The following is a 54229-nucleotide window of genomic DNA, read 5'->3' on the forward strand; positions in this document are numbered from 1 at the left end:
GGTACCTCTACGACCTGGCGGAGACCCCTGCTCTGCACTATCTGCCCTGGGTGGTCTGGTGTACCCTGGCGGCGGTGGCCTGCGTGCTGTTCTGGAAATTTCTCAAGGGGATGCCCACCCGGGACCTTCCCATCTACCGCACAAGGGCGGCAAAAACTCCCTCTCTAAAAGAGGCGGAGGAGGGCTGAGGGTTGAGGGCTAAAGACTGAAGGCCAAGGGCCGGGGAGAAAAGAGCGAGGGAGCGGGAAGCGGGGCGGCATGTCTGCGGGCCCCTCCCCTCCCCCTTTGGGCGGTGGGGCCCCCTTTGGGAGAGGGGGGGCCTGCCGCTTTTTTGCAGCGCCGGATCACCCGCGCGAGGGCGGCTCGGGGATGGCCCGGCGCAGGACGGGGAAGAGGGCCGCTGCCGCCGCCCCGCCCACCAGGGCGGTCACCAGCTGGGGCAGGGAGAAGAGAGCGGAGACCGCCGCCGCCTGCTGGGCCGGCAGCTTCAGGAGGATGGGGATGGCGAACTGCACGATACCCAGATAGAGGGTGGCGGTCTTGGCGGGCGCGGCGAGGAGGGCGGCCCCGCCCAGTGCGCGCCAGCCCTGCCCCCACCTGTGAACGATCGCCCGCCAGACAAAGATCAACACCAGATTGCCGAGGGCGATAAAGGGGATGAGTGCCCACAGGGGACCGATGCCGAGAAATTTGGCCACTGCCGGGGAGAGAAGGCCCACCGCCGCAGCGGCGGGCAGGTCCAGAAAGAGGGCGGCGAGGATCAACAGCAGGTTGACCACCGAGCCGGTGACCAGGGTGTTGCCGAAGGGCAGGGTGGCGGCTTGTAAGGCCACCAACAAGGCGGTGAATAGGGCGGTTCGGGTGATGCGGGTAACGGCTTTGTCCATTAAGAATACCTCCAATTGGTTGTGGGGCTGTCCTTTTTGGGCCCATTGTACTACAATGGGAAGGGAAGATATGTTGCACACGCAACAAAAAGGAGGGGCGGCAGATGAAGGTCGCACTGGCGGAGACCGAGCTGTTTGCGGGGGTCGATGAGGGGGAGCTTGTCGCCCTCCTGCAGGGGGTGAGGGCGATTTCCCGGCACTACCCGGCGGGGGCGCGGATTTTGGGCGAGGGGGAAGCGGTCTCCTCTTTTGGGCTGCTGCTGTCGGGGCGGGCCCAGGCGGTGAAGGGGGACGCCCAGGGGCGGTCGGTCATCCTGGCGCTGCTAAAACCGGGGGACGCGATCGGCATCCTCCTGGCGGCCAGGCCGGGAAGGCCGAGCCCGGTGACGGTGCGAGTCACTGAAAGGGCGGAGGTGCTCCACCTCCCCTTTGAGGGGCTGATTGCCGGCTGCAAAAGGGGCTGCCCCGGTGCGGACAGGCTGCTGCGCAACTACGTGGGGATCGCGGCGGAGAAGGGGCTGCTGCTCCACGAGCGGATCGACTGCCTGCTCCGCCCAACGGTGCGGGAGAAGGTGCTGGCCTACCTGCGCCGGGAGACGGAGCGAGCGGGGCGCAGTGCCGTCACCCTGCCCTTGGACCGGGCGGCCATGGCCGATTACCTGCACGTGGAGCGCAGCGCCCTCTCCCGAGAGCTGTCAAGGATGCGGCGGGACGGACTGATCGATTTTTGCAAAAACCGATTTGAACTCCTCGAAGCCGAGGAAGGGGACGACCCCCTTTTCTATATATAAGAGGAAGGTGGGCGGCACCTGGGGAGAGGATTTCCAGGCGCCGCCTGTTCCCTCCCCCTCACAAAAAAAGAAAAACCCTGCGGCAGAGACTGCCCGCAGGGCTCTAAAGGCGAAAATATAATACAATAAGTATAAATAGATATAAATATTGCAAACGAGGGATCAAAATCCGTCCAGGTGGGCCCGGCAGATGGCGCCGAAGATGCGGTCCTTAAAGCCGTGGTCCAACCGTTCCTGCTGGCGGATGTACTCCTTCATCCGCTCGCGGTTGGTGTGGCCGTCCACCGGACAACTGCTCTTGACCACCGGGAAGTCCAGCCGCCGCGCCGCCGAGCTCACCAGGAATTCGTCGGCCAGCACCAGGGGGCGGATGACGGTGAGGTCTTTGCGGGAGAGGTAGGTCACCGGCTGAAAACAACCCAGCCGCCCCTCGTTGAAGAGGTTCATGAAAAAGGTCTCCACCGCATCGTCTTTGTGGTGGCCCAGGGCCACCTTGTTGCAGCCGGCGGCCTTGGCCGCGTCGTGGAGGGAGCCGCGCCGCATCCGCGCGCAGAGGGAACAGGGGTTTTTCTCCTTCCGCACGTTGAAGATGATGTCTCCGATCTCGGTGCGCTTGACCTGGTAGGGGACCCCCAGTGCGCGGCAGAAGGCCTCGACCCTGCCCCAGTCGGGGGTGGGGACTTTGGGGTTACCCATGTCGATGGTGATCCCTACCACCTGGTAGTCGATGCCGATGTAATCGCGCAGCCCGGCCAATCCGGCCAGCAGGGCCAGCGAATCCTTGCCGCCGGACACCCCGACGGCCACCCGGTCGCCGTCGGACAGCATCCCGTAATCCTGAATGGCCTTGCGCATTGCCCCCATGAGTTTTTGCATGAGCGCTCCCTCCCCCGTGTCGGTCTGCCGGTGTGGGGAGGCAATGCTCCCTCCCCCGCAGGCGCTTCCTATTATAAGGCCTGGGGCGCGATTTTCCTAGTGCTTTTTTTACACCTCTACCGCGGCGGGAGAAAGGGACTGGGCGCATCCCTCCAGGGGGGCGTTCGGAGGGCAGCGCGGGGAACGGACAGGGGGCGGCCGCCCTGCAGCTGTGGCCACTGGGCTTCCCGCGTGGAGAAGACCTGCCCGGCAGCAGGCCCGCTCCACTGGCGCCGCCCCACCGCCAGGCCGTCGCGGGTTCCATCGCCCCACCGCCGCGCCGAGAAGCATCTGCGGTATTGGGGTGCAAAAGGGCCATGCACTGCGGGACGGCCGCCCTGCCGCTGCGGCCACTGGGCTTCCCGCCCGGAGAGGATCTGTCCGGCAGCAGATTCCCTCCACTGACGCTGTCCTGCCGCCAAGCCTTCGCAGGCCCCCTCGCCCCACCGTCGCGCGAGAAGCGACTGCGGTATTGGGGGACCAAGAGGCCATGCGCTGCGGGACGGCCGCCCTGCCGCTGCGGCCACTGGGCTTCCCGTCCGGAGAGGATCTGTCCGATAGTAGGCCCGCTCCACTGGCGCTGTCCTACTGCCAAGCCTTCGCAGGCTCCCTCGCCCCACCGCTGCGCTGAGAAGCGTCTGTGACATGGGGGTGCAAAAGGGCCATGCGCTTTGGGGGGGCCAGCGGTCCCCCCCCCCCAACGAGGCCGGCAGGAACGGAATTTCCTATGTCCACCAGTTTTAAAGTGAAATGGAGGTTTCGCAATCGAGAGGATGAGGGAGGATACAGGTGAAAATAGAAGGTGTGAAGATGCAGATTGAAAAAATCGAATTTTGGTGTTGACAGCGCCGGTGCGGGTGGCTATAATGATACTTGCACGTTTGTGTAACCGGCCAATCGGCCATCTCATACAAGCGAATGAAACCAAAATTCAGGAGGAAAAACCATGTCTACTACCATGCCGAAACCCGCCGAAATCACCCGCAAATGGTATGTAATCGACGCGGCTGGCAAACCGATGGGCCGCACTGCCGCCATTGCCGCCAACCTGCTCAGAGGGAAGAACAAAGTCACCTTTGCCCCCCATGTCGATTGCGGTGACCACGTGATCATCATCAACAGCGACAAAGCGATCCTCACCGGCAACAAGCTGGACCAGAAGTTCTACCGCCACCACAGCGGCTGGGTCGGAGGCCTGAAAGAGGTCAACTACCGCACCTTTATGAAGGCCCACTCTGACCGCGCCATGACCCTGGCGGTCAAGGGGATGGTTCCCGACACCACCATCGGCCGCGCGGCCATGACCCGCCTGCGCGTCTACAAGGGCGACGCACACAAGCACCAGTCTCAGAAGCCTGAAGCTTACAACGGTTAACAAGGAGGAACGCATCCATGTACGATAAAACTCCCTACTACTACGGCACCGGCAGAAGAAAGAATTCGGTTGCGAGAGTGCGCGTCTACGACAACGGCACCGGCAAGATCACCATCAACGGCCGCGACATCGACGACTACTTTGGTCTCGAGACCCTGAAGGTCATCGTGAAGCAGCCCCTGGCCCTCACCGGCCTGGAAGGCAAGTTTGACATCGTCTGTACCGTCTCCGGTGGCGGCGTTTCTGGCCAGGCTGGCGCCATCCGTCACGGCCTGTCCCGCGCCCTCCTCCTGTTCGACGCCGAGCTGCGCGGCGACCTGAAGAAGGCCGGGTTCCTGACCCGCGACCCCAGAATGAAAGAGCGCAAGAAGTACGGCCTCAAGGCCGCCCGTCGCGCGCCTCAGTTCTCCAAGAGATAACAGGCCCGGCAAACCAATTCAAAAATGCTCAAAAAGCCCGGAACCATGCGGTTTTCCGGGCTTTTTCCTTTCCCAAAAGTCTGTCTGTCTTTGTCCGATTTTGGCAGGATTTGACCTCGCCTGACCCGGTTTTTCTTGATTAATAATGGGGCAACAGGCCCTTTTTGACCCCGTTATGATTAAAAAATGGGGCAACTGCGAGCCGAAATCGGGGTGTTTTAGAGGGCATTTTCCCCTTCATTTTTTCGATTCCATGACGGCCTTTGTGAACGGTTTTTCTTTTGAAGGGGATGTCCTGATTTGTCAGGATTTGACCAAACCGAATCCAGTTTATCTTGTCCTTCTGAGTTGCCGCTGTTACGTTTCAAGTGGACGAACTCGCACATTTGCGGTGTAGCGTTCTTTCTACATATAATGAAAGCGTAAAGGAGGAACGCCCTATGAAAAAACGGAAATTCAAGATATACCTCACCCCCGCCGAGAACAGTATTGTGATTCAGAGCCTTAATCACCTGCGCAATACTATGCTCCGTGAAAATCGGGACACCGGCTGCCTGGATGAACTTCTGCTCAAAGCCATGTGCGCCCCGGTGAAGAAGATGTGAAATTACATATCGCAGCTTAATGAGCCGCTTATTCTTTTCAGCAAGAGTAAGCGGCTTTTTTCATGCCCATCTTTCGGAGTTCCCCCATACATAGCCGTCCGTCTTGCCAACGGGCGGCTAAATCTATGAAGAAGGAGGACATGAAAATGCCGGAACAGAGAAGCCGCCCCAGGGATGGCCGCGTGATCGCGCTGGCCAACCAGAAAGGCGGCACAGGCAAAACCACCACGACGGTGAACCTGGGCATTGGTTTAGCCCGTCTGGGGAAAAAGGTGCTGCTCATTGACGCAGACCCCCAGGGCGACCTCACCACCTGCCTGGGCTGGCAATACCAAGACAGCCTGCCCACCACCCTGGCCACCGTCATGGAAAAGGTGATCCGGGATGAGCCATTCACCACGGATGAGGGCATTTTGCACCACAGCGAGGGCGTAGACCTTATGCCCGCCAACATTGAGCTGTCCGCACTGGAAATGAGCCTGGTCAACGCCATGAGCCGGGAATTTACTCTGCGGACCTATGTCAATGAAGCCAAGAAGCACTATGACGTGGTTCTCATTGACTGTATGCCTTCCCTGGGCATGATTACGATTAACGCCCTGGCTGCGGCGGACAGCGTGATTATCCCGGTGCAGGCCCACTATCTCCCCGCCAAGGGCATGACCCAGCTTATGAAAACCATCAATAAAGTGAAGCGGCAGATCAACCCGGCTCTGAAGGTGGACGGGGTGCTGCTCACTCTGGTGGATGGGCGCACAAACCTTGCCAGACAGACAGCGGATACACTGCGGCAGAGTTACGGGAGCGTGTTGAAAATTTATCGTTCCGAGATTCCCGTAGCCATCAAAGCCGCAGAGATCAGCGCCGCAGGCAAGAGCATTTACACCTACGACAAGGGGAGCAAGGTGGCCCAGGCTTACGCGGAGTTTTCAAAGGAGGTGTTGGCGGATGGCGAAAAGCAACGGGCTAAACTTCAATCTTCCCTCAGTCGATGACCTGTTTTCCACGGAGGAAGAACGGGCCGAGGCGCGGCTTGAAAAGGTTGTCAACCTTTCGTTCTCGGAAATCAGCGACTTCCCGAATCACCCGTTCAAGGTTCGTATGGATGAAGCCATGCGGGAAATGACGGAAAGCGTGAAGCAGTACGGCGTATTGGTCCCTGCCCTGGTGCGCCCCAAACGGTCGGGCGGCTATGAAATGGTAGCTGGACACCGCAGGAAAAAGGCGGCGGATTTGGCGGGGCTTGCGGAAATCCCCTGTATTGTGCGGCAGCTCACCGATGATGAAGCCACGATTATCATGGTGGACTCCAACTTGCAGCGGGAGCAGATTCTGCCCTCGGAGAAGGCGTTTGCCTACAAAATGAAGCTGGACGCATTAAAACGACAGGGTCAGCGGACGGATTTAACTTCTTCTCCACTGGATAATAAGTTAAAAGGCGTTACAGCAGCCCAGCAGATCAGCAGGGATAGCGGAGATAGTCAACCTCAGATTTATAGGTATATCCGCCTTACCCACCTTATCCCGGAAATTCTGGAGCTGGTAGATAACTCAGTCCTTAAAGACCAGGAAATGCTCCAGATTGCTATGCGCCCTGCGGTGGAGCTGTCCTACCTGCGAAAAGAAGAACAGGCCGACTTGTTCGCTATCATGGACGAGATGGACTGCACCCCGTCCCATGCTCAGGCCATCAAAATGCGCCAGATGTCCGAAGCCAAGACCGGTGATGAAAGGCTGGCCAAAGACGCCCTTGTTTCCATTATGAAGGAGGAAAAGCCCAATCAAAAAGAACAGTTCAAAATTCCAAAAGAAAAAATCAGCCGGTTTTTTGCGCCGGGGACGCCCACGCAGAAGATCGAGGACACCATTGTTAAGGCGCTGGAACTCTACCGCAAGCGCCAGCGCAGTTTAGAGAGATAGTCCACTACCAAGGGAGCAGTGCGCCCATTTGCAGGGAACCGGCGTTTTCGCTGTTCCCCCTCTCCACACCTCACCCCCTCGTACAACCTAAACAGCCTAAAAAAGAAGATATTTGGGGAGGCTGATTCTTTCAAGAATCCACAGGTTTGGCAGACAGAACGGATGAGGTGGAGAACGCCTGGCGCGCCTCTCTTTTTTAGAACGTAAACAGAATCCAGCCGTAAGCAGCACATCCAGAGCGATGTGCTTTTTTTGCGGCCATTTCAAGGAGGTAACACGATGAAAGCATTGAGAAAGCCTCTGTCCCTGTTCATGGCCCTGCTCATGTGCCTGGGCGTGTTCGTAGGGACAGGAACCACGGCTTTTGCCGCAGGCGAAACCATGACGACGTATATGATCGACCTGCCCCGTGCCAGCGACCCCAACAAGGCCGGATGGGGCCATCCCGCCCTGAATTTCCTGGGCGGCTGGTCCACCGGAGAGAACGACAGCTTTTCCGTCCACACCCAGGACGCCTTCAATGGCAGGGCCATCTACTGTATTGAGCCGGGCGTCGGTGTGAATACCGGCGACCAGTACACGGGCCGGGGCGAAGATTTCTGGGATAACTACCCGTCCAACCTGAACCCCACCATCCCGCCGGATACCATCAAAGAATATATCGGGCGGATTATGACCTATGGCTGGCAGGGCAACGCCAGCACCTCATGGATGAGTGGGAACCCGGAGGACGCCAGCAAGATCGCGGGATATATCGCTACCCAGCTTCTTGTTTGGGAAACCGTCGTGGGTGAGCGCGACAGCCAGTTTAACCATGTGGACGCCAATGCCCAGGGCAAAAACAACGTGACGGAATATATCAGCGCCGATCATCCCCTATACAGCGAGATTTTCAGCCAGTATTCCGCCATTGAGAGCGCGGTCAAGCGCCACACTATGCTCCCCAGCTTTTTCAGCAGCACCGCAGACGCCGGTGCCTATGAGCTGAAATGGGACGGCCAGCAGTATTCCCTCACTCTCACGGATACCAACGGTGTGCTGGGCGACTACACCTTCTCCAGCAGCACCACCGGGCTGAATTTCTCCGTGGACGGCAACCAGCTCACCATCACTTCCGCCCAGGCCATCAAAGGCTCTGTGACCATTAAGGCGGAAAAAGTGACTGCCCAGCGCAGCGGTGTTGTGGTTTGGACAGACGGCGTTACTGGCGGCGGCAAGCAGGACTTTGCCACCTACGGGGAAACCGTTTCCGACCAGATGGTAGGCTATCTGAATCTGGAAGTGAAAACCGGCAATATGAAGCTGATTAAGACTTCCGAGGACGGACAGGTAGCCGGGATCAACTTCACTATCACTGGCGAGGGGTACAGCGCCACCAAGACCACCAATGAGGCGGGCGAGATTGACATCACCGACCTCAATCCCGGCGTTTATACCGTAACCGAGCAGTCGATTGATAAGTATGAACCCCAGGAAACCCAGCGCGTGACCATCGTCAGCGGCCAGACTGCTACCGTGAATTTCAACAACAAGCTGAAGCGTGGCAGCCTGGAAGTGACGAAAACCAGCGAAGACGGGCTGGTGGAGGGTATGACCTTCCACTTGTACGGCACATCCCTCTCCGGGCAGCCGGTGGATGAGTATGCTGTGACGGATTCCAGCGGTGTGGCGCGCTTTGAAAACGTGCTTATCGGCACAGGCTATGTATTGGAGGAGGTGGATACCCCCATCCGTTATGTGGTGCCGGATTCCCAGACAGCCACCATCGAGTGGAATGAAGTTACCCACAAGAGCGTGAACAACGTGCTGAAGAAATTCCGCGTCACCGTCACCAAGAGCGATGTGGAAACGGGTGCGCCCCAGGGCGATGGTTCCCTGGCCGGCGCTGTGTACGGGCTGTATAAGGGAGATACCCTCATTGACAGCTTTACCACGGACGAAAATGGCCAGTTCACCACTGGATATTACGTCTGCGATTCGGACTGGACAATCCGTGAAATCAGCCCCAGCGAGGGCTACCTGCTGGATTCCACCATCCACAAGGTGGGGGCGGAGCCGGAGCTGTATGAGATTGAGCTGAACGATACCGCCAACGACGTGACGGAGCAGATCATCAAAGGCGACATTGCCATCATCAAGCATACCGACGACGGGGAAACCCAGATCGAAACCCCGGAATCCGGCGCGGAGTTTCAGGTGTTCTTGAAAGCTGCGGGCAGCTATGAAAACGCCAGGGAATCCGAGCGCGATGTCCTTGTCTGCGATGAGAACGGCTTTGCTCAGTCGAAGAAGCTGCCCTATGGCACCTATATCGTCCGTCAGACCAAGGGCTGGGAAGGCCGCGAGCTGATGGACGATTTTGAGGTGTATGTTGCACAGGACGGGCAGACCTACCGTTACCTCATCAACAACGCCAATTTTGCCAGCTTCATCAAGGTGGTCAAGGTGGATGCGGAAACCGGCGTGACCATTCCCTATGCGGGGGCCGGGTTCCAGATTTACCGCCCGGATGGCAGCAAGGTGGAAATGACCTTCACCTATCCGACGCCTACCACGATTGATACGTTCTACACCAATTCCGAGGGCTATCTGGTAACGCCTGAAAAGCTGGAATACGGCACGGGATATTCCCTCGTTGAAGTCCAGGCCCCCTACGGCTATGTACTGGACAGCACCCCGGTTTACTTTGATGTGACTGAGGACAATTCCAGCGAGGAAGGCGGCGTGACGGTGATCGAAGTCACTAAGCCCAACATGGCCCAGAAAGGAATCATCAAAGTCAGCAAAACCGGCGAGGTGTTCTCCTCTGTGGCAGAAAGCGAGGGCGTTTACCAGCCGGTGTACGAGGTGCAGGGCCTGCCCGGCGCGGTGTTTGAAATTACTGCCCTGGAGGACATCTACACCCTGGACGGCACCTTGCGCTATTCTGCGGGCGAGGTAGTGGACACCATCACCACCGGCGAGGACGGAACGGCCCAGAGCCAGCCCCTCTACCTGGGCAAATTCCAGGTGAAAGAAATTCAATTCCCCCACGGCATGGTGGATACCGGCGAGAACATCACCAACGTGGAGCTGGTGTACGCAGGCCAGGAGGTGGAAGTCACCGAAACCTCTGCCAGCTTCTACAATCAGCGCCAGAAAGCACTTGTGACGTTGAACAAGGTGCTGGAGCAGGATGAAACCTTTGGCATTGGCATGAATGGCGAGATCTCCGCCGTGACCTTTGGCCTCTATGCCCAGGAGGATATCACCGCAGCGGATGGTTCCGTGATTCCTGCAGATGGGCTTCTGGAAATCGTTTCTGTGAATGAGAACGGCCAGGCCATTTGCAGCACCGACTTGCCTTTCGGCAGCTTCTACCTGAAAGAGCTGTCCACCGACAGTCATTATCTGCTGAACGGCGAAACCTTCCCATTCACCTTTGAGTACGGCGGGCCTTCCATTGCCGTGGTAGAGATTTCCGCCAATGATGGCGAGGCTGTCACCAACGAGCTGAGCCGCGGCGAAATCAAGGGCCTTAAAACCGATGAGAACGGCACGGGCCTGGGCGGGGCTGTCATCGGCCTGTTTCAGTCCGATGAAACCGAGTTTACCGCCGAAAACGCCCTTGCCACCGCCACTTCAGCGGAGGACGGCAGCTTCTCCTTCGCAGGCGTCCCCTACGGGAATTGGGTGCTGAAAGAGCTGGAAAGCCCGGAAGGGTTCATCCTCTCCGATGAAGTGATTCCCGTTACCGTGGAGGAAGATGGGCAGGTTGTGGAAATCTCCCTTGCCAATGAGCGCGTGTACGGCGACCTGCGGCTCACTAAGGTGGATAAGAATTATCCCGACAACAAGCTCACTGGGGCTGAGTTCGAGGTGTACCGTGATACCAATGGCAACAAAGAGCTGGACGAGGGCGACGAGCTGCTGGGCAAGCTGGAGGAAACCAGCACCGGCATTTATGAGATGTCCCACATCCTCTACGGCGGCGTGTTCGTAAAAGAAACCAAAGCGCCGGAGGGCTTTTTGCTGGATGAAAACGCCTACTATGTGGAGATCACCGAGAACGGCAAGATTTACGAGGTAGAGAACGAGGCCGGGATTGGATTTACCAACATGGCCCAGACCGGTTCCCTGCGGATTGAAAAGACGTCCAGCGACGGCAAGGTGGAAGGCTTCTCCTTCCGCGTGACCGGGGCCAACGGCTACGACCAGACTTTCAAAACCGATAAAAACGGCGAAATCTTCATCGAGGGGCTGCGCGTAGGCGATTACACCGTGTCCGAGGTGTCGGATGGGGCCAGCGCCAACTATGTGCTGCCTGCGGATAAGACGGTGACGATTTTTGCGGATAAGACCACCGTGGCGGAAATGCACAACGAGCTGCGCGATACCCCGAAAACCGGCGACGACAGCAAGCCCTGGCTGTGGGCGGCCCTGATGGGCGTGTCCGCTATGGGGGCTGCCGCCCTGGGCGTTGCGGCCTATGTGGGCAAGCGCAAGAAAGGCAAAAATACCGCAAAATAACGGCGGTTTGAATCTGTGTAAGGAGGAATGATTTTATGGAACTGAAAGCGATTATTGCCATCGGGCTGGTGGTATTCATCATCGGCTGCCTGATTTTCCTGAAAGTCAGAAGCCGGAAGAAGTAACCAGCCAGGGGCGGCCATGCGGGGCCGCCCCTTTTACATACCAAAAAAGAAAGGAGCTTTGCAGATGAGAGAACGATTTGAGCAACGACTGTTCCGCATCTTTGCCCAGGCTGGTTACTCCCCGGTGCAGCTTCTCACCATCACCCCGGAGGAGATGGTGGAGATCCCCGGCATTACCGTTCCCAACATCCGGGCGGTGCTGTGCGTCCAGAACAAGGTGCTGGCAGACCGGAATAAAGTCCGCAGCGGCAGGCTGGTGGAGGAATTGCTGAAAGAAGCCGAAGAAAGCAGGTGTTGCCATGAATGAACTGCACCTGCTGGACATACTGGCGGCCCGGCATGGCTGTTTCATCTCCGACTTAAATCTTTCGCCTATCCTGCGACGGGCGGCCCTTTTGGACCTGTGCAGGATGGATGAGAACAGCTACCCGCTGTCCCAATGGAGAGATACGGTGCGCTACCTTACCGGGGATGAACGGGATTTTGCCAGTGTAAAGGAAATCCAAGCATTTATCAAACAGGATATGGAGGCAGAGGGATGAACGATGATTCCACAGAAAAACGCATGGCCGGTGATTATGAGATTATCCAGGCGGTGCATATAGGCGACCGCGAGGTTGTCCTGGGGGAAAATCCGCAGGATGAAACCGGCATGAAGTATATGTGCGCCTTTTGCCGGCAGAACGCTTTGTTTGCAGAATACAGCGAAGTGATGGCCAGTGATGATTTCCCGGAGATTGTGGAGCTGTTCGGCCAGAGGATTGCCGAGCAAGCGCAGAAAACCCACATAGAACTCAACAAGCCCCGCATACAGGGCATAGACGATCACTCCATCACGGCGGAGGGCTGCATCCCCATTTCCCATGAGGATGATCTGCACGGGAAAATTGTGGTGATAAAGCCGGAGGTGCTGCGCCGGGAATACCGCAGGGCTACCCGCCAGCTCAAGCTCTGTCTGGGCGGCTTTGGGGCTTCTCCACACAGCCGGGGGTCCGCCTGTTACTGCGTTGACCTTTATACCGGAAAAGAAAGCCGCTATGAGCGCATGGACGTGCTGGGAACGATACAGCCGGAGGACCTTCCCGGCTGGGCCAAGCATGGCCTTACTGCGATTCAGCAGGAACAGGCCAAAAAGAAAACCGCAAAGGAGCGTGAGCGATGATGGATTACAGAGAAAACGCCGGATATATCATTACGGATTCCTGTCATGTGGGCGACAGCGAATTTGTGTTGGGCGTTCATTTGACAGCGCCCCAGCAGTTTGTCACCTGGAAATGCAGTAACCGGACGGACTACGATTGGGGCCACTATTTCAGCGACCTGTTTTCCGCGCAGAAGGATTTGGTGGCGCGGGCGCAGGAGGAGGTGCAGTGCCTGGAGGATCAGCGGCAGAACGCCATTGTGCCGGAGGCCCCTTCCTATTCCCCATGGGGCAAAGTCCAGGAATGTGAAACGCTCTGCCCTGGCGTTTATTCCGTTTCCACCCCAGGGCATGGCGGAATTATGGTGCGCCGGGAATTGGCGGAAAAGATATTCCGAAAAGAAGCGATGGGCTGCGGCTTTATAGAGGGCGGCTACCTCTGCTTCGAGGAGGACTGCGACGCGCAGGTGGCTCTCCGGGAGCTGATGGATAAAAAGATGATCCAGGCTCCAGTGAACGAGCGCTTTGGCCCCGGCGCGTATGAGGCTGTCATCAATAGCAGCGTGCAAATTCACCACCCCGAATATTGGCAGGCACGGGAAAAGGCCATATCGGAACAAAACCGACAAGCGAAAAAGAAAGGACGTGAGCGATGATGGAACTGACAATTACCAGCATGACCCCGGTGGATCGCCTGTATGCGTACAACCAGGGCAGCCAGCTTGAAGGGCAAACCGGCTGTATCGGCCATCTGCGCGGGGATTTTGGCGCTGGAAAAGAGTTTTACACTTCCTGGTTCGACCATCGGAGGGAATACAAGACGGACGAGTTTAAGGCGGAGCTTGATGAGGTGGTCAACACTCTGCGGGAGAAGAATGGGCTGCTCTGTACCCGTGACAGCATGACCAGGTTTTGCTATCAGAACCCGGAGGCTGAGTTTGAGGGAAACTACTGCGCCGAGTATGGTTTTAAGGTGCAGACGCCCCAGCACACCTATATGCTCCGGTGCAATCCCAATTATGGAGACTACAACTTTTACCTCTACGCCTACGTTGCCCGATTCCTGGAACACCACATGGAAAAGGCCAAACAGGGTATCCGGTTTATCACGCCCGGCTACAAGGAGCTGTTCCGCATTCCCGACGGCGACCACATCCGCATTTTCACTGGCGGCGGAGAAACCCGCGACCGCACCTGCCGGTTCATCGACGAAACCCATTTTGAAACCAGCGGCGGGTATTCCAGCGCCCTGTATCATATTTGCGAATTTGCGGAGCGATTGGAGCAAACTCACGGGAGCGTAATCCCACTGCGTTCTTCTCTGCCGGTGCAGTGCTTCAGTGTACTTCCCTCATCCGGGGAGCTGATTCTTCTGACCAGGGGCGAAAAAGGCTACAGCCCTTGCTATGATTTTTCAACTCCTGACGTTCAACAGAACCGAGAGTTTGCAGACGACCGCAATGTGAAGAATGGCGTTACCAAAGCGCAGGAGGCCGCTATGCTGGCCGGCTCCATGTTTGGCTGGCAGACCCCAGCCGCCGACCCTAAAAACTATGATGAGCAGGGACAGCCCATCAGGCCCAGGCAGAAAGATCGAGGTGAAGCCCGATGAAGGAGGAAAGACACGTCATCTGGAGCAATTATGGCCTGGACTATGAGGATTGGCGGGACGATCTGGAGGCAGAATACCCGGATTTATCCGAAAATGAGCGCATTTCTCTGATGTATGAAATCAATGGGGATTACCTGGATGATGAACGCGCTAACCTCAATGTGCAGCTCTCCCAGCCGATTTTAGTCGTAGGCGACCTGGGCCTGTGGAATGGACGGCGCATGGGATATAAGGAAATCCCCAGCGGCAACATCCGGGACTGCCTGTATTCCGATACGGATTATTCCACCTGGTATGTGGACCGGCTGGGCGATCTGCGGTGCGACGCCATCCACCATGATGGCACGAACTTTTACCTCTACCGCGTTTACAAGGACAGCGCCAGCCCTTCTCAAATTGAACTGCTGAAAGAAAAATTATATCGCGGCATTGCAACCCGCGCCGATATTACGAGAGTGACCCGCAGGCTGGGCGATGACATCGCTAAAGTCTACGGGTTTTCCATTCCCCGGCAGCGGCAGGCCGCCGCCATGGAAAGATGAGGTGATAAAAATGGCGTCTTTACCGCCCGTAAAACTGGATACGCATGAGGACTGGTTCAACTTGCTGATGACGGTTCTCCATCAGCAGGCGGAACAGAACCCCTATGAAGAATACCGGGAGATGGCTCAAAAGCTGATCGACCAGTTTATGCGCTATGGGAGGCCCTTTGTTGACAGTGACCATGCGCCCTGCGTGGCGCTTCGGATGTACCCGAAGGAGGCCGGAAATACCATCTGGCTGTTACTGCTCTCCCTGTGCAATCAATATGACCCGGATAAGGATTACAGCGCAGAACTGAAAGCTGCGAAAAAAGAATAAGAAAAGGAGGGGCAACCGATGGCGATACGATATAAAGCCTTGACGGAGCTGTACCAGGAAACGCAGCGCAGCGTAACAGCTCCCGACCAGTGGCGGGCGTTTCTGGCTTCTGCCTGCCGCAACTACCGGCTTCCATTTGATGAACAACTGCTTGTCTACGCCCAGCGCCCAGACGCCACCGCCGTCCTGGAGATTGAGCGATGGAACCGGCAATTTGGGCGCTGGGTAAACCGGGGCGCAAACGGCATTGCCGTTTTTGACGGGGAACACAATGGCAAGCCCCGGCTGAAATACTACTTTGATATTTCCGATACCCATGAGGCCCGGTTCCCCCGGCCCGTCCCCCTTTGGACGGTGCGGGAAGAATACGCGCCGGACATCATTGAAACGCTGGAAAACAGCTTTGGGGAGCTGGAGCATAAGGAGGATTTGGGCGAAGCCCTGCTCTCTGCGGCAAAGAACGCCGTAGAGGACAATATGCCCGACTATCTTTCTGAATTGAAAACCCTTACAGAAGGCAGCTTTCTGGAAGAACTGGACGAGCTGAACCTGGAGGTGGAATACCGCAGGGCGGTGCAAAACAGCATTGGATATATGCTGCTGGTGCACTGCGGCCTCGACCCGTCTGATTACTTTGAGGATGAGGATTTTCGGGATGTGCTGAATTTCAACACACCGCAGACGCTGAACGCTTTGGGCGTGGCTGCCGGGGACATCTCCCAGATGTGCCTTTCCGCCATTTCCCGCACGGTCCTTGCCCTGCAAAGACAGCCTCAAAAAGAAAATCGCACATTTGAACCCCAGCAGAAAAACCAGTATGCTGTAACTGAACAGGAAAACACACAGCCGGAAAGGAGTTTTGAATATGACCGAGATCACTTACACCAGGCAGGGCGACTACAATCTGCCGAACCTTCTGCCGCCCCAGGAGGAGCCGGTTCCCCATGGGAAATACGCATTGCTTCGGAAGAAATTTCTCAAGGAGCACCGCAGGGTGACGTACACGAACCTGCTGACCAGCGGGAAATTGAACACACATCTGGCGGAGATCCAGCAGAACGCCCAGCGCCGGATGGAGGAAATCGTGGCGCAGATGGCGAAAGCCGAGGGCGTGACGGAGGAACTGAAAGCCAGAGATCAGATGAAGTGGGTGCAGATGATGAACAACCTGCAGAACGCGGCGGAGGAAACGGTGCTGGCGGAGCTGATCTACAGCTAACGACCCAAGAGCCGGAACCGGGAGAAAGCGCAGGTGGCAAACAGCTCCCTGCGCTTTTGGATGAAAAGCAGATCATGGCCATCATCGCCAACAAGGACGACGACCTGAAATATAAGAAAAATCAGATCGAGCTTTTCTTCTCTGTTCACAGCGACGCCCAGGAACGGGCGGACTACCTGAAATCCGCCTATCACGACCGGTACACTGAAATCATCGCGGACGGGCAGCGCCTGGGATATAAGCCCCAGGAGAATGGCCTGCTCATGTGGGAAGGCTCTTACCCATCCCGCACCAAGGAATCCGTTTTTTCCTGGGATATTGTGGCCCAGTGGACTGCCCAGCTCATTGACAAAAAAGAATATTTCATTCAGACGGACATCCCGCAGCTCCCTACCCAGGAGAGCCAGCAGATGTCCCTTTTTGATTTTGCGGCGTTTCAGCAGCCAGCCCAGGCCGAGGGTACGGCCCAACCATCCATTTTCCCTCACCCGGCTCTGCCCCAGCAGGTAATCGACGAGGCGCTGTGCATTGGTGCCAACGACCAGAACAGCCGCCTCATCATCTGCGCCTATTTCAAAAAGGATAAGCCGGACAATGCCCGGTTCCTTTCCGAACACTACGGCGAAAACGGCGCTGGTTTTTATCTGGATGGCCGACAGTATGCCATCTGGTACAACGCCGAGGGAATCCGCATTGCCCAGGGCGAAAGCGCCCAGCGTTCCAGCGCCACCCTCATCCCCTGGGAACAGGCGGCGGCCCGTATCCGGGAACTGCTGGACTTGGGCCGGTATATGCCCCAGAGCGAGCTGGATCGGGTGGATGAGTATGAGCGCCAGCAACGGGCCGCGCAGCTATGGTATCTCCGGCAGGATTTTGCAGAAGGCACTGCCGACGCGGGCTATCTTCCCACGGTGAATGCCATTTACGGTAAAAATCATGGGTTTCCAGAGGAAAGCGCCGCCATAAGCGATTTGTTAGGCCATCCGGAGGAGCTGCAGAACCTGCGGGATGAGCTGGAGCAGTTTGTCCAGGCATACAGAGAGAACCGGGAACTGCTGCGATTCCATTTCCACCGTCCGCAAAAATTGCTGGAGCAGCTTTCCGACCTGCAGCGGGAACCGCTGCACTTTACCGCCGCCGAAGGGTACGCCCCCCAGCGGCGTTTTTTCATCTCCGGGGACGAGATCGACAACCTTCTCCGGGGTGGAAAACGCAGCACCGATTACCGGCTGGCCGTGTATTCTTTCTATCGCAACCACACAGAGCGCAAGGAACGGGAGAATTTCTTAAAGCACTACCACGGCGAGTACAGCGGCCATTCCGGTGGGAATGACGATGTGACCTACCAGCTCAGTAAAGGTGTTTCTTTCAGCCACGGCAGTATTACCGCCCCCTACGCCAAGGTGGAGCTGAAATGGAACGCCGTGGAAAAGCGCGTCAGCGCCATGATCGTCCAGGGGCGGTTCCTCACCGATGAGGACCGTGCCGCTATGCCGCAGTATGAGAAGCACCAGCTTGCTCGAAATATCCGCACTTTCTTTGAGAACGTACCCCAGGAGCAGCCCCACCCCTATCCCTTCGGCTTTGACTATTGGGACGCGGTGAAGCTCATCGAGCCGCAGCTTGATGACCCGGCCCGTGTGGAAGAAATCTATCAGATGATGGTCCCCATTTGGGAGGCCACCCCGCAGGATGACAGGATGTACACCCTGCGCCGGCAGGCGTTTGAAAACCTCGCCGCCTTCCGGCAGGGAACCTTCACGCTCTTTGCGGAGCACAAGGAGCCGGTAGCCCCCACCACGCCGCAGGCGAAAGCCTACGACCTGGGCTATGGCCATCTGGGAAATGGGCTTACTGTGTGGAACCGGCTGGAGGAAGAACACGGGGACTACAAAACAGTGGCCCACATCGCCCCAGACCGCACGGTGACGATTTACGACGAGGAAATGCCCCAGGCGGTGCGGGAGGAAATCCAGCGGATTGCGGATACCTCGGAAATGACGATTTCCGCCACCCAGGATGCGCCGGTGTTCACTGTGCCGCCCAGAGTGCAGGAACCACCCCAAAAAGAAGAACTGGCAGACCCCTACCCGGAGCTGGCCGCCCAAGTGCTGCGCTTTGTGGGAGAGTTTGACGGTTCCCGCATGGGCTATGGCGAAGATGACGCCCAGGCGGTGGAGAATATCGCCCAGCAGCTTCACGACCCTGTTCAGCGGGAGGAAATCCGCAGACTGCTTCAATCCTTCCTGGACCATGCGGACCCGGAAGAAGAAATCGCGGTGGACATCACTCTCTGTATGGAGCAGATCGCGGAGCTGCCCCCGGCCCTTACCCCGGAACAGGCGCAGATAGAAGAAATCGCCGGTTATCTGGAGGAGGCCGGATATGCGGCTTCCAGCGAACTAATCGAAGAAGGCTTGATGGATTACCGTGCTCATGGCGGCAAAGGTAACTGCCAGGATGTTGCCGACTTCATTGAGCGCGAGTTTTTGTCCGAGGAGCCGGAACCTGCTTCACTGGAGATCGCCAAAGAGTTTATCAACGATTTCTGCGTGGCCGAGTATGGCAGCCCAGCAGATTTTAGCGATTTGGAAAAGGTGGGCATTGCCTACACTACCGTCACCGATGAGGAAATCCCCATCCAGGTCAATGCCGATTTGGTCCATTACCGCATGGAGCGTTACCTGGGCGGGCAGTTTTTGGAGCGCAGGCAGTACGAGAGTCTGGATGAACTCATCCAAAACGAGCTGGCCGAACTTGATTTTGATGACCTCATTTCCGTTTCCGATGGAGAATTGGAATCCATCGGTGCCATGCCGGAGCAGGGGTCAGATGGCTATTTCTTACTCAGCCGCCTAAAAGCCGACTGTGAATATTTCCTTGGCGCTGGCGGACGGGCGGAAAAGCACCTGTGGGCTGGGAACGTACGAGAGCAAATCGCCAAAATGCGGGAACTCTACGCCGCCCTGCCGGAAAAACCGGAATGGCTCACACAGGAGGACATCGAACGCTATGCCCAGCGCATGGAGCCGCCTTTTGAGGTGGTGGTGTACCATCACTTTGAAAATGGATTTGATGAACGGCTGGATTACCAAACGCTGGCGGAGGCAGAACAGGCGGCGCAGAAGTATGTGGCCGGCACCATGGAGGGCGAGGATGGCTTTGCCTATGACGGCGCTGGTGTCTATGACCTTCAGGAGAACAGATGGCTGCGGGTTTACGGGAACTTCCCGGATGAACGGGCCATGGAGCAGGCGAAACAAGCCCCTGCCACAGAAGAACCGACAGCCAGCCCAGAGCAGGCCGATTTACAGCCCCAAAAAGAAGAAGCACTCCCACCCCCGCCGAAGCGCCCCCGCCGTGAGCGCATTACCTTCACGACTCTGCACCCAGAGGCTCCCAGGGACCAGCGCCATGATTTCCGTATTACCGATGACGCCCTGGGCCATGGCACCCCCAGCGAGAAATACGCGGCCAATGCTGCCGCCATCCGCACGTTGAAGCAGATCGAAGCTGAAGAACGGCTGGCCACGCCCGAAGAACAGAAAATCCTATCCCGCTATGTGGGATGGGGCGGCCTTGCGGACTGTTTTGAGGAAACCAGCCCCCACTATGAGGAGCTGAAATCCCTGCTGGATTCGGAGGAATACGCGGCGGCCAGGGCCAGCACCCTCACCGCCTTTTACACGCCGCCCGTGGTTATCCGGGGAATCTACAAGGCCCTCGCTCAGATGGGCTTTACCCAGGGCAATATCCTGGAGCCATCCTGCGGCACCGGCAATTTCTTGGGCCTTTTGCCTGCTGACATGGCGGGCAGCAAAGCCTATGGCGTAGAGCTGGATTCCATTTCCGGGCGGATTGCGGGCCAGCTTTACCAGAACGCCAGCATTTCCGTAAACGGCTTTGAAACCGTGCAAATGCCCGACAGCTTTTTTGATGTGGCCGTGGGCAACGTCCCCTTTGGGGATTTCAAGGTGCTGGATAAGCGGTATGACAAGCACCACTGGCTCATCCACGACTACTTTTTCGGAAAGACGCTGGACAAGGTGCGGCCCGGCGGTATCGTGGCGTTCATCACGTCGAAAGGCACGCTGGACAAGGAAAACTCCGCTGTCCGCAAATACCTGGCCCAGCGCGCCGACCTCATCGGGGCCATCCGCCTGCCGGATAACACCTTCAAGCGGAACGCCGGAACGGAAGTGACCAGCGACATCATTTTCCTGCAAAAGCGCGACCACATCACCGATTTGGAGCAGGATTGGGTTCATTTGGACACAGATGAAAACGGAATCCGCATGAACCGCTATTTCGTGCAGCACCCGGAGATGATTCTGGGCGACATGGTGATGGAATCCACCCGGTTCGGGCCGGACAGCGCCTGCAAAGCCCGCGAGGGTGAAGATTTGTCCGAGCAACTTGCCAATGCCATCCAGTTTTTGCAGGCGGAAATCAAGCCCTACGAGCTGGAGGAACTGGACGAGGAGGAAGATAAATCCATCCCCGCCGACCCCACTGTGAAGAATTTCAGCTATACGCTTGTAGACGGGCAGGTGTACTACCGGGAAAACAGCCTCATGCACCCGGTGGAAGTCTCCGTCACGGCGGAAAACCGTATCCGTGGCATGATCGAGCTGCGGGAATGTGTCCGCAGGCTCATTGAATACCAGACTGAAGGCTACCCGGATGAGGATATTGCAGCCGAGCAGCAAAAGCTCAATGTTCTTTACGACAGCTTTACCGCCAAGTACGGCCTGATTAACAGCCGGGGCAACAAGCTGGCCTTTTCGGAGGACTCCAGCTACTGTCTGCTCTGCTCTTTGGAGGTGTTGGATGAGCAGGGCAACCTAAAAAGAAAAGCCGATATGTTCTCCAAGCGCACCATCCGTCCCCATGTGGCTGTCACCAGCGTGGACACGGCCAGTGAAGCGTTGGCGGTGTCCATTTCGGAAAAAGCCCGTGTGGATATGGACTATATGGCGGAGCTGTCGGGGAAATCCCCGGAGGAACTGGAACAGGAACTTGCCGGGGTGATTTACCGGGATATTCGCTGCGCGGAGAACCCGGAGGACATCCTGCCTTCTTTGGCCGATCTGAGCCGCTATCCTCTTGTCACAGCGGATGAGTACCTTTCCGGGAAAGTGCGCCAAAAGCTGCGGATGGCAAAAGCCTTCCTGGAAGTGGCCCCCGATCATCAGAAAGAAGCCGCCCGCAGAAATGTGGAGGCTTTGGAGGCGGTTCAGCCCCAGGACCTGGGCGCTGGTGAAATCGGCGTGCGCATTGGTGCAAACTGGGTGCCCATCGAGGTGTACCAGCAGTTCATGGTGGAGCTGCTCACCCCCAATTACTATGTGCGGGACCGTATCAGAATCCTGCGTTCTGAAGCCACCGGCCAGTGGAGTATCCGGGAGAAAAACGCCGACCGCAGCAATGTAAAGGCCAACACCACCTACGGCACCAAGCGGATGAGCGCCTACCACATCCTGGAGCAGACCCTGAATCAGAAGGATGTGCGGGTATTTGACTATATTGAGGACGAGAACGGCAAGAAAAAGCCTGCCCTCAACAAGAAAGAAACCGCCATTGCCCAGGATCGGCAGGAACTCATCAAGCAGAAGTTTGCCGAGTGGATTTGGAAAGATATTGATCGCCGGGAACTGCTGTGCCGCATTTATAACGAAACCTTCAACGGCGTCCGCCCCCGTGAGTATGATGGGAGGCACATCCGGTTTGAGGGCATGAACCCGGAAATTTCCTTACGTCCCCATCAGATCAATGCCATTGCGCACATTTTGTACGGTGGAAACACCCTGCTGGCCCACGAGGTAGGGGCAGGCAAAACCTACGAGATGGTGGCAGCCGCCATGGAGATGAAGCGCCTGGGGCTTTGCACCAAGTCGCTGATTGTGGTGCCAAACCACATCACGGAGCAGTGGGCGGCGGAATGGCTCCAGCTCTATCCCAGCGCCAATATCTTGGTTGCTACGAAAAAAGATTTTGAAACCCAGAACCGGAAGAAATTTTGCAGCCGCATTGCCACCGGGGACTATGACGCCATCATTATCGGGCACTCGCAATTTGAGAAAATCCCCATGAGCGTGGAGCGCCAGCAGGCTATTTTGGAGCGCCAGATTGAGGAAATCCTGGAAGGGATCGAACAGGCCAAGGCGCAGAAGGCGGAACGCTACACGGTCAAGCAGATGGAGCGTACCCGGAAATCGCTGGAGACAAGGCTGGCCAAGCTCAACGACCAAAGCCGTAAAGATGACGTGGTCACTTTCGAGCAATTAGGTATCGACCGCCTTTTTATCGACGAGAGCCACTATTTTAAGAACTTGTTTTTGGCGACAAAAATGCGCAACGTGGGCGGCATTGCCCAGACCGAAGCCCAGAAATCCAGCGATCTGTTTATGAAAACGCAGTATCTGGACGAGCTGACGGGCGGGCGCGGCACAATTTTTGCTACTGGCACCCCCATTTCCAACTCCATGGTAGAGCTTTATACCATTCAACGGTATTTACAGTACCGGCTCCTGCAGGAGATGGGCCTGATCCATTTTGACGATTGGGCAAGTAACTTTGGGGAGACTGTCACCGCCATCGAGTTATCGCCGGAGGGCACCGGCTACCGTGCTAAAACCAGGTTTGCCAAGTTTTATAACCTGCCGGAGCTGATGGCTGCTTTCAAGGAGGTGGCTGACATCCAAACAGCGGATATGCTCAAACTCCCCGTGCCCAAGGCCAACTTCCACACGGAAGTAATCCAGCCCTCGGAGCTTCAGAAGGAGATGATAAGGGGGCTGGCGGAACGGGCAGAGAAAATCCGTGCCGGTGGGGTTGACCCCCATGTGGACAATATGCTCCGCATTACCAATGACGGGCGGAAATTGGCGCTGGATATGCGGCTGATTCAGCCTCTGGCCCCGGATGACCCCAATGGCAAGGTGGCTGTCTGCGCCCGGAATGTGTTCCGCATCTGGGAACAGACCAAAGAAAAACGCTCTGCCCAGCTTGTGTTCTGCGACCTGTCCACACCTACCACCGACGGCTCGTTCAGTGTTTATGACGACCTAAAAAAGAAACTGATGGACGCCGGAATCCCGGAGGAGGAAATCGCCTTTATCCACACGGCGGACAGCGAAGCCAAAAAGAAGGAACTGTTTTCCAAAGTGCGCGCCGGGCAGGTGCGGGTGCTGCTGGGTTCTACAGCTAAGATGGGCGCAGGCACCAATGTGCAGGACCGCTTGATTGCCCTACACGATTTAGACTGCCCCTGGCGGCCCTCTGATCTGCAGCAGCGGCTGGGGCGCATCGTCCGCCAGGGCAATGAAAACGAGGAGGTGGAAATCTATCGCTATGTCACCGAGGGCACCTTTGACGCTTACCTCTACCAGCTCGTGGAGAACAAGCAGAAGTTTATCGCCCAGATCATGACCAGCAAGGCCCCCGTCCGTGTGGCGGATGATGTGGATGAAACCGCCCTGAGCTATTCGGAGATCAAGGCGCTGGCCACCGGCAATCCGTTAATTATCGAGAAGTGCAACCTGGATATGGAGGTGGCGCGGCTGAATATGCTGAAAGCCAGCCACTTGAACCAGGTATATGCCCTGGAGGAGCTGGTGTACCGCAAGTACCCGGAGGAGATCACCCGGCTCACGGAACGGATCGCGGGTTATGAGCAGGATTTGGCGCTGGCGGCGGCCCACCCCAAGGCCCAGGAGGGCTTCTGCGGCATGGAGGTGGATGGCAGGCACTACACCGAAAAAGAGGACGCCGGCAAGGCTATCATTGATGTTTGCACCCGTATGACAGGTTCCGACGCTGTTCTTTTGGGGCAGTACCGGGGCTTTTCCATGGTGCTGGCTTATGATGGCAGGAGCAACGAATACCGGATCACACTCAAAGGCACTCTTTCCCATACGGTGACGCTGGGGGCGGATGTGTTCGGCAATATCACCCGCCTGGACAACGCTCTGGAAAACCTTGCAGGCAGCCTGCAGGCCGAGCAGAACAGCCTGGAGGAAACCAAGGCCCAGCTTGAAAACGCCCGCACGGAATTGGCTACACCTTTTGCCCGCGAGGAGGAGCTGGCGGAGAAAACAGACCGTTTGAAAGAGCTGAATATTCTGCTCAACATGGATGAGAAAGACAAGACATTGATGGACGATACCCCAGACGAGGGCGAGGATGTGCCTGCCCGGAGGGTTGCGGAGCTGGCACGGTAAAGGAGGATACGATGACCAACGAAGAATTGAATACCAGGCTCTATGAGAAAATGTTTGCAGAACAGGAGCAGTTCCGGGACTGGCTGCTTTCCCAGCCGGCGGCTGAGATTTTGAACCACGCCTACGAGTACACAGTGCGGGAGGACATCCTGATGTCTCTTGAATACCACGATCTGGAGGATAGTCAGGCCAGGGCGCTGCTGAAATCCGGCAAGCCCTTGAAGCAGATTTTTGAGCGGTGGGAAGATAAAGAAACATCCCACATGGAAAATATTTGGGATACCGTCCAGGAACAGGCCAGAGCCGCTGAAGCCAAACAGAAAGCCAAAGCGCAGAAAGAACGGTAATCGCACATTTGCCATTGCACTGCGGGACAGGTATAGTATAATAAAAATCGTAACAAGGGGTGATGATAGATGGACGATAGCTACTGCCTGCTCCCGGAGCGCATTTCCGAGCAGTTTTCTGAAATCGACAGCGACATTGTGATGGATTTGGCGGCTGCCAGCCCGGAATATGCCAAGTTAAAGGCCCAGATGGAAGAACTGAAACGCCAAAATCCTGTGATTGGCGCTCTGCTGGAGGGCAAGGGAGAACTTTCTTTTACTGCTGAGGAGCATGAAGCCTTGAAAGAATTTATCCGGCTGTATATGCGGGCCGATAATATGGAACGGGAACACATCTACTTCCGGGGCCATGCAGACGGATTTGCCTATCTGAAGAAAATCGGCGCTTTCAAAACTGAATAGTTTTTTGGGCGGCATGGAAAAATCCATGCCGCTTTTACATATCCAAATTCATTCGCACCCCCAAAAAGGTCTTGAACAAAACAAGTTTTTACGGATTAGGAGTAAAAACTATTGAAATTCTTGGAGTTTTTGGCTATGGCTTAAAGCTGCCGCCCAAAACTGCACATTCCCCATTCATATCTGCATATAAATCGCAAAAGTATATGCAGAAAGTCGATTGGAGCAATCCAGTCGGCTTTTTCCATATCTGAAAAGAGTACAGCCCCTTTTACATAGTCAGCTACCCCACATGGGGCGGCTAATCTATGGCTATGTGAAGGGGGCTGTATTTTTTTATGCCTTTTTACGATTCAGAAGCCATCGAACGGGCAAGGCAGGTGGACCTGCTCACCTACCTGCAAACCTGCGAACCCCAGGAGCTGGTCCATGTGTCCGGCAACGTCTACTGTACCAAGACCCATGACAGCCTGCGGATTTCCAACGGCAAATGGTGCTGGTTTTCCCGCGGGATTGGCGGTTACAGTGCGCTGGACTATCTCATCAAGGTCAACGGCTATTCCTTTTTGGAGGCCATGGAAACTATCTCCGGAAGGGCTGCCATCCCGCCGCCTTCCTTTGTGCCAGCGCCGAAGGAGGAAAAGCCCAAGCACCTGCTTCTGCCCCAGGCCGCCCCGGATAATCGGGCGATGATGGCCTATCTCAAAGGCCGGGGCATTGACCAGGAGATTTTGGACTACTGCGTTCAGACCGGGCGGATTTATGAGAGCCGGAACAAGGGCCACAGCAACGTGGTTTTTGTGGGCTTCGACAAGGATGGCAAGGCGCGGTTCGGCTGCCTGCGGGGAATCAGTGAAGCCCGGTTCCACGGGGATTTAAGCGGCAGTGATAAGCACTTTTCCTTCGCCCTGCCCGCTTGCGTGGAAAATCCGGCAGTCCATCTGTGCGAGTGCGCCATTGATGTGATGTCCTACGCTACGCTCTGCAGGCTGGACGGGATCGACTGGCGGCGGCACAATCTGCTGTCCCTGGCCGGGGTGTACCAGCCGAAGAAAAAGATCGAGGAAAGCAAGCTGCCGGTGGCCCTCACCCGGTTTTTGGAGGATCACCCCCATGTGAAAACGGTCTATCTCCATTTGGACAACGACACCGCTGGCCGGCTGGCGGCCAAGGCGATCATGGCTGTCATGCCGGAGGGCTACCGGGTGGAGAACAAACCGCCGCCCCGTGGAAAGGATGTGAACGATTTTCTGTGCCACCGGCTGGGGATTCCCATTCGGGGCAGCCACGGCAAAGAGCCGGAGCGGTGAGTTGCCGGTTTCGCAGCTTCGACAGATTCTCCCTCTTGCAAATTGTTATCATATATGTTAACATTAAAGCAGTGAGGTGAGAGTATGGATGAACTGCGCAAACGGCAGAAAATCATATCCCAGCTTGTGGAGGCCCGTCTGGAGCAGGGCATTTCCCAGGCAGAACTGGCAAGGCGGCTGGGAATCCAGCGTTCCGGGATCAACCGCCTGGAAAGTGGGACACAGAACCCCACGCTTGATATGATCTTAAAAATCGCCTCGGCGCTGGGAAAGGATGTTTCACTGGAACTGAACGACAAGGAGGAGCCTATGAGCAATGTTTACAGTCTCCGCATTTATGATACGGAGCTAATGCGCTTTTCCATGGAAAAGCAGGGCTTGTCCGGCCTTGTGGCCGAAATCTTATACACCAACGAGGAGCAGGCCCATTTGCTGCCTTTGGATATGGAGCGCACCGGCGAGGGCGTCATCCATTGGCTGGAGCGGCGGGTTATCCCCAAAAACCGCGCCTTTGTGGACGAGATTCTGAAAACCCTTGGCCTCAGCCATAACGACACGAAGGGAATCATCGACGTGTGCAAGGGGCTGTCGCTGAACGACAGCTATTGGGTGGTGCCGGAAGGATTTGAGGGGAAATTCTCCCAATACAATCTTTACGAAAATCGTTTTTCCGAGATACTGGCGCTGGTGGCCTATACCGGCGCAGGCGGGAGCCGGCAGGCGTTTACCACATCCCCGGAGCTGACCACAGGCGGTATGCTGCCCAAGGCGTGGCGCTATGTGGACCACGATGGGATTTATCTCTATAAGGGCGGCACGACCGGCGCGTCCAATGCGGGCCGGGAACCGTACTGCGAGTATTATGCTTCGCAGATTGCGGAAACCATGCGTCTGAACGCCGTGCATTATGACCTGGAGAACTGGAAAGGCATTACCGCCTCTAAGTGCGCCCTGTTTACCAACATCGACACGGCCTATATCCCCATCGGGCGCATTGTCCGAACCGGGGGCATTGCCGCCTGCCTTGCCTACTACGACAAGCTGGAGCCGGAGTTTTCCGAGCAAATCCGCAGTATGCTGGTGTTTGACGCCCTGATCTACAATGAGGACCGCCACTTTGGAAACTTTGGCGTCCTGCGGGATAACCACAGCGGCAACATCATCGCGCCCGCCCCCATTTTTGACAACGGGCTGTCCCTGTTCTGCTATGCCGGCAAGGAAGATTATGCGAACCTGGACGAGTATGCAAAAACCCGTTCTAACCCCTACAACATCTCCTATGAGGAAGTGTGTGCGGAAGTCATGGGGCCAAAGCAGAAAGAGCAGCTCCGCCGTATGATCGGGTTCCGGTTCAAGCGCCACGAAAGCCTCAACCTGCCGGAAGAACATTTGCAGGCCATTGAGAAGCATTTGGAGGGCCGGGTGCGCAAGCTGTTGGCAATCCCCACCCGTCATCTGAAACAGGAGAAGGTGCGGTAAAAACGAATATCTTTTTTTGGAGAGCGTTCTGAAAATGGACGCTCTTTTTTGTTGCCCATTTATAGAGAGGAGCGTGAGCGATGAACCATTATGATGTCACCATCCGGGAAACGCTGGAGGTGAAAATGAAGGTGGCGGCAAATAGCCGGGAGGAGGCCGAGCAGTTTGCCAGGGATCAATGGAAACGCGGCGAAGTCGTTCTGGACGCCAACCATTTTACCGGCGTGGAGTTCCACGCAAAGCGGTATTCCCGTGACCGGGGCGAGTGATGAGTTCTTTTTTCGCCTGTCCCGGATTCCCCGCAGGGGAATGGAATGTAGCTGTACCAGCAAGCATCGCCTTTGTGATACCACAAAGGCCGCTTGTTAGGGGGAACGCCCCCTAATACCCCTTTTGAAAGGATGGAGGTTTTCATGGAAGGATTGTTTTTCGCCATTGGATTTCTGCTGGGCGGTGTGGTCGGCGTGCTGATTATGTGCCTGCTTCAAATCAACCGCATCGGCAGAAAGGAGGATTCAGAAGAATGAGAAAACGCAACGTACACGTCCAGTTCTGGCTGGACAAAAAAGAGGCGGAAGCCTTTAACAAGAAAGTAAAACGCAGCGGCCTTTCCCGCGAGGCGTACCTGCGCCATCTGGTGAACGGCCTGGTTCCCCAGGACGCGCCACCGCCCGCCTACTACGACTTTATGCGGGAGCTTCACCGGATCGGCGGCAACCTCAACCAGATCGCCCAGAAAGCCCATGTGCTGGGCGTCATTGATGAGCGCCGCTACGATGAGGAAATGCGGAAGTTTGACCAGCTTGTCCGGGACATCACCCAAGCGGTGATCCTTCCCCGCGCTATGGACACGAAGGGGTCCCCGCGAAGCCTGCTTCGTGGGGAGAAGGAGCACCCGCGAAGCGGTGAGCCTTTTGACGCTTGCGGCAAAAGCGGCAAGCGGAGCGCGGTGTGACGTGGCTACCACATCCATCTGGCGGGTGAACGGCTGGCTGGGCAAGGTCCTCATCTATATCGAGAATCCAGACAAGACCGAAAATCCTGATTTCTTTGAAAAACAGGATATGGATGGCAAGGAGGCCCAGGGCCTATCCGATGTGATCGAGTATGCCGTCCAGCAGCAAAAAACAGGCAAGGCGGTGGAAAGCGAAGGCGAAACGGTCATGCGGCAGTTTGTTTCCGGGGTGAATTGCAGCCCCTCTACTGCCCGCGATGAGATGATAGCGGTAAAAAAGCGTTTCGGAAAGGAGGACGGGACTGTGGCCTACCACGGCTATCAGAGCTTTGCCCCCGGCGAGGCCACGCCGGAGCTGGCCCATGAGATCGGCCTTGCCCTGGCAAAAAAGCTGTGGGGTGAAAAATACCAGGTGCTGGTGGCTACCCATCTGGACAGGGAAAATCATCTGCACAATCATTTTGTAGTGAACACGGTTTCCTTCGTGGACGGCATCAAGTACCACCGTACCGAGCAGGATTATTTCGATATGCAGCGGGAATCCGACCGGCTGTGCCGGGAGTATGGGCTTTCCGTCATTGAGAACCCCCAGCGGGGAAAATCCAAGCACTACGGGGAATGGCGGGCCGAGCAGGAAGGCCGCCCCACCTATCTCTCCCTCATCAAAGCCGATGTGGATACTGCCATCCGCCAGTCTATGACGGAACGGCAGTTTTTTTATCATCTGCGGCAGATGGGCTATGACGTCAAGGTGGGCAAGGATATTACGGTCCGCCCGCCGAATTACCCCCGTGGACGCAAGCTCATGCGTAACTTTGGCGAGGACTACTCGATGGAGAACATCCGCAGGCGGATTTTAGCCCAGCGCCGCCCCCAGCGGGAACACAGGCCGGAGCCGTTTCGGTGCAGGCTCCGCGGGGATTTGAAACAGGCTAAAAAGGTGACGGGGTTCCGCGCCCTCTACTTCCATTACTGCTATCTGCTGGGGGTATTCCCCCAAAAGCAGAACCGCCCGCCCAGGCGGGTGCCTCATACACTGCGGGAAGATTTGATCCGGGCGCAGGAGCTTACCGACGAAGCCCGCCTTCTCTCCCGCCACCGCATTGACACCCTGGAGCAGCTTAACGCCTATCGGTCCGATGTGGAATCTCAGCTTGCCGGCCTGACGGAACAGCGGAAAAGCCTGTACCGGAAACTTCGCACCAAGGCAGTGCTGGCCGACCCTGCCAGGCAGGAGTATATCCGGGCTGAGATCTCCAAACTATCTGCGCAGATCAAGGAGCTGCGCCGGGAGGTGAAGCTGTGCGGGGATATTGCCCTGCGCTCCACTTCCATCAAGGATAAGATACAGGCCGCCCGTGAGGAAGTCTCCGGCAGGGATGAGAAAGCCCGCCATGAGCCGGAGCAGGGCCGGGCGGCTCCCCCAGGAAGGAGATGATTTTTGATGTATAACTCAGGCGACGCGGCGGAGCAAGTGGTACGGATGAGCCTGGAGGGTGCTGAATTTGCCCTCAAGATCACCGGTTCTGCTGCTAAAAATCTGGCCGCCGCCCTTTACACGGTTTTGAAAGACCAGAAAAAGACCAAGGGCAAAGCCCGCATTGAAGCTATGCTGCGGGAAAAGCGCCCCTTAAAGGTTTACACCATCAAGAAGGAGGATTGCCCGGAGTTTGCCAAGCAAGCCAAGGGGTACGGGATTCTCTATGCTCCCATCCCGGTGAAAAAAGGTGACGACACCATCGACATTCTGGTGTTCGAGGATGACGCCGCCAGAGCCAACCGGATCGTGGAGAAGTTCAAGCTCACCGTTGTGGATACGGCTTCGATCAAGGAGGATATTGAGAAATCCCGCGAACAGCGCGGCAGCGAACCCGCCGCCCCGGAGCAGGCCATGCCGGAAAAAAGCGAGGACGACCAGCTTTTGGATGAGCTGATGGAGAAGCCCGTCCAGAAAGAGAAGGCCCAGCCAGAGCACCCGGCAGCGGAGAAAACCGATTCTTTTACACCAGCGGCGGAAAAATCCCATCCGTCCGCGCCTATCTCCGAGAACAGCAGCAAGTCCGCAAGGGGTACTTCTGATGGGGCCGAAAAGCCTTCCGTCCGGCAGGAGCTGCGGGACATCCAGGCCCAGCGGAAGAAGGAGGCGGAGGCTGCCAGGGCCGAGGAGCCGGCTGCGCCCCAGAAGAAGGCGGCTCAGAAAACCACACGGCACCAGCCGCCCAAACCCAAAAAGAAACCCAAATCGAAAGAGAGGTAATCTGTGATGAATAACTTTGATGATCTGTTTGAACAGCAGCCCCAGGCGGAGGCCGCGCCGCAGAAACAGGAAAGCCGGAAAGAGCGCCCTAAGCGCCAGTGGTGGCAGGTAAAAGAGGAAAAGCAGCGAAAAGAAGCCTATGCCACTCTGGATAAGATTTTTGGAGAGTTCTCTGAGGGTACGGGCAGTATGGAGGCATATCTGGATGTGCAGAGCCGGTTCCCCTTCCACTCTGCTCGCAATGCGCTGCTGATCGGGGAACAATGCCCCGACGCGGTGCGTGTGGGCGGCTACAAGGAGTGGCACGCCCAGGGGATCGAGATTTTGGAGGATGAGAAGCGTTTGCCCATCATCATTCTGGAGCCGGGCAAGGCATACCGGCGTGAGGATGGCAGCGTGGGCCAGAACTTTTACGCCAAGGAAGTCTATGATATTTCCCAGACTACGGCGCGGGATCAGACACAGCCCCAGGTGAGCTACGATGACCGCCTGCTCTTAAAGGGCCTGATCGCCAGTTCCCCGGTGCCCATCCGGGCCGTGGAGGAACTGCCACAGGGCCGTGGGGCCATGTTTTCTGCAGAGCAGAACGCCATCCTGGTGAAAAAGGGCATGGACGCGCCGGACATCTTCCGCTGTGTTTCTCTGGAGGTTGCCAACGTGCAGCTTGCCCAAAGCATGGACGGCTATTCCAGAGAGACAGATGGCTACAAAGCCTATGCTGTCAGCTATATGCTCTGTAAGCGGTATGGCGTGGACGCCAAAGAGTATGAGATTTCCAAACTGGACGGCGTGTTTCAGGGGCAGGTCCCCAGGGAGGATATTCCTGCTGCCCTCACCGATATGCGGGATACGTTCAAATCCCTCAATGGCCGTATGGCCAGGGCTATGGGCCTCACCCGCGACAGCAAGCAGAAGGAACAGGAACGGTAAAGGAGGAGTAGACCCATGGAAAAACAGGAAAAAGTCGTCCTCACCCTGGACAGCTATGAGCATGGGATCATGATTCGCGCCCTCAATGAGCTGCGCAACGATATGCTGGAGGAACAGCGCGACCCCGGCCCGGTGGAGGATGTTCTGCTGAAAACCATTGACGCCCCTCGTCGTCGCGGGCTGCACTCTCTCGTTTCGCCCGCAGGCGGGCAAAAGCTCGACCGTTCCGCCGCTCCTCCTCTCCCCACAAAGTCTGATGACTTTGCGGGGACCCCCAAGAAAGGAAGACGCCGGGATGAAGCCAGATAACAAGGCGGGCGGCCCCTGGCTCTATGCCCTGGGGCTGGTCCCGGTGATCTGGTTCGCCCTGCTGATTGCGCCTGCCATTTCCGGGGGACTTTCGGAGATCGTAAACGCCCTGCCTGCGGCAATGAACGATCCATTCAAAATCGTGTGGTGTGAGGACAGTGTAAAAACTGTCCTCATTTTTATTGCCGCCTATGGGCTGGGCATTGGCATTTATCTTTCTTCCCGGCGCAATTATAGACGAGGCGAAGAACACGGTTCCGCCAAATGGGGCGATCCGCGGGCCGTAAATAAGAAATACCGGGACAAGGACCCGTTCAAAAACCGCATTTTTACCCAACACGTCCGCATGGGGCTGGATGGCCGGAAGCACCGCCGCAACCTCAACACTTTGGTGGTGGGCGGCAGCGGCGCGGGCAAGAGCCGGTTCTATGGTAAAGTGAACATCTGCCAATGCAATACGTCACTTTTTGTTTTGGACTGTAAGGGGGAGCTGCTTCGTGACTGTGGCGGCCTGCTGGAACGGATGGGCTATGAGATTAAGGTAGTGGACCTTCTGAACATGGAGAAAAGCCACTGCTACAATCCCTTTGCCTATCTGAAATCCGACAACGATGTGCAGAAGATGGTGACGAACCTTTTCAAAGCCACCACCCCGAAAGGGAGCCAGTCCAACGACCCTTTCTGGGATACGGCGGCCTCAATGCTCTTGATGGCCTTGGTGTTTTACCTGTGGTACGAAGCGCCGGAGGACGAGAAGAATTTCCCCATGATTATGGAGATGCTCCGAGCCGGGGAGGTGCGGGAGGATGATGATTCCTACCAATCCCCCCTGGACGAGCTGTTTGACCGGCTGGAAATGCGTTCCCCGGACCACATCGCCGTGAAGTATTACAAGGATTACCGTTCCGGCTCTGCAAAAACGCTGAAATCCATTCAAATCACTTTGGCGTCCCGCCTGGAAAAATTCAATCTTTCCTCGGTGGCGGCCCTCACCGCCACGGATGAGCTGGACCTTTCCAGCCTGGGCGAGAAAAAAGTAGCACTCTTTGCCCTCATCCCGGACAACGACGCCAGCTTCAACTTCCTGGTAAGCCTGCTGTATGCCAGCACCTTCCAGGAGCTTTTTTATTCTGCCGACCGGGTACACGGCGGCAGCCTGCCCACACCGGTGCATTTTTTGATGGACGAGTTTGCGAATGTTTCGCTGCCCGATGATTTCGACAAGCTGCTGGCCACCATGCGTTCCCGGAATATCAGCGTTTCCATCATCATCCAGAACATTGCCCAGCTCAAGGCGCTGTTTGAAAAGCAATGGGAATCCATCATCGGCAACTGCGATGAATTTCTGTATCTGGGCGGCAATGAAACGTCCACCCACAAGCTGATCTCCGAGAACTACCTGGGGAAAAGCACCCTCTGGCTGGACACCTACGGCAAGAGCACCGGGCATTCCGGCAGCTATTCCACCAACAACCAGATCACGGGCCGGGAGCTGATGACGCCCGATGAGGTCCGTATGCTGGACAACAACCTGGCTCTGCTCTTTATCCGTGGCGAAGCGCCGCTGATGGATGAAAAGTACGACCTTTTGAAACACCCCAACATCAAGTACACCACCGACGGCGGTGCAGCGGCCTTTACCCATGGCGGCACTGAAAACGCCGTGGCGGATATGGTTATTGGCCGCCTTACCCCCGGCGACCTTGCCAATATCCAGGAGCCGGAAACCCTTTACGAGCTTCTGTCCGATGAGGACATGGAGAATATCTTTCAATTCAAGGAGGACACCCAAAATGAAATGGATTAAGAAGGAAAACAAGAAGAAAGAAACCCGCAGCCTGCCCATGGGCAGAAAGGGCCGGAGCGCCTTTGCCGTTTATGCGGCTCTGGTGCTCATGCTGTGCTGCTGCACCACTACGGCCTTTGCCGCCAGCGACCCGTTGACGGTTATCAACAACCTTAGTGATTTCATCTTCGGCCTGATCCGCGCCGTAGGTATGATCCTGCTGGGCTTCGGCGTGGTACAGATCGGCTTGTCTCTCAAATCCCACGACCCCAGCCAGCGGGCCAACGGTTTTCTTACCCTGGCCGGCGGCGTTGTGATTACGTTTGCGAAGGAGATTTTGACCCTGATTACCGGCTGATTTGAATAACGGCAGTACGGGGGCAGGTCCATGGCGGCCTGCCCCTTACCGTTGCCGGAAAGGAGGTTGTTGAATGTCCGATAACTGGGTTGTACAAAATTTACAAAATGCCCTCGACACCTGGAACAAGTACCTGTCTGAGATCTGGCAGCTCATCACCCAAAGCCCGGAACAGTTTAAGGGCGGCTCCATCTGGGGCGTCATTGTCAACATCCATGACGCGGTAAGGGCGATTGGCCTTGCGCTTTTGGTGCTGTTCTTTGTAGTGGGCGTCATGCGTACCTGCGGCAGCTTTGCCGAGGTAAAGAAACCGGAGCACGCCTTAAAGCTGTTTATCCGGTTCGCCATTGCCAAGGGCGTCGTGACTTATGGGCTGGAGCTGATGATGGCCCTCTTTAATATCGTCCAGGGCCTTGTTTCCACCATTATGAACGCGGCGGGCTTTGGTTCGGCCCAACAGACTGTGTTGCCGCAGGAGATCATTGACGCGGTGGAAAGCTGCGGATTTTTCGAGAGTATCCCTCTCTGGGCGGTCACGCTCATCGGCGGGCTGTTCATTACAGTCCTCAGCTTCATTATGATAATGACCGTCTACGGGCGGTTTTTTAAGCTCTATTTATACACGGCCATCGCGCCGGTGCCCCTGTCCACCTTCGCCGGGGAACCGACCCAAAACGTGGGCAAGAGCTTTATCAAGAGCTATGCCGCCGTGTGTCTGGAAGGGGCCATCATTGTGCTGGCCTGCATTATCTTTTCCCTGTTCGCGGCGGCCCCGCCTGCCATTGACCCCAATGCGGCGGCAGTCACGCAGGTGTGGAGCTATATCGGGGAGCTGGTCTTTAATATGCTTGTCCTCGTGGGCGCGGTGAAAATGGCCGACCGCGTGGTGCGCGAGATGATGGGCCTGTAAAAAAGGAGGAAAACAAATGCGTTATCAAACCTATGTGCTGCACTTGATTGACGGAACCGCCATCCCGATGGCGGAGGATTACGACCTGCCCGCTGAAAAAGGGATTGTGGGCCACTTTTCCAAAGCTGCCCCTGACGAGATTTTTACCGTGGGCGACCGGCTTCTGGGCTTTGCCTATATCCCCAAGAGCAGCATTGTTTACCTGGAAACCGGCGATGTGATTGTGAGGTGATATTTTGGAAGTCAAGATCAACCGGGAAATCCGCAACTACACCGAATCCATGTTTTTCGGTTTGAGTATGCGGCAGTTCATCTTTTCTGTTCTCGCCTGCGGCGTGGCCGTGGGCCTTTATTTTATACTACGTCCCTACTTTGGGGTGGAAACACTGTCCTGGATGTGTATTTTGGGGGCGGCCCCCTTTGCCATGCTGGGCTTTATCACCTACCACGGCATGACGGCGGAACAATTTATCTGGGCGTGGCTGCGATCGGAAATGCTGGAGCCGAAGGAGTTTAAGTTCGAGGACAGCAACTACTACTATGCGGCTCTGAAAGATACCATCGAGGAGCTGCAAACCGGGCGTCCCGGCAAAAAGCGCCGGCAGGAGCCGAAACACTTTAGCAAGCGGAAGGAGGCAAAGCATGATTAAGACCATCAAAACCATGTCCAAGCAGGAAAAGGAACGCTACACTGTCCCCCGGAAGGTGCAGGATGTGATCCCCGTCCGCCGTATCTGGCCGGACGGTATTTTTCTGGTGGGAAACAAGTTCTCCAAAACCTATAAATTCAGCGACATCAACTATCTGGTGGCCAGCCGGGAGGACAAGGAATCCATGTTCCTCACCTACTCAGAACTGCTCAATTCCCTGGATTCCGGCGCGGTGACGAAAATTACCATCAACAACCGCCGTATGAACAAGGCCAACTTTGAAACGTCCATCCTCATGCCCATGCAGGGGGATTTTCGGGATGAGTACCGTAAGGAGTACAACCAAATGCTGCTGGACAAGGCCACCGGAGCCAACGGCATTACCCAGGAGAAGTATATCACCATCTCCGTGGTGAAGAAGGACATCGAGGAGGCCCGCGCCTACTTTGCCCGCGTGGGGGCCGACTTGATTTCCCACTTTGCAGCCCTTGGCTCCAAGTGCGTGGAGCTGGACGCCACCGAGCGCCTGCGTATCCTGCACGACTTCTACCGCCAGGGCGAGGAATCCGAATTTGTTTTCAATGCCCGCGAGATGATGAAGCGAGGCCACAGCTTTAAGGACTATATCTGCCCGGATGGGATCGAGAAAAACAGCGACTATCTGAAGCTGGGCAGCAAGTTCTGCCGAGTGCTGTTCCTCAAAGACTACGCCTCTTATATTAAGGATAACATGGTGACGGAGCTGACCGATTTCAACCGCAATCTGATGTTCTCCATCGACATTGTGCCGGTTCCCACGGATGAGGCCGTGCGGGAGGTGGAAAACCGCCTGCTGGGTGTGGAGACCAACATCACCAACTGGCAGCGCCGCCAGAACGCCAACAACAACTTCTCTGCTGTGGTCCCCTACGATATGGAATTGCAGCGCAAGGAAAGCAAGGAGTTTTTGGACGACCTCACCACCCGCGACCAGAGGATGATGTTCGCGGTGATGACCCTGGCCATCACCGCCGACACCAAGGAGCAGCTTGACAGCGACACCGAAGCGGTGCTCTCTGTGGCGCGAAAGCACATGTGCCAGCTTGCGGTGCTCAAGTTCCAGCAGCTTGATGGCCTGAACACCGCCCTGCCCATCGGGGTGCGGAAAATCAACGCCTTCCGCACCCTCACCACCGAGAGTTTGGCGGTATTCATCCCCTTCAAGGTACAGGAGATCCAGGATAAGGGCGGCATTTACTTTGGAGAGAACGCCATTTCCCACAACCTCATCATGTGCAACAAGGCGAACCTTTTGAACCAGTCGGCCTTTCTGCTGGGCGTACCTGGCGCAGGCAAATCCTTCAGTGCAAAGGAATTGATTGCGTTCCTCATGCTCCACCCGGATTACGCCAATGACGACATCCTGATCTGCGACCCGGAGGGAGAATTTGGCGCATTGGTCAAAGCCCTGGGCCGGGAGAGAGCAACGGTGGCCCATCTGGTGGCGGGCGGCAAAGACCGCCTCAACGCCATGTATATGGTAGAGGGCTACGGTGAGCAAAACCCCATCGTGGAAAAGAGCCAGTTTGTCATGTCCCTCATCGAGCAGATCGACAAGCGCGGAGTGGGGCCGCAGCATAAATCCATTATCGACCGCTGCACCGCACTGGTGTACCCGGAGGCGGAGAAGATCGGGCGGGTGGCCACCCTCTGCGACCTGCGGAATAAGCTGCTGGAGCAGCCAGAGGACAAGGCCAAAGAGATCGCCCTTTCCCTGGAGCTTTACACCACCGGCTCCCTGGACATCTTTGGCCGGGAAAGCACAGTGGATTTGAACAAGCCCTATGTGGTGTTCGACATCCACGGCCTGGGCGAGCAGCTAAAGCCTGCCGGTTCCCTGGTCATCACCGATACAATCCTGAACCGCGTCACCCTCAACTGGAAACGGGGCAAGCGTACCCATGTGTTCATCGATGAGTTTCATGTGATGTTTGAAAATGAGCAAAGCGGCATTTTCTTTAATTCCGCATGGAGGCAGTTTAGAAAGCGCGGCGCTTATCCCACAGCCATCACGCAGAATGTGGAGTACCTTTTGGATTCCGTCCAGGCCAGCACCATGCTTTCCAACTCGGAGTTTATTGTCATGTTGAACCAGGCGGCATCCGACCGGGCAAAGCTGGCGAAGCTCTTGAACATTTCCAATGAGCAGATGAGCTACGTCACCAACGCAGACGCGGGCTGCGGCCTCATCCGGTATGGCAGTGCCCTGGTGCCTTTCATCAACCGGTTCCCCCGTGACACCAGGCTCTATGCTTTGATGACCACCAAACCCGGTGAAGGTGTATTCGGCGGCGAGGAGGTGCCGGCATGAACAATATCCGCTTTGCGTCCCCGGAACACCGAGATTTCTTTTTAGATATGATGAGCGAGGCGCGGCGGAACGACTGTTACCACCGGGCCTTTTTCTATGTGATGGGGATTGCCCCAGAAACGCGGGCAAACATCCGCCAGATGTTTGATTTCAAGCAGGATTGCATCGAGCCGGATGGCATGCACGGCGGCTGGCAGACCAGCGGCACTGTCCGGGTGTGCCGCCTTGCTTTCAATCTCTGGAACGGCTACACCGACCCGGAGCACAGCAACGCCTATTCCCCGGAGGATTTGTTCTGCTGCGAGTTTGCACCTTACTTTATGGAGGGCGTGAAAATCCGTTACCCGGAATACTGCCGGGAGCTGCCCCCTGCGAAAAAGCAGGTGGAACCGGCGCGATGATACTTTTGAGAATGGAGGAATGAACAATGGCTGAACCGGCACTTGCGCTGCGGGACCACCCGCAGATCATAGACCTGATTTCCGTTTTGGAGCAGAACGGGCTTCAAAAGCAAAAGGAAGAAGTGCAGGCCCTGGTGGGCTATATCGACGGTATGGAAGAAAAGCTGTCACAGATGATGGACGAAATGAAGGAAATGCGCCTGGAGGTGGGCAAGCTCCACGACAAGGGAATCCGCGCCCGGTGCTCTCAGCTTGTAGACACTGTGGAGGGTAAAGTCCGCCAGACCAAAGTGATGGTTTCCACGGCAAAAGAAAACCTCATTTCATCTGCAAAGCAGATGGTGCAGACTTTCCGGGAGAAAGGGCGCTCTGCCCTGTGCCATGCGGCACAGGCCCTGCGTATCCCCTCGGTTCTTTCCCGGATGGGACGGGGCTTTGCCCATGCGGAAAAAAGCATGGGGCAGCTCGCCGTGAGGCTGGACGCCATGCGGGAAGAATTGCACCAGGCGGGCGGCCACATCAAAAACGCCGGGCTTGCCCTTGCGGGAAAGGAACCCCAGGAAAGCAAGGAATTATCTGCGGATAAGGGTGTGCTTGCCAAGCTGCGGAGCTTTGTGCTGTACTGCGGCAAGGCATTTTCTGAGATGGATCGTGACACGGCTCTCACTGTGGAGCGAATCAATAGTGGGCGCTCATCCGTGAAAACTGAACTGCAGGGGCTAAAATCAGCCCAGGCCGGGCAGCGCCGCCAAGCGGCCAGTAAAGAACAGGCACGATAAGTACAGGAGGGTGAAAATATGAGTGACAAAGTAAAAAGCAGACTGATGATCGCGGGGGCGGCCCTTTGTGCCGCCCTTTTCCTTTTCTCCGGGGCTATGCTCTGCCGGGAATACCTGGATCAGAAGCAAAGCGCCGAAGCCTTTGACGAGGTGGCCGAGCTGGTCAAGGAAGATGTGGAGCTGCCCACGCTGGAGCTGGCCGATGACCCGGCCCAGGAGCCGGAAGAACTCACGGCCTTTGAGAAATATGCGGATGTGTACGCCCAGAACAGCGACCTGGTGGGCTGGATTTCCATTCCCGGCACCCGGATTGATTACCCTGTCATGCAGACCAAGGATAACCCCAACTTCTATCTGAAACACGCTTTTGATAAGTCGTACAGCAGCTATGGGGTGCCCTATATGCAGGAAAACTGCGACGTCGGCATTTCCGACAATCTGGTGCTGTACGGCCATCACATGAACAACGGCAGTATGTTCTCCGACCTGTGCAAGTACGAGAGCGAGGATTTCTACCAGGAGCACAAGACCATCCGTTTTGATACCCTGGACAGCTTTGGCGAATATGAGGTAATTGCCGCCTTCAAGACGGTGGCCTATTCGGAGGAAGGGTTCAAGTATTACCACTTCGTCCGGGCCGAGCAGGAAGAAGATTTTGACGAGTTTATTGCCAAGTGCAAAGAACTGGCGCTCTATGATACGGGTGTGACTGCGGAATATGGCGACCAGCTTATCACCCTTTCCACCTGCGAGTATTCCCGGACCAACGGGCGGATGGTGGTTGTGGCCAAGCTGCTGGAGGAATAAGGGCGGCCCCGCCCTGGGAAGGAGGTGAAGCCCATGGGCAAGGGCATTAAAACAAGAGTTTCTGAGAAAAAAGGCATTAAAGCGATTGATAAAGCGGCGGTTGCTTCTGAACGGATGAAGGAGGCGTATATCCGCACCAAGGATAAGGCCGACCACAGCCTGTATGCGGAGGAAAGCTCCCCCGGTGAGTATGCGTCCGACCGTCTTTCCGCTGGGGTGGATAACGTCACCCATGAAGCGGTCCACCAGTTTGATAAACAGGGCCGCAAGGGGGTTCAGACAACCAAGGAGAACATCTCCAAGGTCAAGGAGAAAATCCAAAAGCGGAAAGCCGCAGCCGAACAGCCGAAAAAACAAGCAGAGAAACAGGCGGCTCGGCAGGCTGGTCAGCCTGCCACACGCTGGAGCGGGCGTCAGGCAACAGATACGGTTTCCGAGCCGGCCAAGGCGGTCCGTCAGGAGCGTGGGGCCATCAAGACCCTGGATCGCGGCAAGAAAGGCATTAAAACAGTGGACAGGGGCCGAAAAACCATCAAGCAGGCTTCTTCCACGGCCAAGGGGACCATAAAAACCACCAGCAAATCCATTAAGACGGCGGAAAAGACTGCCAAGGCCAGTATCAAGACCAGTCAGCAGGCGGCCAAAGCCGCCCAGCGCACTGCCCAGGCCACGGCGCGGGCTGCCAGAGCTGCGATCCATGCCGCCCGTGCAGCAGCCATCGCCACTGCTCATGCGATCAAGGCTGCAGCCAAAGCCACCGCCGCGGCGGTGAAGGCCATCATTGCGGCAACCAAGGCGCTGATTGCGGCTATTGCTGCGGGCGGTTGGATTGTCGTGCTGATAATAGTGGTAATTTGCCTCATCGGTATGATTATTGGTTCCTGTTTCGGGATTTTCTTTTCTGGCGAAGATTCCGGCACCGGGCAGACCATGCAGACTGCCGTACAGGAGATCAATACGGATTACCAGGAGAACCTGGATGAGATCAAGGCGTCCCACAGCTATGATGTGCTGGAGATGTCCGGTTCCCGCGCTGTATGGAAAGAGGTATTGGCGGTTTACGCCGTCAAAACCACCACCGACCCGGACAACGCCCAGGAAGTGGCCACCATGGACGATGAGAAGCTGGAGCTTTTGAAGGACATCTTCTGGCAGATGAATGAGATCTCGTCCAGCACGTCCACCCAGACGGAAACGGTGATTGAAACATCCGACGATGGCAACGGCAATATCGTGGAAACGGAAACCACGGTCACGCAAACCTATCTGTATATCACTGTCAGTCACAAGACTGCGGAGGAAATGGCCGACCAGTTCGGCTTTAACGAGGACCAGCGGGAACAGATGGCGGAGCTTCTGGCCGATGAGAATAATTCCCTTTGGTCCCAGGTGCTTTACGGCATTACCGGAGGGGACGGCGAGATCGTCACGGTGGCGCTCTCCCAGGTGGGCAATGTCGGCGGCGAACCGTACTGGAGCTGGTACGGCTTTGGCAGCCGTGTGGAATGGTGCGCCTGCTTTGTAAGCTGGTGCGCCAATGAGTGCGGTTATATCGAAGCCGGCGTGATCCCGAAGTTTGCGGCCTGCGCGTCCCAGGGTGTTCCCTGGTTCCAGGAGCGCGGGCTGTGGCAGTCGGGCAGCTATGAGCCGCGTTCCGGTGACATCATCTTTTTTGATTGGGATGGCGATATGTCAGCCGACCATGTGGGTATTGTGGAAAAAGTCGAGAATGGCCGTGTCTATACCGTAGAGGGCAACTCCGGCGATTCCGTGCGCCAGAACAGCTATCCTATTGGGTATTCTGATGTGCTGGGCTACGGTTGCCCGGCCTATTAACTCCCTCAAAAAAAGAAAAAAACCAGCCGCGTAGTCGGCTGGGTACATAACAGAGATACAAAATTCAAATTTGCACGTCATAATGCGCAGTTCAGCCATAATATGAATATCCATTTATGTTAGCGGTAAAAATAGACTTTCCTCTGTGATTGTGTTAATATGATATTGAGTTATATGCAGCTAACCACTGGAAGGGGGATATTTTCCTAAATGCAGTTAATGGAAAACGCAGAAATAGTAAAGCCAGATGTTTTTGGACCCAAAGCAAAAGTTATGGAAGAAAACGAAAATGAAACTAAATACCAAATGCAATGCGACACACCAAACGGATTTATGCACTGCTACCATCTATTTCCCGGCATTGATTTAGCATATTCCACTTTTGAGGCTTCCTCATGCCGTATGAGAAATAGAGCGATGCCAAACATTTTGGAAATAGCATATTGTCGTGCCGGAAGATTTGAGTGTGAGTATAAGCATGGGTTTGTTACATACTTGGGTGAAGGGGATTTCGCTGTTAGTCTCCTATCTCCCGAACGAGAACCACCAGAATTTCCGATTGGATATTACGATGGAGTTGCGTTTATAATCGACTTAGATATAACCGGATTGATTTTTGAAAATGTTGTGGAGGGTGTTTCAATAAATCTGAAAGAATTGATAGACAAATTCTGTGTCGGACACTGTTGTTCGGTTATTAAGACACCTCCCAATCTACATCATGTGTTTCAAGAGATCTGCGAAGCACGAGATACAGTTCCTATGGGATACTTACGGTTAAAAGTATTGGAAAGTCTATTCCTGCTTTCCCAGATGCTCCCGCAAGAGAATTTTGAGACTGCTGCATACTATTCTGCCAACCAAATCAAAAAGGTTAAAGCACTAAAATGTGAGCTGGCAAACCAATTAGATAGCCGGGAAACATTGAAAAGTATCGCAGATAGATACGGAATGAGCCTTACTGCTTTGAAAGACTGCTTTAAGGCGGTCTACGGGAAACCGATTCACGCATTTCAGCGCGAATACAAAATGCAGACAGCTACCAAACTCTTGGTTACAACAAAGCTGTCAATAGCGGAAATAGCAGGAATGGTCGGATACGAAAATCCCAATAAGTTTTCCGCTGCTTTTAAGGAAATTATAGGGCAGTCTCCCAGCGAATACAGAAAGAGCAGAAATTGATTGGCTTTTTGGATAGATTGAGGCTTCTTGGAGTGGAGCAATAATTGAATATGGGGTATTATAAGCTTTGCGGTTAGCGATGTCTAACTACAAAGCTTATTTTTTTAGGAGGGAAACGAATGAGCAAGGCAACAAGGCGATTTATCGTCAATAAAGTCCTTGAAATGCTTATAACGCTCGTTGTTGTCACGCTGATTTCTTTCCTGCTTGTGCGCCTATCGCCCATTGATCCGGCAGAAGCGTATGCTCGCCGGTCATTTGCCGCATTTAGCTTTACGGATGAGCAGATGGAGGCGCTGCGGGAAGATATGGGCCTCAATGACCCGCTGCCCGTACAGTATGTGACTTGGGTACGGGATGCGCTCCATTTAGATTTTGGGGAATCCTTTGTAAGCGGGCAGCCAGTGTTTGAGAAAGTCACAACAGCTATTGGCATTACCGTAACGATTGTATTGATTTCTGCCATTATTCAAGCAGTTTTCATTCTTCTGTTCGGCTGTCTTTGTTATCTGACAAGAAAAAGAATGATTGGCCATGCGATGATTTTTCTGTGTATTGCAGGAGTGTCCATCCCATCCTTTTTCTTTGCCAGTTCCTACCTCGATATTTTTGCTGTCAAGCTCGGTTTGACATCGGTGGTAGGAAACACGGGACTGATGCGGTACCTCCCGGCAGCGGTCTGTATCGCCATTGGGTGTATCGCCCTGTTTTCGCCCATGCTGGCGAATAACATTCAAAAAGAAATGGAGCAAGACAGTGCTTTCTACGCTCGTTGCAGAGGTTTATCTGAAGGGAAAATCCTGTTACGATACGCACTTCCCAGCGCGGTTGTAACACTTCTACCCAGCTTCTGCCAGATGCTCGGACTTTGTATGGCTGGTTCTGCGATTGTAGAGCGCGTGTTTTCCCTGCCGGGGCTTGGTTACTTAATCATTGACAGCGTGCTGTATCGGGATTCGCCTGTTATCCACGCAACAATTCTGTTCCTTGCGTTTTCGCTGGTAATGTTCAATATTCTTTCGGATATACTACGGCGAATTTTGCAACGGGATGCTTCTGCGAGAGAGGGGGCCAGACTATGAGCCGGACAAAACATATTCTCTCGTATGCAATTCCGATTGTAATATTGCTGTTTTTCCTGTTCGGATCGTTTTTTGCTCCTCACGATCCGACGGCCACAAATATTCGGGACAAATATCTACCCAGCAGCGCAGAATATCCGTTTGGAACAGACGATTTCGGCCGCTGCGAGTTTTCGCGTATCCTTGAAGGAGGGAAAACAACTTTAGGTATTGTGCTGGTCGGATTGGCCATTGTCATTTTACTTGGTATCCTCTTTGGCATCTTACTGGCAAAGACAGGCCGCCGCAGAAATATTCTTGCAGAAAGTATTTTGAACGCAGTTACAGCGATACCGCCGGTGGCTTATCTGATTATCTTCATCGGTATTTGGGGGAACAGTATCCCCACCATGCTGGTGGCACTGACGGCATCTTTAATCCTTCGGATGATTAAGCTGGTCAAAACTTTGATTGAAGTTGAGTATGACAAAGCATACATCATGTGCGCGATTGCCTGCGGTGCAAGCAAGGTGCGGATCATGCTGGTACATATCCTTCCCAATATTATCCGTGACATCGTGCAATTTATCTGCCTCTCCTGCGCAGAAATGATTATTGCGATTTCCGGTTTCTCATTCATCGGCCTTTCTCTGGGCGATGATGTAATTGATTGGGGTGTTATGCTTTCCGATGCAAGGGCATTGGCCGGAACTCATCCGCAGTTGCTCCTTTATCCGATCCTCTTTATCTTTATCAGCTCCCTCTGTTTCAACTACTTGGGGCGGCTTTTGGAAAAGGAGGGTGCCTGATGCTTGAGATCAAAAAACTGACCGTGAAAGTAAAAAATAACGCACCGATTTTAACCGATGTTTCATTGTCTATTGACGAAGGGACTTGTATTGGACTGACTGGAGCCAGCGGCTCCGGAAAAACAACTTTGATTAAATCCATTATGGGGATGAACGGCGGCGATCTGGAAATCCCACAGGGTCAAATTCTCCTGGATGGAGACAATTTGCTGACGCATAGTGCGAAGGAGCGCCGAATGCTTTGCGGGGAAACGATTGGATTTATTCCGCAAAACCCAATGACAGCGTTTTTCCCACACGCAAAGATGGAGCGGCAGATCATTGAAACGCTCCGTATGCACACTGGTTTGGATAAAAAACAGGCCCACGCGCTTGCGGAAAATGTGCTGCGGAAAGTCAACCTGACCGATACGAAGCGAGTGCTGAGTGCATATCCTGGAGAGTTATCCGGTGGTATGCTTCAGCGGATTGCTATGGCGCTGATTTTGGGGACGAAGCCTAAATATGTTTTGGCAGACGAACCGACCAGCGCCCTTGACGAAGCAAATCGGGATTTATTACTGGAGTTACTGAGGGAATATCAAGAAACAGCAGCGATTTTGTTCATCTCCCATGATACTGAGGCAATGAAAGCCCTATGCCCTATCACTCATGTGATGGAACATGGAAAAATTATTGAAACACAGGCGACTGAGCAGCTATTCATTCACCCGCAGCAGCCGTGGACCAAACGATTTGCCGAAGCTGCCTGTCACCGGGAGGAGGTGAACTGGAAATGGACCGCATTGAATTAGATAACCTCACCAGAACCTACTATGATGCGCAGGGGGAAACATTTTGTGCATTGGATCACGCCTCACTGATATGGGAGCAGGGCCATAGCATCGCCATTATGGGCGAAAGCGGCAGCGGAAAAAGCACCCTGGCTCGATTGATGATTGGACTGGAACGCCCCTCTGAGGGACGTGTCCTTATCAATGGCGTTGATACCACAAAATGGGGTCTGCGTGAATGGAGAAAATATCGGGGCAAGATCCAAGCGGTATTTCAGGATGCTGGCGGAACACTAAATCCATCATGGAGTACATCCAAAAATGTAGAGGAAGCCCTTGTAAATCTGACTGATCTTTCTCCGTCGCAGCGAAAAAACCGTATTGCTGAATTGATGGAACAAACCGGTTTATCCAAAAGCCTCCTTGATACTCCGGTCCGAAAACTGTCCGGCGGGGAACAGCGGCGGCTTGCATTGCTGCGCTCCCTGTCTATATCACCGGAATTTCTAATTCTGGACGAAGTAACCGCAGGCCTTGATTTGATTTCAACAGAAGCGGTCCTTCAACTTTTGGAAAAATATGAGCAGGAGCATGACTGCGCCTACTTGGTCATTACCCATGACATTCAAGTTGCCTCGCGGCTCTGCGAGGTCATTTATGAGATCGAACACGGCAAATTTACTAAAAAGGCCGTTCGATAAATATAAAATCACAGAAAGGAACGAAACGAGATGAAACGAACCAAACGTGTTTTGGGCCTCGCTCTTGCCGCTGTTATGTGTATGGGTCTGCTTGCCGGCTGCGGCGGAACCCCCAGCAACAGCGACACCGCAGATGAAACAAGCGGAACGGAAACGAGCGAAAAGGTCTTGAACATCGCCACGATTGGCGAAACAACAACCCTTTCTCCCCTCTATATGATTGCGGATAACCGCCCCACTCAGAAACTGCTTTATGAGGGTCTTGTGAAATATGTGGATGGGGAGATCCAACCGGTGCTGGCGGAAGATTGGGAACTGAGTGAAGATGGCACACAGCTTACCTTTTATCTACGTCAGGGTGTGACCTTCCATGATGGAGAACCTTTTAATGCAGAGGCAGCGATTGCCAATATTGAGTCCTGGCATATCAACCCGTCTTTCGCATCGCTGCCCGGTGTTGTCAACTATACCAATATTGAGGCGGTGGATGAATACACCATCCGTCTGACCTATGACACGCCATACTTTGCATACATCAACGATTTTTGCTGGCCGGATGTCTGCACTATGATTTCTCCGAAACTGATTACCCAGGGAGACTTCCAGACGGTCAACGGTTATGCCGGAACCGGTCCTTATGTCTATGATGAATATGTGGCGGGCCAGTACACCACCTTTGTCCGCAACGAAAACTATTGGGGTGAGCAGCCCTACTACGACAAAATCGTAGCGAAGTACATTCCTGACAATGCCTCCCGTGTGCAGGCATTACAGACCGGTGAGATTGACCTGATTTACGGCTCCGCTGAGTTGAGCTATGAGGACTATAACCAGGCCACCGCCATTGAGGGGATTGAGGGCAAGTTTGCGCCTTCCGGCTCGACGATCCGCAATATCATTTTGAACTTCAATGGGAATCTGGCTGATTTGAGCGTGCGGCAGGCCCTGGCGTATGCCATTGACAAAGGTGCAATTTCCGAGGGCCTAACCTATGGCTATGAGCCTGTGGCTGACACCATTGTACCTGATGGAACTCCCTACTCGGATATTTGCGGCACGATAGATTATACCTACAATGTGGATCGTGCCAATCAGCTTCTTGACGAGGCAGGATGGGCTATGAACGAATCCACCGGAATCCGGGAAAAGGATGGAACACCGCTTCATATAGTCTTTACCTGCCCCACGGATGACAGCACCATCGGCTCCATCGCCACTTTGATCCAGAGCCAGCTTGCAGAAGTTGGAATTGAAGTTGAGATCAAGAGCATGGAAAAGATGGAATGGTACGCAAGCTATATGGAACCCACGGGATGGGATATTACCGCTATGACCGCAGGTTTCTTCAACTATGCTATGCCGCAATGCTGGTTCTCTGCAATGATGGCTCAGATGCCGGAAGATGTTTCCATCCCTCTGTTGGATAATTCCGATGAGTTTATTTCCGCATTGAGCGAGTTTAAGACCTGCAACGATGATACCCGGCTGCGGGAGTTGTTTGAACTGCTCATCAATACAGATCTTGACCAGGTGCTGGATGTTCCTCTCACTCACCAGATGGATATGATCGTCTATAACACGGACAAGATTGCAGATTATAACTTTGCTTCTGATTATGCTTTCCTGGATGTGACACAGATCACTCCGGCAGAATAACACAGCTTGGCGATGCGGGGTGGTCGGGAGGGGCCGACTGCCCCGTATTGCTTTTATGGAGGGTGAGAGATGATGAAACAAACACCATCACCAGTCAAGCGGTTATGGGAGCTGGCTGGCGCACATCGGAGAGCCTACGCGCTCTCCATCATCCTGGCTATCTTAGGTGTGGCTTGCGGGATGGTCCCATACTTCGCCATCGCTTATATCATGCTCTGTCTGATCGATGGCGTGACTGCCCTAAACACTTATGCGCTTTGGTGCGGCATAATATTGCTTGGTTTCACACTAAAACTGTTTTTTTCTACCCTTTCAACAACCGTATCTCATACAGCGACATTCCAGACTTTGAAAGAAGTCCGTATTAAAATTGCCGACAAACTCTCACGGGTGCCGATGGGTTACATCATGGATCAATCCTCTGGCCGGTTCAAGGATGTCATCGTTGATCGGGTAGAGAGCATGGAGCCGATCCTCGCACATCTGGTGCCGGAGATGACATCGAATCTGTTCGTCCCGCTGTGTATTATTGTCTATCTGTTTATTTTAGACTGGCGCATGGCACTGGCTTCTCTTGTGACCCTACCCATTGGTTTTCTGTGCTATATGGGAATGTCACGGGGATATAGCGAACGATTTTCCGGCTTGATGAAACGGGTTCAAAAAATGAACGCCACGATTATTGAGTATGTAGGCGGTATTGAGGTTATCAAGGCATTCAATCAGTCGGCCAACTCTTATCAGAAGTATTCCGACGCGGTCAATGACGATGCCCGTTATGCGGTTGACTGGATGAAGGATACGCAGTTGTTTATGTCTATGAGCAATACGATCTGGCCCAGTGTTTGGTTGGCGGTTCTTCCCATTGGTGCAATTTTGTATCAACATGGAACCCTGTCCGCTCCGGTTTTTCTGACTATTATGATTTTGTCCCTGGGTATTGTCGGCCCGATTTTGGGAGCGATTAAATTTACTGACAATATTTCGCAGCTTGGCACGATTGTTGGAGAGGTTGGAAATCTGCTGGATGCACCGGAAATGGTGCGGCCGGACCACAATGCTGATATTCACGACCTGTCTATTCACTTCCAGGATGTTTCCTTTTCTTATGACCTGAAGGACCCGAAGCCCATATTGGATCATATCAATCTGACAATACAACCTGGAACGATGACAGCTTTAGTAGGGCCTTCCGGTTCTGGCAAGTCAACGATTACTAAATTGATTACCGGCTTTTGGGAGGCAACATCCGGCGTGATTACTCTTGGCGGGGTGGATTTGAAGAAGATTCCCCTGTCGCAGCTTTCCTCTTATGTGTCTTATGTATCGCAGGATAATTACCTCTTTGATGAAAGTATCCGTGAAAACATCCGTATGGGGCGATTGTCGGCCACCGATCAGGAAGTAGAAGATGTTGCCCGAAAGTGCGGTTGTCATGACTTCATCATGGGTCTGGAGCATGGGTATGACACGATTGTGGGCGGTGCAGGCGGCCACTTGTCGGGGGGGGAGCGGCAGCGAATTGCCATCGCCAGAGCCATGCTGAAAGATGCCCCTATTATTATTTTCGATGAGGCAACAGCTTACCTTGACCCTGAGAATGAAAGTCTGGTTCAAGAGGCTATTTCTAAATTGGTACAGGGCAAGACTCTGATTATGGTCGCTCATCGACTTTATACAGTGACAGGCGCAGATCAGCTTGTGGTGGTGAATCAAGGGCGGATCGAGGCAACCGGAACACATGAGGAACTTCTGCAAAATTGCCCGCTTTACAAAGAAATGTGGCAGGCCCATATTGGGAGCCGTGATGAAGGAGGTGCAACGGCATGATTACTGCCTTAAAGAAAATCTATGCTTTTTCTGGCCGCTGGAAAAGGGTTCTGAAAAAGTCAGTGGTGTTCAGCCTGCTGCACTCAATCTTTGATATGTTTCAGATCGGCGCTCTTTTTCTGATCCTCAATGAACTGGTGGAAGGAACCAAAGGGCGGGATATTCTGTTCGCTTTTCTGCTTCTTTTGGCAGGGGTGATTGGAAAAATCGTTTGCAGCTATATTTCAGACTTTTCACAAACAAGAGTTGGCTATTTTATGTGCGCGGATAAGCGCATCCATGTGGGCGACAGGATGAAGTATATGCCGATGGGCTACTTTAACAGCCATAGCCTGGGGGACCTGACCTCCACTGTCACCACGACAATCAGCGATGTGGAGAATAATGCGCCATCGGTTCTAATTACAGTAATCCACGGTTTTATCCATGTAACGGTTATTACCATTGTGATGTTTTTCTTTGACTGGAGGATTGGTCTGCTGGCTTGCCTGGGGATTGCGCTGTTTTTGCTCTGTAACTCCGCACTTCAAAAGAAATCACAGGAAGTATCTCCTAAACGGCAGGCGGCACAGGAGGACTTGGTAGGCGCCACACTGGAATATATCCAGGGGATGGGTATTGTAAAGTCCTTTAATCTCGGTGGCGGATCGAATCAGAAAATGAAACAGGCCATTGAGGAAAGCCGAGCACGCAATACCAAACTGGAAACCGTTTTCGGACCTTACGGAATGGTGCAACTGTTTGTTTTGCGATTGGCGAGTGTGGCAATCATGTTTTGCTCTATCCTGTTCTATCTGCAAAGCAGCATGACACTGGTGTACTGCCTGCTGATGTGTGTTGCCTCCTTCCTGATTTTCAGCGAACTGGAGGCCGCGGGAGGAAAGTCCTTTGCCCTTCGGTTAATCGAAAGTTCCATCGACAAGGTGGACGCTATTGACGATACACCAGTAATGGACTTGTCCGGCAAAGATATTACTCCGAAAGATACCACGATTGAATTGCAGGATGTTGGCTTTTCTTATGGCGATCACCGAATTTTGAACCATGTCAATCTGACGATCCCCGCAAAAACCACTACGGCGATAGTCGGTCCGTCTGGCTCTGGTAAAACGACATTGTGCAGCTTGATTGCTCGTTTTTGGGATGTAGATGAAGGGTGTATCAAACTGGGAGGCACCGACATACGGGAGTATAAGCTGGACAGCTTGCTTTCCAATATCAGCATGGTCTTTCAGAATGTTTTTCTCTTTGCGGATAGCATTGAGAACAACATCAAGTTTGGTAAACCGGATGCCACTCACGAAGAAGTTGTCCGAGCTGCAAAGAGTGCGTGTTGCCATGATTTTATCATGGCACTGCCAAACGGTTATGATACCGTCATTGGCGAGAGCGGCGCTACTCTATCCGGCGGCGAAAAACAACGGATTTCGATTGCGCGGGCTATTTTGAAGGATACCCCTATCATCATTCTGGACGAGGCAACAAGCAGTGTGGACCCGGAAAATGAGGCGGAACTCCAGCAGGCCATTGAGAAACTAACAGAAGATAAGACTGTTATCATTATTGCTCATCGGCTGAAAACGGTTCGCAATGCCCAGCAGATTGTTGTTATTGCAAACGGCGGAATTGTCCAACGAGGTACACATCAGGAGTTGATGGAGCAGCCCGGCATTTATGCCGATTTTGTGAATGTTAGAGAAAAGGCAATCAACTGGAAGCTGTCCGGTGATAAAACACAGTAACAAAAAGGAGCCAATATGTTTTCTTTGCTGGTACGAATGGCATGGGAGGAACACATGGAGAAAAAGCAACATACCACCGCATCCGGTGAAGATTATCTGGAGGCCATCCTTGTTCTCCAAAAAAAATGCGGTCTGGTGCGCTCCGTAGATGTGGCCCGGCACATGGAGGTGTCAAAGCCCAGCGTGTGCCATGCGGTGGCTACCTTGCGGGACGGCGGCTTTCTCACAATGGACGAGGATCACTTTCTCCATCTGACCGATGTGGGTCGCGAGGTTGCCGAAAAAATCTATGAGCGCCATTGCTTTTTTACCGAGCAGCTTATCGCCGCAGGTGTTGACCCCAGGATTGCGGAGGCCGATGCCTGCCGGATTGAACACATTATCAGCGATGAGAGCTTTTCACGGCTGAAAGAGGCAGCCGCACAAGAGCAAGAATAAACCGAATAAGACAAGCTATCCTGCCCCGCTAAACGGGGAAAGAAAAAAACCGTTGCGGGGCAGGTAGCTTCGTGCGCCCATAATGGATTTTCAGGGTACTGCGGCGGTTTTGAGTACATCAAGGCCGCCGTTCCTTATGCCCTCGACAAAGGAGTGACGCCTATACGCTGATACGAACACGACGGCTTTAGGAGGGAGCCGCCGTGGAGGAAAAAGCGTTTCGACATAATGTGACAGAGCGTAAGCCATTAAAAAAGCCTCTTGCTGTTCACAGTGGCTTTATGCCCTTCACGCTGAACTATCATGCCATGATTTACACGAACTAAAAAGAAACGCACTTGCTGTTAGGGCTGTTGTCCCATTCTGCAGGTGTGTTTTTCTATATAGAGGAACCCCATCATTCCCACGTTGTAGGGGGCCGCCCGACCAGTCTGAATTTCTCGCAATTCAGACTGATCGGAGGTAAAACAGCGTGGACGCTGATAAAAAAAGAATATGGATTCGCGGCCAATATGTCGAGGTCACGGATGAAGTGTACCGGGCCTACATGCAGGGCGACCGGAAAATGCGCTATTTTGAGNCTTTCGCCTACTCCGACTTTGGCGGCCAGATCTTCGACCGTAATATCTGCTTTTATGCGGGCATTCTTGATGATCTCACCAAGCGTTTCATGTTTACTCTGCACCTACAGTTCACCTCTCTTTCTATTTTACAGATTTATGCCAGATTTATAATGGCATAGCAGTTCAAATTTTAGAGAACTGACAGTGCAGAGAAAAGTGAACTGATCCGAATTGCATAGATGGCCCTGCCAATAAAAAAAACGAGGTTTTGGCAGGGTGGTTTGTCATGCCATCCCTCCAGACCACGTTTTGGCCTGGAGGGATATTTCATGCGTTGGTCATCCTGCGCACCGCTGCTCATTAGAAGCAGCGAGTATGATTCTATGTCGTAGGCCGCCTGTTTGACGGTGTACGGTCAAAAAAACTTCCCGTTTTTCAACGGGATATTATGCCTTTCATACTGAACCATCATGCCATGATTTACACGAACTAAAAGGAAACGCACTTGCTGTTGGGGCTGTTGTCCCATTCTGCAGGTGCGTTTTTCTATATAGCGGAACCCCATCATTTCCACGTTGTAGGGGGCCGCCTGACCAGTCTGAATTTCTCGCAATTCAGACTGATCGGAGGTAAAACAGCGTGGACGCTGATAAAAAGAGAATATGGATTCGCGGCCAATATGTTGAGGTCACGGATGAAGTGTACCGGGCCTATATGCAGGGCGACCGGAAAATGCGCTATTTTGAGAACGATTTGAAAACCGAGCGGTTCGTTCTCGGAAGGGAGGGCCAAGTGGTGCAGATCATCCCCAGCCGCGAAGATTCTTTGGACCGGCTGGTGGATGAAAATGCCCAGCAATTCTCCGATGAGCAGGAAAGTGTGGAGAGCGTGGTGCTTCACAAGCTGGAAGTGGACAAGCTACATACCGCGCTTTCCCTGCTGACTCCAGAGGAACGTGCGCTGATCCAGGCGCTGTTCTTTGAGGAAAAGACAGAACGGCAATATGCAGA

Annotated in this window: 50 protein-coding genes (1 of these 50 cut by a window edge); 48 read left to right on the forward strand and 2 right to left on the reverse strand. The window is 54.6% G+C overall.

Annotation, left to right across the window (positions count from 1 at the left end; genetic code table 11):
* Positions 1-188, forward strand: the 3' portion of a protein-coding gene (locus GT748_RS08490) for an MDR family MFS transporter (RefSeq protein ID WP_021659017.1). It extends 1072 nt beyond the left edge of the window; 188 of the gene's 1260 nt are visible here — the last part of the coding sequence; its start codon lies beyond the left edge, outside the window; its stop codon occupies positions 186-188.
* Positions 189-344: 156 nt separating this feature from the next.
* On the opposite strand, the gene GT748_RS08495 is transcribed toward GT748_RS08490, so the two are convergent.
* Positions 345-887: an ECF transporter S component gene (locus GT748_RS08495; RefSeq protein WP_021659016.1), complete on the reverse strand. Its 543-nt coding sequence runs from the start codon at positions 885-887 to the stop codon at positions 345-347.
* 104 nt (positions 888-991) lie between these two features.
* On the opposite strand from GT748_RS08495, the gene GT748_RS08500 reads away from it, so the two are divergent.
* Positions 992-1678 (forward strand): Crp/Fnr family transcriptional regulator, encoded by a 687-nt coding sequence (locus GT748_RS08500; protein WP_021659015.1) that lies wholly within the window; start codon positions 992-994, stop codon positions 1676-1678.
* A gap of 162 nt (positions 1679-1840) precedes the next feature.
* On the opposite strand, the gene GT748_RS08505 is transcribed toward GT748_RS08500, so the two are convergent.
* Entirely contained in the window at positions 1841-2554 is a 714-nt protein-coding gene (locus GT748_RS08505) for a tRNA 2-thiocytidine biosynthesis TtcA family protein (protein WP_161213490.1), read from the reverse strand.
* 985 nt (positions 2555-3539) lie between these two features.
* Between GT748_RS08505 and rplM the strand changes: the two genes are divergently transcribed.
* The 46 genes from rplM to GT748_RS08730 form a co-directional block, all read left to right on the forward strand.
* Positions 3540-3968 carry a 50S ribosomal protein L13 gene (gene rplM / locus GT748_RS08510; RefSeq protein WP_044992274.1) on the forward strand — a complete coding sequence of 143 codons (429 nt, stop codon included), beginning with the start codon at positions 3540-3542 and terminating at the stop codon, positions 3966-3968.
* A 17-nt stretch (positions 3969-3985) separates the two neighbouring features.
* Complete coding sequence (gene rpsI, locus GT748_RS08515; protein ID WP_021659011.1) at positions 3986-4387, forward strand: 30S ribosomal protein S9; 402 nt, start codon at positions 3986-3988, stop codon at positions 4385-4387.
* A gap of 440 nt (positions 4388-4827) precedes the next feature.
* Entirely contained in the window at positions 4828-4992 is a 165-nt protein-coding gene (locus GT748_RS15190) for a hypothetical protein (RefSeq protein WP_015535538.1), read from the forward strand.
* Between the two features lie 125 nt (positions 4993-5117).
* Positions 5118-5987: a ParA family protein gene (locus tag GT748_RS08520; protein ID WP_438819367.1), complete on the forward strand. Its 870-nt coding sequence runs from the start codon at positions 5118-5120 to the stop codon at positions 5985-5987.
* Positions 5941-6912, forward strand: coding sequence for a ParB/RepB/Spo0J family partition protein (locus GT748_RS08525; protein WP_154259078.1), 972 nt, complete (start codon positions 5941-5943; stop codon positions 6910-6912). The genes GT748_RS08520 and GT748_RS08525 overlap by 47 nt, the downstream gene beginning before the upstream one ends.
* Positions 6913-7191: 279 nt before the next feature.
* On the forward strand, positions 7192-11421 hold the full coding sequence (locus tag GT748_RS08530) for a SpaA isopeptide-forming pilin-related protein (RefSeq protein WP_154259076.1): 4230 nt from the start codon (positions 7192-7194) through the stop codon (positions 11419-11421).
* Between the two features lie 189 nt (positions 11422-11610).
* Complete coding sequence (locus tag GT748_RS08535; protein ID WP_087242929.1) at positions 11611-11853, forward strand: hypothetical protein; 243 nt, start codon at positions 11611-11613, stop codon at positions 11851-11853.
* Entirely contained in the window at positions 11846-12088 is a 243-nt protein-coding gene (locus tag GT748_RS08540; RefSeq protein WP_117685575.1) for a hypothetical protein, read from the forward strand. Before GT748_RS08535 ends, GT748_RS08540 begins: the two co-directional genes overlap by 8 nt.
* Positions 12085-12708, forward strand: coding sequence for a hypothetical protein (locus tag GT748_RS08545; protein WP_154259074.1), 624 nt, complete (start codon positions 12085-12087; stop codon positions 12706-12708). The genes GT748_RS08540 and GT748_RS08545 overlap by 4 nt, the downstream gene beginning before the upstream one ends.
* Positions 12705-13343 (forward strand): DUF7007 domain-containing protein, encoded by a 639-nt coding sequence (locus GT748_RS08550; RefSeq protein WP_154259072.1) that lies wholly within the window; start codon positions 12705-12707, stop codon positions 13341-13343. The genes GT748_RS08545 and GT748_RS08550 overlap by 4 nt, the downstream gene beginning before the upstream one ends.
* The gene (locus GT748_RS08555; RefSeq protein ID WP_243133840.1) at positions 13340-14299 is read left to right on the forward strand and encodes a hypothetical protein; all 960 of its coding nucleotides are present in this window, start codon (positions 13340-13342) and stop codon (positions 14297-14299) included. The genes GT748_RS08550 and GT748_RS08555 overlap by 4 nt, the downstream gene beginning before the upstream one ends.
* Complete coding sequence (locus GT748_RS08560) at positions 14296-14841, forward strand: hypothetical protein (RefSeq protein ID WP_087242938.1); 546 nt, start codon at positions 14296-14298, stop codon at positions 14839-14841. The genes GT748_RS08555 and GT748_RS08560 overlap by 4 nt, the downstream gene beginning before the upstream one ends.
* A gap of 10 nt (positions 14842-14851) precedes the next feature.
* Complete coding sequence (locus GT748_RS08565; protein ID WP_015535527.1) at positions 14852-15160, forward strand: hypothetical protein; 309 nt, start codon at positions 14852-14854, stop codon at positions 15158-15160.
* 18 nt (positions 15161-15178) lie between these two features.
* Positions 15179-24601, forward strand: coding sequence for an LPD11 domain-containing protein (locus tag GT748_RS08570; RefSeq protein ID WP_154259070.1), 9423 nt, complete (start codon positions 15179-15181; stop codon positions 24599-24601).
* An 11-nt stretch (positions 24602-24612) separates the two neighbouring features.
* On the forward strand, positions 24613-24948 hold the full coding sequence (locus GT748_RS08575) for a DUF3848 domain-containing protein (protein ID WP_154259068.1): 336 nt from the start codon (positions 24613-24615) through the stop codon (positions 24946-24948).
* Between the two features lie 69 nt (positions 24949-25017).
* Positions 25018-25350: a DUF6664 family protein gene (locus tag GT748_RS08580; protein WP_154259066.1), complete on the forward strand. Its 333-nt coding sequence runs from the start codon at positions 25018-25020 to the stop codon at positions 25348-25350.
* Positions 25351-25685: 335 nt separating this feature from the next.
* Positions 25686-26657, forward strand: coding sequence for a DUF3991 and TOPRIM domain-containing protein (locus GT748_RS08585; protein ID WP_154259064.1), 972 nt, complete (start codon positions 25686-25688; stop codon positions 26655-26657).
* Between the two features lie 84 nt (positions 26658-26741).
* A complete protein-coding gene (locus GT748_RS08590; protein ID WP_154259062.1) occupies positions 26742-28136 on the forward strand; it encodes a helix-turn-helix domain-containing protein in 1395 nt (464 codons plus the stop codon).
* Between the two features lie 80 nt (positions 28137-28216).
* Positions 28217-28405 (forward strand): DpnD/PcfM family protein, encoded by a 189-nt coding sequence (locus GT748_RS08595; protein ID WP_154259060.1) that lies wholly within the window; start codon positions 28217-28219, stop codon positions 28403-28405.
* Positions 28406-28549: 144 nt separating this feature from the next.
* Complete coding sequence (locus tag GT748_RS08600) at positions 28550-28663, forward strand: DUF3789 domain-containing protein (RefSeq protein WP_015535520.1); 114 nt, start codon at positions 28550-28552, stop codon at positions 28661-28663.
* The gene (locus GT748_RS08605; protein ID WP_154259058.1) at positions 28660-29091 is read left to right on the forward strand and encodes a plasmid mobilization protein; all 432 of its coding nucleotides are present in this window, start codon (positions 28660-28662) and stop codon (positions 29089-29091) included. Before GT748_RS08600 ends, GT748_RS08605 begins: the two co-directional genes overlap by 4 nt.
* 1 nt (position 29092) lies before the next feature.
* The gene (locus GT748_RS08610; protein ID WP_161213489.1) at positions 29093-30529 is read left to right on the forward strand and encodes a relaxase/mobilization nuclease domain-containing protein; all 1437 of its coding nucleotides are present in this window, start codon (positions 29093-29095) and stop codon (positions 30527-30529) included.
* 6 nt (positions 30530-30535) lie between these two features.
* On the forward strand, positions 30536-31348 hold the full coding sequence (locus GT748_RS08615) for a PcfB family protein (protein WP_055271093.1): 813 nt from the start codon (positions 30536-30538) through the stop codon (positions 31346-31348).
* Positions 31349-31354: 6 nt separating this feature from the next.
* Positions 31355-32278, forward strand: a complete 924-nt coding sequence (locus GT748_RS08620) for a hypothetical protein (RefSeq protein WP_154259056.1) — start codon at positions 31355-31357, stop codon at positions 32276-32278.
* Positions 32279-32293: 15 nt separating this feature from the next.
* On the forward strand, positions 32294-32587 hold the full coding sequence (locus GT748_RS08625; RefSeq protein WP_243133839.1) for a hypothetical protein: 294 nt from the start codon (positions 32294-32296) through the stop codon (positions 32585-32587).
* Positions 32574-34394, forward strand: a complete 1821-nt coding sequence (locus tag GT748_RS08630; protein WP_154259054.1) for a VirD4-like conjugal transfer protein, CD1115 family — start codon at positions 32574-32576, stop codon at positions 34392-34394. Before GT748_RS08625 ends, GT748_RS08630 begins: the two co-directional genes overlap by 14 nt.
* 88 nt (positions 34395-34482) lie before the next feature.
* Entirely contained in the window at positions 34483-34731 is a 249-nt protein-coding gene (locus GT748_RS08635; RefSeq protein WP_436277851.1) for a glutamyl-tRNA amidotransferase, read from the forward strand.
* Between the two features lie 73 nt (positions 34732-34804).
* Entirely contained in the window at positions 34805-35641 is an 837-nt protein-coding gene (locus GT748_RS08640; RefSeq protein WP_154259052.1) for a hypothetical protein, read from the forward strand.
* A 16-nt stretch (positions 35642-35657) separates the two neighbouring features.
* Positions 35658-35873, forward strand: a complete 216-nt coding sequence (locus tag GT748_RS08645) for a hypothetical protein (protein ID WP_154259050.1) — start codon at positions 35658-35660, stop codon at positions 35871-35873.
* A gap of 4 nt (positions 35874-35877) precedes the next feature.
* Entirely contained in the window at positions 35878-36291 is a 414-nt protein-coding gene (locus GT748_RS08650; protein WP_154259047.1) for a PrgI family protein, read from the forward strand.
* Complete coding sequence (locus tag GT748_RS08655) at positions 36284-38641, forward strand: VirB4-like conjugal transfer ATPase, CD1110 family (protein WP_154259045.1); 2358 nt, start codon at positions 36284-36286, stop codon at positions 38639-38641. Before GT748_RS08650 ends, GT748_RS08655 begins: the two co-directional genes overlap by 8 nt.
* Positions 38638-39042: a DUF6075 family protein gene (locus tag GT748_RS08660; RefSeq protein WP_087271213.1), complete on the forward strand. Its 405-nt coding sequence runs from the start codon at positions 38638-38640 to the stop codon at positions 39040-39042. The genes GT748_RS08655 and GT748_RS08660 overlap by 4 nt, the downstream gene beginning before the upstream one ends.
* Before the next feature lie 26 nt (positions 39043-39068).
* On the forward strand, positions 39069-39821 hold the full coding sequence (locus GT748_RS08665; protein ID WP_154259043.1) for a DUF6674 family protein: 753 nt from the start codon (positions 39069-39071) through the stop codon (positions 39819-39821).
* A gap of 18 nt (positions 39822-39839) precedes the next feature.
* Positions 39840-40628: a class B sortase gene (gene srtB / locus GT748_RS08670; RefSeq protein WP_154259041.1), complete on the forward strand. Its 789-nt coding sequence runs from the start codon at positions 39840-39842 to the stop codon at positions 40626-40628.
* Positions 40629-40661: 33 nt separating this feature from the next.
* Positions 40662-42464 carry a CHAP domain-containing protein gene (locus GT748_RS08675; protein ID WP_154259039.1) on the forward strand — a complete coding sequence of 601 codons (1803 nt, stop codon included), beginning with the start codon at positions 40662-40664 and terminating at the stop codon, positions 42462-42464.
* Positions 42465-42674: 210 nt separating this feature from the next.
* The gene (locus GT748_RS08680; protein ID WP_154259037.1) at positions 42675-43646 is read left to right on the forward strand and encodes a helix-turn-helix domain-containing protein; all 972 of its coding nucleotides are present in this window, start codon (positions 42675-42677) and stop codon (positions 43644-43646) included.
* A gap of 119 nt (positions 43647-43765) precedes the next feature.
* On the forward strand, positions 43766-44728 hold the full coding sequence (locus tag GT748_RS08685) for an ABC transporter permease (protein ID WP_154259035.1): 963 nt from the start codon (positions 43766-43768) through the stop codon (positions 44726-44728).
* A complete protein-coding gene (locus GT748_RS08690) occupies positions 44725-45516 on the forward strand; it encodes an ABC transporter permease (RefSeq protein WP_161213488.1) in 792 nt (263 codons plus the stop codon). The genes GT748_RS08685 and GT748_RS08690 overlap by 4 nt, the downstream gene beginning before the upstream one ends.
* A complete protein-coding gene (locus tag GT748_RS08695) occupies positions 45516-46310 on the forward strand; it encodes an ATP-binding cassette domain-containing protein (RefSeq protein ID WP_154259031.1) in 795 nt (264 codons plus the stop codon). The genes GT748_RS08690 and GT748_RS08695 overlap by 1 nt, the downstream gene beginning before the upstream one ends.
* Positions 46292-46990 (forward strand): ATP-binding cassette domain-containing protein, encoded by a 699-nt coding sequence (locus GT748_RS08700; RefSeq protein ID WP_243133838.1) that lies wholly within the window; start codon positions 46292-46294, stop codon positions 46988-46990. Before GT748_RS08695 ends, GT748_RS08700 begins: the two co-directional genes overlap by 19 nt.
* 30 nt (positions 46991-47020) lie before the next feature.
* Positions 47021-48646, forward strand: a complete 1626-nt coding sequence (locus GT748_RS08705) for an ABC transporter substrate-binding protein (RefSeq protein ID WP_154259029.1) — start codon at positions 47021-47023, stop codon at positions 48644-48646.
* Between the two features lie 72 nt (positions 48647-48718).
* Positions 48719-50476, forward strand: a complete 1758-nt coding sequence (locus GT748_RS08710) for an ABC transporter ATP-binding protein (protein ID WP_154259100.1) — start codon at positions 48719-48721, stop codon at positions 50474-50476.
* Positions 50473-52218, forward strand: coding sequence for an ABC transporter ATP-binding protein (locus GT748_RS08715; protein ID WP_154259027.1), 1746 nt, complete (start codon positions 50473-50475; stop codon positions 52216-52218). Before GT748_RS08710 ends, GT748_RS08715 begins: the two co-directional genes overlap by 4 nt.
* A 54-nt stretch (positions 52219-52272) precedes the next feature.
* Positions 52273-52656 (forward strand): metal-dependent transcriptional regulator, encoded by a 384-nt coding sequence (locus GT748_RS08720; RefSeq protein ID WP_149888172.1) that lies wholly within the window; start codon positions 52273-52275, stop codon positions 52654-52656.
* Between the two features lie 203 nt (positions 52657-52859).
* On the forward strand, positions 52860-52982 hold the full coding sequence (locus tag GT748_RS15780) for a hypothetical protein (protein ID WP_276508699.1): 123 nt from the start codon (positions 52860-52862) through the stop codon (positions 52980-52982).
* Positions 52983-53858: 876 nt separating this feature from the next.
* On the forward strand, positions 53859-54229 hold a 371-nt coding region (locus tag GT748_RS08730), incomplete at its 3' end, for a sigma-70 family RNA polymerase sigma factor (RefSeq protein WP_161222335.1).

Source organism: Bittarella massiliensis (ex Durand et al. 2017), from assembly GCF_009876955.1.
Classification (GTDB): domain Bacteria; phylum Bacillota; class Clostridia; order Oscillospirales; family Ruminococcaceae; genus Bittarella; species Bittarella massiliensis.

What these genes read in the sequence shown, in the direction of transcription:
- GT748_RS08525 (WP_154259078.1), top strand. Translation starts at nt 5,941, where the DNA reads ATGGCGAAAAGCAACGGGCTAAACTTCAATCTTCCCTCAGTCGATGAC.
- rplM (WP_044992274.1), top strand. Translation starts at nt 3,540, where the DNA reads ATGTCTACTACCATGCCGAAACCCGCCGAAATCACCCGCAAATGGTAT.
- GT748_RS08540 (WP_117685575.1), top strand. Translation starts at nt 11,846, where the DNA reads ATGAATGAACTGCACCTGCTGGACATACTGGCGGCCCGGCATGGCTGT.
- GT748_RS08655 (WP_154259045.1), top strand. Translation starts at nt 36,284, where the DNA reads ATGATTAAGACCATCAAAACCATGTCCAAGCAGGAAAAGGAACGCTAC.
- GT748_RS08620 (WP_154259056.1), top strand. Translation starts at nt 31,355, where the DNA reads ATGAATAACTTTGATGATCTGTTTGAACAGCAGCCCCAGGCGGAGGCC.
- srtB (WP_154259041.1), top strand. Translation starts at nt 39,840, where the DNA reads ATGAGTGACAAAGTAAAAAGCAGACTGATGATCGCGGGGGCGGCCCTT.
- rpsI (WP_021659011.1), top strand. Translation starts at nt 3,986, where the DNA reads ATGTACGATAAAACTCCCTACTACTACGGCACCGGCAGAAGAAAGAAT.
- GT748_RS08530 (WP_154259076.1), top strand. Translation starts at nt 7,192, where the DNA reads ATGAAAGCATTGAGAAAGCCTCTGTCCCTGTTCATGGCCCTGCTCATG.
- GT748_RS08600 (WP_015535520.1), top strand. Translation starts at nt 28,550, where the DNA reads ATGGAAGGATTGTTTTTCGCCATTGGATTTCTGCTGGGCGGTGTGGTC.
- GT748_RS08700 (WP_243133838.1), top strand. Translation starts at nt 46,292, where the DNA reads ATGGACCGCATTGAATTAGATAACCTCACCAGAACCTACTATGATGCG.
- GT748_RS08560 (WP_087242938.1), top strand. Translation starts at nt 14,296, where the DNA reads ATGAAGGAGGAAAGACACGTCATCTGGAGCAATTATGGCCTGGACTAT.
- GT748_RS08665 (WP_154259043.1), top strand. Translation starts at nt 39,069, where the DNA reads ATGGCTGAACCGGCACTTGCGCTGCGGGACCACCCGCAGATCATAGAC.
- GT748_RS08630 (WP_154259054.1), top strand. Translation starts at nt 32,574, where the DNA reads ATGAAGCCAGATAACAAGGCGGGCGGCCCCTGGCTCTATGCCCTGGGG.
- GT748_RS08580 (WP_154259066.1), top strand. Translation starts at nt 25,018, where the DNA reads ATGGACGATAGCTACTGCCTGCTCCCGGAGCGCATTTCCGAGCAGTTT.
- GT748_RS08680 (WP_154259037.1), top strand. Translation starts at nt 42,675, where the DNA reads ATGCAGTTAATGGAAAACGCAGAAATAGTAAAGCCAGATGTTTTTGGA.
- GT748_RS08535 (WP_087242929.1), top strand. Translation starts at nt 11,611, where the DNA reads ATGAGAGAACGATTTGAGCAACGACTGTTCCGCATCTTTGCCCAGGCT.
- GT748_RS08495 (WP_021659016.1), bottom strand. Translation starts at nt 887, where the DNA reads ATGGACAAAGCCGTTACCCGCATCACCCGAACCGCCCTATTCACCGCC.
- GT748_RS08520 (WP_438819367.1), top strand. Translation starts at nt 5,118, where the DNA reads ATGAAGAAGGAGGACATGAAAATGCCGGAACAGAGAAGCCGCCCCAGG.
- GT748_RS08660 (WP_087271213.1), top strand. Translation starts at nt 38,638, where the DNA reads ATGAACAATATCCGCTTTGCGTCCCCGGAACACCGAGATTTCTTTTTA.
- GT748_RS08640 (WP_154259052.1), top strand. Translation starts at nt 34,805, where the DNA reads ATGTCCGATAACTGGGTTGTACAAAATTTACAAAATGCCCTCGACACC.
- GT748_RS08720 (WP_149888172.1), top strand. Translation starts at nt 52,273, where the DNA reads ATGGAGAAAAAGCAACATACCACCGCATCCGGTGAAGATTATCTGGAG.
- GT748_RS08575 (WP_154259068.1), top strand. Translation starts at nt 24,613, where the DNA reads ATGACCAACGAAGAATTGAATACCAGGCTCTATGAGAAAATGTTTGCA.
- GT748_RS08585 (WP_154259064.1), top strand. Translation starts at nt 25,686, where the DNA reads ATGCCTTTTTACGATTCAGAAGCCATCGAACGGGCAAGGCAGGTGGAC.
- GT748_RS08635 (WP_436277851.1), top strand. Translation starts at nt 34,483, where the DNA reads ATGCTGTGCTGCTGCACCACTACGGCCTTTGCCGCCAGCGACCCGTTG.
- GT748_RS08605 (WP_154259058.1), top strand. Translation starts at nt 28,660, where the DNA reads ATGAGAAAACGCAACGTACACGTCCAGTTCTGGCTGGACAAAAAAGAG.
- GT748_RS08545 (WP_154259074.1), top strand. Translation starts at nt 12,085, where the DNA reads ATGAACGATGATTCCACAGAAAAACGCATGGCCGGTGATTATGAGATT.
- GT748_RS08550 (WP_154259072.1), top strand. Translation starts at nt 12,705, where the DNA reads ATGATGGATTACAGAGAAAACGCCGGATATATCATTACGGATTCCTGT.
- GT748_RS08715 (WP_154259027.1), top strand. Translation starts at nt 50,473, where the DNA reads ATGATTACTGCCTTAAAGAAAATCTATGCTTTTTCTGGCCGCTGGAAA.
- GT748_RS08645 (WP_154259050.1), top strand. Translation starts at nt 35,658, where the DNA reads ATGCGTTATCAAACCTATGTGCTGCACTTGATTGACGGAACCGCCATC.
- GT748_RS08675 (WP_154259039.1), top strand. Translation starts at nt 40,662, where the DNA reads ATGGGCAAGGGCATTAAAACAAGAGTTTCTGAGAAAAAAGGCATTAAA.
- GT748_RS08710 (WP_154259100.1), top strand. Translation starts at nt 48,719, where the DNA reads ATGAAACAAACACCATCACCAGTCAAGCGGTTATGGGAGCTGGCTGGC.
- GT748_RS08590 (WP_154259062.1), top strand. Translation starts at nt 26,742, where the DNA reads ATGGATGAACTGCGCAAACGGCAGAAAATCATATCCCAGCTTGTGGAG.
- GT748_RS08625 (WP_243133839.1), top strand. Translation starts at nt 32,294, where the DNA reads ATGGAAAAACAGGAAAAAGTCGTCCTCACCCTGGACAGCTATGAGCAT.
- GT748_RS08615 (WP_055271093.1), top strand. Translation starts at nt 30,536, where the DNA reads ATGTATAACTCAGGCGACGCGGCGGAGCAAGTGGTACGGATGAGCCTG.
- GT748_RS08565 (WP_015535527.1), top strand. Translation starts at nt 14,852, where the DNA reads ATGGCGTCTTTACCGCCCGTAAAACTGGATACGCATGAGGACTGGTTC.
- GT748_RS08595 (WP_154259060.1), top strand. Translation starts at nt 28,217, where the DNA reads ATGAACCATTATGATGTCACCATCCGGGAAACGCTGGAGGTGAAAATG.
- GT748_RS08690 (WP_161213488.1), top strand. Translation starts at nt 44,725, where the DNA reads ATGAGCCGGACAAAACATATTCTCTCGTATGCAATTCCGATTGTAATA.
- GT748_RS08570 (WP_154259070.1), top strand. Translation starts at nt 15,179, where the DNA reads ATGGCGATACGATATAAAGCCTTGACGGAGCTGTACCAGGAAACGCAG.
- GT748_RS08505 (WP_161213490.1), bottom strand. Translation starts at nt 2,554, where the DNA reads ATGCAAAAACTCATGGGGGCAATGCGCAAGGCCATTCAGGATTACGGG.
- GT748_RS08685 (WP_154259035.1), top strand. Translation starts at nt 43,766, where the DNA reads ATGAGCAAGGCAACAAGGCGATTTATCGTCAATAAAGTCCTTGAAATG.
- GT748_RS08705 (WP_154259029.1), top strand. Translation starts at nt 47,021, where the DNA reads ATGAAACGAACCAAACGTGTTTTGGGCCTCGCTCTTGCCGCTGTTATG.
- GT748_RS08555 (WP_243133840.1), top strand. Translation starts at nt 13,340, where the DNA reads ATGATGGAACTGACAATTACCAGCATGACCCCGGTGGATCGCCTGTAT.
- GT748_RS08500 (WP_021659015.1), top strand. Translation starts at nt 992, where the DNA reads ATGAAGGTCGCACTGGCGGAGACCGAGCTGTTTGCGGGGGTCGATGAG.
- GT748_RS08695 (WP_154259031.1), top strand. Translation starts at nt 45,516, where the DNA reads ATGCTTGAGATCAAAAAACTGACCGTGAAAGTAAAAAATAACGCACCG.
- GT748_RS15190 (WP_015535538.1), top strand. Translation starts at nt 4,828, where the DNA reads ATGAAAAAACGGAAATTCAAGATATACCTCACCCCCGCCGAGAACAGT.